The following is a 42,454-nucleotide window of genomic DNA, read 5'->3' on the forward strand; positions in this document are numbered from 1 at the left end:
TTAGAATAAGCTGTTATAAATAAGCATATTTTGGTAAATTAAAGTTGTTTTCTAGATGTATATTTTTCATCCGGGAGGTTTTGATGGAATTTAAGCTTCGATTTACTGAAAAAGAGATTACTGCCTGGGGAGGAATGGGCTTGATGAAACAGCTGTTAGATCGCATAGGTTTTTCCAGCGCAGTTGAATCATGTGACTTACCACAGCCTGGGAGTAATCGAGGTTATGCGCCGCACCAGTTGATTCTGCAGTTCATGCTATCCATATGGTGTGGTGCCAATCGGTTTGAACATGTAGAAATCACACGCCATGATCCAGTGCTTAAGAAGCTGTTTGGTTTTAAGCGCATGGCCAATTTCAAGGCGATTATGCGACTTTCCAGGTGATTTGATCAAGCGACTTTGATGAGAGTTTTTAGTCGTCTATATCGTTGGTTTTTCGACAATCTGCAGGTTAATTACTTGACGCTTGATCTAGACTCAACGGTGATGACGCGTTACGGGCAGCAGGAAGGCGCGGCTCGTGGTTACAACCCACGAAAACCGGGACGTTGCTCACATCATCCACTGATGGCCTTTGTTGCAGACACACGCATGATTGCGAATCTCTGGTTGCGGCCAGGTAACAGCCATAGCGCCAATAATGTGCTTTCGTTTTTGGATGATAGTCTGGATAAGTTGGGCGATAAGCGAGTCGCATTGCTTCGAGCTGACAGCGGTTTTAGTGAACGGGCATTTCTGGATGATTTGGATCGGCGCGGCATGAATTATTTAATTGCATTACGCTTAAACCAACCCTTGCAGAGAGCATTAGTCGATGAAACAGGTTGGTGGAAATTGGATGATGGTATTGAGTTAGTTCGCTTTAATTACCAGGCACCGAGTTGGGACGAGCCACGTCGGGTCGTGGGTATTCGTCAAAAAACAGACGAACGTGCTAACGCCAAGGGCAAACAACTCTCCTTATTCGTAGATGATGCTGTTTATTCTTAGTATCGTTATAGCGTGATCGTCACCAATATAGACTTGCCTGCAGCAGAACTTTGGCGTTTATATCGTGGTCGTGCAGATTGTGAAAACCGCATCAAGGAACTGAAATATGACTTTGGCGGAGATAGCCTCAATCTCAAGAACTTCTGGGCTACCGAGGCGGCTTTGTTGACGGTTATGATGGCTTACAATTTAATGAGCCTGTTTCGTCAGGGGGTAATGAGAAGCAACACCGTTTCTGATAAGCCGGATGTTCAGCATACCCTAAAAACGCTACGCTACAAGCTCTTTGCCAAAGCAGCTTACATCACAAATGACGGGCGAAAGAAAATCATAAATATGGCCGTTGCTATGCAACATCGTGAGTGGTTTGAAGGGCTCTGGGACAAGTCCAAGTCCTTTGATTTGCCCGTGAAATTTAAGCCCGTCTTCTCCCCTTAGAAAGTTCTAATGGAAAATCTGGGCTAATAGTAAATATGATACCGTCAAATTACTCGGCTTGGCATTGCATTTTGAGAATGTTAAATTTTTCGACAAACATCATTAGGGGAATTCAGTTGCAGTTGATTCCAGATCAGAAAAAAACCCGGCCAGAAACCGGGTTGGTAAATACGTATTTAGCTTTTATTAACTTCATTGTTCAGCGAAGCACAAATGCGTGCTTCTTCTATAAGAATACGTTTTTCACGCACAATGCCTGCGTATCACTTCGCCCACCGAGCCAATAACTAGCGCCAGTGAGACAGCGCCAGGGTCGGGCGTACCGATGCTTTTTTCTGCGTGCGGACGGGCACGACCGATTCTCGGCAGCAGATCGCGGGTTTTTTGTGCTGCGTCATGCGCGACATCGGCTGCATCTTTCCAAGCAACGGCTACTGAAATCCCGCGCGCTACCGCCTGATCAAGTGCGGCTGCAAAGGGTTGCAATACATCGACCAGCGTTTTGTCACCAGGTTGCGCCTTGCCGCGTTGTTTTACCTCGCTCAAGGCAGTGGCCACACCCGTTGCAACGGTTGCGGTATCGGGCATCACCGTGTCGCCGAGCACATGACCAAGACTGCAAAGCATGACACCCCACAGCGCGCCGGATGTACCGCCCGCGCAAGCAGCCCAGGCATCGCCGGCTGCCGTCAGTAATGTTCCCGCACCCGCCTGCGCGGCGCGGACTTTTCTGGCGGCATCGACAGCAGCTGTCAGTCCGCGCTGCATGCCGATACCGTGATCGCCATCGCCCGCAACGGCATCAAGACGTCCGAGTTCTTCCCGTTGTGTATCGATGATATACATTGCCGATTCGAGTGCTTCCAGAATGACTGCTGCGGCTTTTTGCGAGTCACGGGAACCGGTTGTCACATGCTGTCGGGCAATTGGTTGTATAAGCGCAGTATGCCCAGCAGGATCATCCAAAGGCCCTGACACAATGCTCCGCTTGAACGCTGGTGTATCCGCCGGAGCAAGCCAGTAGTGTTCGAGTTCATCATTCAACCAGAACAGCGTCAGCGAAACGCCGGCCATGTCAAAACTGGTAATGACGCGATCAACAACCGGTTCGACAATAACCAGTCCACGCCCGCGAAGCAATTGATCGACCCTGCGATAGACGACATACAATTCCTCCTGCGCCACGCTGCCCAGACTGTTCAGTATCGCACCGACACGCGCACCTTCCGGATGATCGATAACTGGCGGAATATCCTGCATCAGTTTGTCGAAGAGCATCTCCGCCAGACCATCGGCATCAAGTGCATCCATCTGATGCAGGCCGGGTTCACCATGTATGCCCATGCCGACGGCCATCTTCCCGTGCGACACGTCAAACAGCGGTTGCCGGGCGCCCGGCAGCGTGCAACCTGAAAAAGCGACGCCCAGCGTGCGGACGCGCGCATTGGCTTCAGTCGCAATGCGGCAGACTTCATCCAGCGATTCGCCGGCGTCAGCCGCCGCACCCGCAGCCTTAAACACCGGCAGCGTTCCGGCAATGCCGCGACGTAGATGTCGCTCCGCTGGCGGTGCGGCAGCAATGTCATCGGTCACCACCACTGCACGCACATCAATACCCTGCGCCTGCAAACGTTCCTGCGCCTGGTTGAAATTGAGCACATCGCCAGCGTAGTTGCCATAGCAGAACACAATGCCGCCGCCCGTATTTGCGGCCAGCGCCACGTTGCAGATTTGATGCGCCGATGGCGAGGCAAACACATTCCCCATCGCTGCACCATGCGCCAGCCCCTGGCCCACCAGTCCGCCGAATGCCGGATAATGCCCGGAGCCGCCGCCGATGACGACAACGACCTGCCCCGGTTTTGCTTTGTGACAACGAATCACCCCGCCATCGACCGGAAGAATATGGTTCCGGTGCGCTGCCGCAAATCCCTGGATCATTTCGTTTACAAACGCTTCTGGTTGATTAAAGAGATAGGTCATTATTTATCAATATTCAGAAACAACTAGATTAGATTTCGTTAATTTTACTTTGTCAGATTACTCCAGGGCTACTTTCCGTCGGGCAGAAGACTGTTTAGCATTGCGCCTCTTCTGATGCCGCTTATAAATAATTTCAGCCAGCTCTTCTACTGTAAGCTGCCTTCGAGGCAGCATGGTGATCAACTTCGCTCACTTCGCCCATACGCAACACATTCGTCCATTCAGACTGAAACAGTCCGCACAGATAGCCGTAAAATGTTGCCGTCGCATCGCGCGTCGAGGATGCGTAAATGATGAACATGAAGATAAATGCGCACCAAGTACTTCTGGAAGCCCCTGAAGAGCAGATTTGAGAGATTGTTCGGTATCTTTACGACATTTCCGTTATTAATATATATAAAACAAGGTGTTATTTTATGGAAATTCCGTACTCGGTTAAGGTCTTGTTAATCTGACAAAGTAGAATGAACGTTTCGCAAATGGCTTTCAAACATCATTTTTTTGATCTCACCGGATTATTTTTGTGTAACCATGTTTGCAATCATATGATTATGTTTTTAGCGCATCTGAATGCATAACCATCATTTTCTCAATCTGCATATCTCTAAACGTGCCCGGGATTCCGCCAATACCGAGCCCTGATTGTTTTAATCCGGAAAACGGCATCCAATCGACTCGAAATGCAGTGTGTTCGTTAATCATTACTGCAGATGCTTTTAACTGGTTAAAGGCCTTCATTGCCCGATCGATATTTTTTGTAAAGATACTGGCCTGAAATGCAAATGGCAACGCATTGGCCCGGCGTATCGCTTCGTCAATGTCATCGTAGGGATAAATGCAGACAACCGGACCGAATATCTCCTGCTGACTGACTTTGCAGTGACCGGGTGGATCGTACAACAAGGTTGGTTGAAAGGTTGTTGGCGACAATCTTTTTCCGCCTGCTTTTATCAGCGTACCAAAGCTGCTCACTTCGTTGACCCAGGATTCAATGCGATCGACCTCACCTGGACGAATCAACGGACCCACATCCGTGGAGTCCAGTTCCGGATCGCCTACACGCAACGCATTAACAGCTTCAGTAAATGCATCAGAAAAAATTCCGGCGATCGATTGATGCACGAAAACACGCTGCACCGAAACGCAGACCTGCCCCGCATGATAAAAACCGCCTTTGGTTAACTTCGGAATCATGGTGTCTATGTCGGCATCTTCCGCGACGATCACTGGTGCCGCGCCGCCATGTTCCAGCGCGCATCGAGTACCCTCCGCCAGTTTTGATCGCAGCATCCAGCCGACCTTCGCGCTGCCGATAAAACTGACAAAACCAACCAGCGGCGAAGTCACCAAATGTCCGGTAGTATCGGTATCACGCGTCATCAGGCACTGGCAGTGCTCCTCAGGCAGCCCCGCCTGATACAACAAGCGTACAAAATGAAAGCAGGATAATGGGGTGTCTTCCGCCGGTTTCACAATTACTGGGCAGCCTGCCGCTATCGCCGGTGCTACCTGATGAACAATCAGGTTTACGGGATGATTAAACGCGCTGACCGCAGCCACCACACCAATGGGTTCGTAATGCGTGAAAGCCAGCTTGAACGCAGAGGCTGAATTCAGATGCATGGGAATTTCCGAACCGGAAGCTGTTCTCAGTACATCGATACATATCTGCAATCCGTCGATGGCCCTTGTGACTTCAACACGCGAATCCTGCAATGGCTTACCGCCTTCTTTTGCGGCTTCCAATGCCAGAAATTCAAAATTTTCGGCCATTAACTCTGCTGTTTTTTTTAGAATTTCCAATCGTCTTTCTTTTGTAAGCCAGCGCGATCGATCTTCAAATAATGAATGGGCATTGTTCAGAGCAAGGTTCACGGTATCCTGATCCGCAGTCGCCACGGTTGCAATCGGTCTGCGGTCATAAGGCGCGTACACCGTAAGCGTCTCTGTACTTTTTGCGGCGCCGGGGATGAATAAATCAAAATGTTGCAACATGATAAGGTGTCCTGATGTTCTTGTGATTTGTTAAATCTCTTTTTGGGCGGCTTCCGCCATCAATCAAAAGATCGGCTTAACATTCTGATTTCCTTGTTCAGAATTCTATCGTTATCGGTATAATCCACGGCGAGCTCAATGACATGCACACCCGGTTCGGAAAAGCAGGTCCTGATACGCGGCGCCAGTTCATCGCTGGTTACGATTCTGTAGCCATGCGCGCCGTAGCTTTGGGCGTACTTGACAAAATCAGGGTTGTTATAATCCAGTCCAAAATCCGCGAATCCCATATTGGTCTGCTTCCATTTGATCATGCCATAGGCGTTGTCTCTCAGAACCAGGATAACAAGGTTCAGATTGAGGCGCACCGCCGTTTCAAGTTCCTGTGAATTCATCATGAACCCCCCGTCGCCGCAGATGGCGACAATTTTTCTCTCAGGATAAACAAGGCTTGCCGCCATGGCGGAAGGCAGGCCAGCGCCCATGGTGGCAAGCGCGTTATCGAGTAAAATGGTATTGGGTTGATAGGCCTTGTAATTGCGCGCGAACCAGATTTTATACACACCGTTATCGAGCGCGATGATGCCATCATCCGGCATGACTTTTCGCATCTCGGCAACCAGGCGTTGTGGGTACATTGGAAAATGCGGATCGTCGGCTCTTTCCTGCAGATGCGTTTCCAGCTTCTTTTTGACTTCCAGCAGGTAGGCAAAATCCCATTTCGGCTGTGGCTCTATCTGTGCTGTCAGGCGTTCGATGCTGCTGGCAATATCACCAATGACCCCAAGCTGCGGGTAATAGACCGGATCAATGGTGGCAGTGATATAGTTGACATGCATGACCCGGGCACAATTTTCTTTCATGAAAAAAGGTGGTTTTTCCACGACATCGTGACCGACGTTAATGATCAGGTCCGCATGATCAATCGCGCGATGCAGGAAATCATCGGTAGACAATGCCGCCGTACCCAGAAAAAGCGGACTTTGCTCGTCGACAACACCTTTTCCCATCTGAGTGGAGAAAAACGGAATGCCTGTTTTTTCAACGAAAGCCTGCAATCGGTCGCATGTCCGCTTTCTGTTAGCGCCCGCGCCTATCAGCAATACTGGACATTCTGCATGCTCTATCATTTCGATAGCCGCTTCTATCGACCGGTTGTCGGCAACGGGGCAACGAAACAAACTTTTTTGAATAACCGGCATATCGCTGTTATCGGAAGCGATATCTTCAGGAAGTTCAAGATGTGACGCGCCCGGGCGCTCATCTTCGGCAACACGAAAGGCTTCCCTGACATGCGCCGGAATACTGTCTGCGCCGTGGATTTGACGCGTATATTTCGTTAATGGACGCATCATGTCGACTACGTCTACAATCTGGAAGCGGCCCTGCTTGCTGCTTTTAATAGGTTTCTGTCCGGTAATCATCACCATAGGCATTGCCCCAAGCTGTGCGTAGGCTGCGGCTGTTACGAGGTTGGTTGCGCCCGGTCCCAGAGTCGCTAATGATACGCCCGCCTTACCTGTTAAACGACCGTAAGTTGCCGCCATAAAGCCTGCTGCCTGCTCATGCCGGGTGAGAATAAGCCTGATCGAAGAATTCCTCAGCGAGTTTAGAAAATCAAGATTTTCTTCCCCGGGAATACCAAAAATATATTCCACGCCTTCGGATTCCAGCGCTTTTACAAAAATATCGGATGCTTTCATGAAACCTCAGCTTATATGCACTATGAATTGATAACAGTCAGGCCTTCGCTGCTCGCCTGCACAAGATTAGCAGGAAAAAACTGTCGGCCGAGGCTTCCTTGCCATATTTTTCCAGATATTCCGGGTAGGGCTCATGCAGACATCCGAACGGAAAATTCACCGGTGGCGCAGCAGCTTGCGCGATTTATAAAATGACAGACACAATACAACGATGCAGAATTATTCTGCACCACGATTTTTCTATTCTTCCAGTATCAGCGCACCGTTCAGAATAAAACTATTCATGGTGGCTGCACAGGCAAAAGTGTTTACAGGCAATAAAACAATGACTAAATATATGTCTGGATATCGTTTTATCATAGCTATCATCCTCTTGTGCCGTTGATGTATGCGGCAGTTAATGGATCGGTGGGGGACTCAAAAATATGCTGGCAGCGGCCAAATTCAATCAATTGACCTGCGGCTCGCTCCTTGACCCAGAAAAAAGCCGCATAATTCGCAATACGGCGCGCCTGAGCCAGGTTATGCGTCACAATGACAATGGTGTAGTGACCCTGCAAGCGGCTGATCAGATCTTCCACTACGCCGGAAGCCATGGGATCTAGCGCGCTGCATGGTTCGTCCATCAGCAGAATTTTCGGGCGTAAGGTCAGGGCGCGCGCAATACAAAGACGCTGCTGCTGACCGCCGGACAAAGCAAGTGCGGTCGTATCGAGACGATCGCAGACCTCGTCCCATAGTCCGACGTCACGCAACACCTGCTCACTGATAGCGTCGATTTCAGACCGCCGTGTGACGCCATATTCACACAATGGCAAAGAAAGATTGCGTCGAATGGAAAGAGGAAACGGCGTTGGTTTCTGAAACACCATGCCAACTTTCTGCCGCAATGCCTGCACATTGCTTTCAGTCGTGTGAATATCTTGACCATCAACACGAATATGCCCCCCAATCACACAATTTGGAATTAAATCGGTCAATCGGTTAATGGCTGATAAAAAACTCGTTTTGCCACAACCGGAAGGGCCAATCAGCGCAGTGATGCAGCCACGGTAGATGTCCAATGTAACCTTATCCAACGCGGTTTTATCACCGTAGCGAAGTGAGAGATTTTCAACCTCAATGACAGGCTCCGGGTCACAGCAAGCCGGGCCCATCTGCAATGGCCCTAACGTAAAACCACCCTCTTTGCTGGATATGGCCTGAGCTGTCACGGGTTTATTGGGATTCATTCTAAAATTGTATTTCTGCGCTGCCAGCTTTGTACAAGCTGCATGGCAAATATATTAATACACAGCAACATGGCCACCAGCACCAATGCCGAAGCGTAAGCAGGAACATCACCGCCCGGCACATTCATCGATAAATCAAAAATATGTAACGCCAGTGCGCGCCCGGAATCCAGCAATGAGCCCGGCATCCGGTCGACATAACCACTGGTAAATAACAAGGCCGCTGTTTCTGCAACTGCACGCCCGATCCCCAGCAATAATCCCGCCGCGAGCGCGGGGGCTGCGATGGGTAACAATAAACGAATGAGTGTTGCGGCACGCGTCATGCCCAAGGCGGCCGCTGACAATCGATAGCTATCGGGTACCGCACGTAAACCGGCTTCAGCGGTACTAACCAGTATGGGCAATAACATACAGGCCAGCGTCAGTCCACCGGACAGAATTGAAAATCCCAACCCCAGATAAATGCTGAAAAAAGCATTGCCAAATAATCCAAAGACTATGGAGGGAACACCGGCCAGGACCTGTAAACTATAACGAACAAGCATGCCGAATTTGCTGGTAGCGGGCACATATTCCGCAAGCAATGCCGCCGTTGTCCACGCTAACGGCAATGCCGCCCCCAGTGCAACCAGCAAGATCAACATAGTAGAGACCAGGATAGAACCAATCCCTCCTGCGCGACCGGCATCACGCGGTGATTCAATCAGAAAATTCCACGACAAATGAGCAAAACCACCGCGCAGAAGATCAACCAGAATCCATAAAAAGACAGCGCAGACCGTCAACACAGCGAGATAAACGAATATTTGTACCAGACGATCAAGATAAAAGTGCCGCCATCTCCTTGCATTGGTTTTAAGCACGATGACCTCTCCCCCACCATCCGGCCATGCCAGAAAGCATCATCACCATCAACATTAATAATAAGCCCGAAACAAACAGCACTGCACGATGATCACCCATGGCATACGCCATTTCCAGCGCAATATTCGAGGCCAGCGTCCGAATAGGATCAAACAATCCATCCGGATATTGCACCACATTACCAGCAACCATCAACACCGCCATCGTCTCTCCAATCGCGCGACCCGTTGCCAATATAATGCCCGCGACAATGCCCGTTCGGGCTGCAGGAAACGCCACACCACGAATCATGCCCCAGCGTGGCAACCCCAGAGCAGTCGCATTGCGCAGGAATTCATCAGGAACCGCCATTAATGCAGAATAAGCAGTCAATGTAATTGTCGGCAGTATCATTAACGCCAAAATCAGAATAGCGGCCAATAAGCTGGCGCCGGGCGGATGAATTTGATTGATCAGTGGAACCAGCGTCGTTAATCCCCAGAAGCCAAAAACAACCGATGGAATCCCTGCCAGCAATTCAACCAGGCGCTTATACCATTTGGCCAAACGTGGTGATGCGTAATAAACAATGAAAAGCGCCGAGGCAATCCCCAGCGGGATGGCCAGCAGTAACGCGCCAGTACTGGCATAAAGCGTGCCCGCCAGCATAGGCATCAGATGATAGGCGCCTTCCAGTGGATGCCATGAAGTATCTGTAAAAAAACGGGCTGGTGATATTCGACCCAGCAACGACCAGGATTCCAATATCAGAAAAATTACGATCAGCAGCATCACCAGTGCCGAGATTACGGCACCCATGCTTAAAATACCGCGCAACAACGAATCAGTTAGCCTCAACCGAAAAAAAATATTGTATTTCGACCAGATCATGGATTTGTACTCAACGAACAAATTTTATGAAACGTGGATTCTTAGAGGTGCCCTATCATCATATTGAAGTGTGCGCTTCATCTACCAGTTACCGCAATGCCGCCGCAATTTCTCTGAAACTGTTCAACCCTGCTTCCAGGTTATCGATGATCTCTAATGCCAGTTCATCCGGCTCGGGCAAGTTGTCCAGATCAGCAAGGCTCTTATCTTTCAACCAGAAAATATCCAGACTGGTTTTGTCGCGTGCAATGATTTGCTCGTAACTGAATTTGCGCCAACGGCCTTCCGGATTATTCTGCTCGTTCCACAACTCTTTGCGCTCATGGCGGTTTAGCGGGTTGTAGCAGGCAATGAACTCTTGCAAATCCTCAAAGCGTAATGGCTTCTTTTTCAGCGTGTGGTGAATGTTGGTGCGGTAATCGTAGTACCACACCTCTTTCGTCCACGACTCTTTGCTCGCCGCACGATTGTCGAAGAACAGCACGTTCGCCTTCACGCCGTTGGCGTAAAAAATGCCGGTGGGCAAGCGCAATATGGTGTGCAGTTCGGTGGTTTCCAGCAGTTTCTTACGCACTGTTTCACCCGCGCCGCCTTCAAATAGCACATTGTCCGGCACCACCACTGCCGCACGTCCCGTGGTTTTCAGCATGGTGCGGATGTGCTGCACAAAATTGAGCTGCTTGTTCGACGTGGTTGCCCAGAAATCCTGCCGGTTGTAAGTCAGGTCGTCCTTCTCCTGCTCACCATCATCATTCGTAAAGCTCATCGAGCTTTTTTTGCCGAAGGGCGGATTCGCCAGCACGTAGTCGTAGCGTTTGCCGCTATCGGCCACCAGTGCATCGTTGGGTGACACCATACTGTCACCGTCAATCTCGCCGATGTTGTGCAGAAACATGTTCATCAACGCCAGACGGCGCGTGCCCGCCACGATCTCGTTGCCGTTGAACGTCTCGTGCTTGAGAAAGACCTTCTGCGTTTTGTCCATCTGGTGCTCCTTCACCAGAAAATCATAGGCTGCCAGAAAGAAACCGCCCGTGCCGCAGGCCGGGTCGGCGATGGTCTTGTTTGGCTCCGGGCGCACACATTCCACCATCACTTTAATCAGCGCACGTGGCGTGAAGTATTGCCCTGCGCCGGACTTGGTATCTTCTGCATTGCGTTCCAGCAAGCCCTCATAGATGTCGCCCTTCACATCCGCACCCATCGTCACCCACTGCGTCTCGTTCACCATGTCGATCAGGCGATACAGCTTGGCCGGATCTTGAATCTTGTTCTGTGCCTTGGTGAAAATCGTCCCCAGCATCCCCGGCTTGTTGCCCAGCTCGCGCAGCAACGTCACGTAATGCACCTCCAGCTCCGCACCGCGCTTGACCTTCAGGCTTGGCCAGTTGTACTCGATGGGTATGCCCACCTTGCGGTTATACGGCGGCTGGCTGTACTCGTCCGCCATTTTCAGAAAGATCAGATAAGTAAGCTGCTCCAGATAGTCGCCATAGCTCACGCCGTCGTCACGCAACGTAGTGCAAAAACTCCAGACTCTGGAAACGATAGATGCAGTTGCGTTCATATCCTGACCTCAAATAAGCCGTCATTCCCTGTCATCCTCGTGAAGTCGGGGGACAAGCCGGAATCCATGCTCACAAAATGTCCAACCACAAATCTTTCCATGACGGATTCACCTTTTCGATCAAATTTATTTTCCATTGCCTGTTCCATTTTTTGAGTTGCTTCTCTCGCTCAATCGCTGCCAACATCTGCTCATGTAATTCGTAATAAACGAGAGAGTGCACCCCATATTTTTCAGCAAACCCTTCAACCAGATCATTCTTGTGCTGCCAAATTCGTTGAATCAGATTACTGGTTACACCGATATACAACGTGCCGTTATATCGACTCGCCAGAATATAAACCGCAGGCTGCTTTTCCATCACGCAACCCTATTTAATCTGTCACTCTCTGTCACCCTCACGAAGGTGGTCAGACAGATCGTCATTCCCGCGCAGGCGGGAATCCAGCCTTTAAATGACATAGATTCCCGCCTTCCCCCCGCCTTCGCGAGGGTGACGGGGAATGACAGTGCGGGTGTGCACAGTGTCGCTAACCACGCTTACTCTTTGGGCGAACGGCCAAGTTTTTCTTGGCAGTCGCCCGCTCCGTCTTTATGCGCGCCAGCAATGCCGAGGCAGGTTCGTCGTTCGGGTCTTGCGGCACCAGCTGGCCGGAGAAGGCCTTTTTCAGGATGGACTGGCGCAGGGCTTCGGCTTGTTGCAATGAAGCGGTGATGGTTAGTTCGAGTTGGTCGATCTCAGAAAGATGGGCTCCAAGATGTTCTGATATTACTATTTGCTCATCAAGTTGCGTCAAGGGTATGGGTGTCAATGAAACATCAGTTTGGTTAATGCTAGCTTGATTAACCGCATGCTTGGCATTCGCACACAACCTTTTTCGCCCAAAATGGCTAGACAAATATGATGTCACAAAAAAAGTGGAAACTAAACTGGCAGTAAATGTCGTCTTCATGATGTTGCTCTCAAACACGACAGGCTCTGCCAACCCTTTTACCTCGCAGCATTTCCCAAGATACTCAATGCTGTTTACACGGTTGATAAGAATATCGCCGGCATGTGCGGTGAAGGTCTTTATTTCATCTACGGAAAGCTTAACTTTTTTGAAGCCCGAAGTTCTGCATAAAGTGCCATCATAAAAATCATCGATTCGAATAATCGAAAATCCTGATCCATAGTAATCCGCTGATTTATATATTCCGTTCTTCGGACTATCTGAAAAAACCTCGCCCAATCGAACCCACAGCCACCCATTCGGCAGTACGGGCAATTCGGCCAATTCTTCGGCGGTGAGCGGCGGCAGGGATTTCGGGGTTTTGGGTTTGCTGCCTTGTTTGCCGGCGGCTTCCCATTCGGCGAGTTGTTGCTGGTGGCGTTGCGCGCGTTCTTGCTGGATGCGCTTGAGCAAGGCGTCAGCGGTTTCCAAGGGGTAGTCATTCCCTGTCACCCTCGCGAAGGCGGGGGGCAGGCGTGAATCCATGTCATTCAAAGGCTGGGCCCCCGCCTTCGCGGGGGCGACGGATCGTTTGGCACGTCGCTCTGCGCGCCACTGCGCCGTGAGCTTGCCCTCGAAGGCGTGTTTCAGCAGCGCCTGGCGATACACTTTGAGCTGCGCGCGGGCGGTTTTCAGGTTTTCGATGCCCTTGTCCAACTCGGAAAACAGTTCCTCGATTTTGGCGACGATGCGGTGTTGTTCGTTGAGTGGTGCAACAACAATCTGAAACGATTTTAATTTTTTCTGATTTATTGAAGATTGATTTACTGCTCTTTGTGCAGCGTCAATAAATACACCCTTAGCTCTCAGATGCTTAAATTGATAATTCAGGAAATCTGAGGAGAAGTGTTCGACAGGACGGATCAGAAGAATGTTTATTCCGTGAATCAGTATATCAACTTGATTTTTAAATAGACCTGTTTTGCCAAGATGAGCATCGCTGTTTATATGGCTGAGAAGAATATCTCCAAACTGAAGAGCGTATTTCTCAACAAACTCTTTGTCGTTTTCTTTGATGTATTTGACTCTTCCAAGGTCAATATTTTCGTTCCAAATAGTTTCGATTCTACAAATTGGATACCCGAATTTCTCTTCATATTGAATAACGTTAGCACCATTGCTAATCTTAAGAAGAACATCATCAAGCTCACAGGTAGTCCAGTTTTTCGGCAATTTATTCATATTCTGGACTTGCTCCATTTCTACACCACCAACACTTCATTCAATTCATCCAGTAACGATTCCATTTTCGCACCAAACAACTGATACATCCTGCCCAGCCCGCCTTGCCCATCAAATGGTGACATTTCCAGATCGTCGCGTTCGATGTGGAAGGAGTTGGCGACGTGGTCGCGGATCATGCGCAGCCAGTCCATTTGTTCTTCGTTGAATTTTTCTGTGCCGCCAGAGTGGAGTTTCATCACCCAGTTCTGGAAGTTGCGGCGGACGGTGTCGTCGAAGGTGGAAAGCTTTGCATCCATGCCGCACACGCGGCGGATCAGCGCGACCAATGCGGTGAGCTCGCTGATCGGCTGCGCGCCTTGGTAGTCGTCCAGCTGACGGTAGGCTTGCCACACGCGCAACGGCGCGAGTTTGGGTTTGTCGGCTTTGAGTTTGTCCAACACCTGGCGGATCAGGTCGAAGCTGAGTTCACGCCGCCGGTAGGGCTGGCTGAAGAAGATGGTGAGCGCGGCGATGTTGTCCTGATTCGATTTCAGGTAATCGGCGAATTCGTCGGTGAAGGCTTGCGCGTTATTGGCGGCGTCTTTGTCCCATTCGGCACGCACCAGGCCGTCGAGGTTGTCATGGTCTATGGTTTGCTCTTTGTCGCGGCGGATGGTGTCGATGAGTTCGATCAGTTCGCCATTCAGCACTTTTGCGGATTCGCTCACTAATTGCTGCTGCGCCTGCTGGCGTTGGTCGTCGCCGGGGTCGCTGCCGATGGGTTGTCCGGCCAGCGACAGCGCGCGGGCTTCGATGTTGTCGGCATCTATCGCGGCAAACAGTTTGCCGACCAGCTGGGTGAGTTCCAGTCCGCCCGCCGCTTCGCGGATACGGCGCTGGTCATCAACGTCCAGTTGCTTGTTGAATCGCGCCAGACGACCGGCCAACGAACTAACAATGTCTTCATCGGTCGCGCCCATCATTACCTGCATCGCCAAATCCTTGAGCGCCACAGTGGGTTTGGTGATGAGCGGCTGGCTGGCGGTCTTCAATGACCGCGTAACGCCGATGGCATCGACGATAACATAGTGGGTCTTGGCGCTGACGGCGGAGGGGGTGACTTTTTTCAGGTCGTCCATGTCCAGTGTGCGCGTGCCGCGGCCTTTCATCTGTTCGAAGTAGTTGCGGCTTTTTACGTCGCGCATGAACAGCAGGCATTCCAGCGGTTTCACGTCAGTGCCGGTGGCGATCATGTCTACAGTGACGGCGATGCGCGGGTAGTAGGCGTTGCGAAAATCCGCCAGCACTGACTTGGGGTCTTCCTCGATCTTGTAGGTAAGCTTTTTACAGAAGGCGTTGCCCTCGCCGAACTCTTCACGCACAGTCTGAATGATGTCGTCGGCGTGGCTGTCGGTCTTGGCGAAGATCAGGGTCTTGGGCACTTCGGTGCGTCCGGGGAATATCTCTGGCAACTTGTCGCGGAAGGTGCGAATGACGGTACGGATTTGATCGGGGTTGACGATGTTGCGGTCCAGTTGCTTGGCGGAATAGGCTTCGTCTTCGTCCTGCATTTCCCAGCGTTTTTTGCGGGTAAGCTTTTCGCGCCGTTCAACTTGCTGCTGCGCATTGATTTGCGCGCCTTGCTGGGTGATCGTGGTTTCGATGATGTAGATTTCATTGCCGACATTCACGCCGTCGGCCACGGCTTTTTCGTGGCTGTAATCGCTGACCACGTTCTTTTTGAAGAAGCCGTAAGTACGGTTGTCCGGCGTGGCGGTGAGGCCAATCAGGCTGGCATCGAAATAATCGATTACCTGTTGCCACAGGTTGTAGATGGAGCGGTGGCATTCGTCGATGAAGATGAAGTCAAAAAACTCCGGCGGAACTTTTTCGTTATAGACCACCGGCATCGGTTCCTTGCCTTGCTTGAGCTCTGCCGGGTTGATTTCTTCGGTGGCTTCATCCAGCGGCGTGTCTTTTAGGATGGAATACAGGCGCTGGATGGTGCTGATGCACACCTGGCTGTCTTTGGCGACGAATGAGGATTTGAGTCGTTGCATGTTATACAGCTCAGTGAATTTTCGGTTATCGTCCAGTGGCACGTAGGACATCATTTCCTGTTCGGCCTGTTCGCCGAGGTTTTTGGTATCCACCAGAAACAGGATGCGCGCAGCCTTCGCGTATTTGAGCAGGCGGTAGATGGAGGTGATGGCGGTGTAAGTTTTGCCCGCACCAGTCGCCATCTGGATCAGGGCACGTGGACGGTCGGCCTTGAACGAGGCCTCCAAATTGGTAATGGCGATTTCCTGGCAATCGCGCAAGCGCAGTTCCCTGGCGGGTAGATGATCCGGGTTAAGTACAGGGATGCGCTGTAAGCGTTCGCGCAGGCTGTCGTCTTGAGCCAGCCATTCCTTTATTGTTTCGGGGCGGTGGAAGCTGAATACTTCGCGCGAGCGCGGCCTGGGGTCGCGGCCATCGGTGAAGCGGGTGATGATGCCGGTGCTCTCGTACAGGAAGGGCAAAGGTTCTTTATTGTTGACCCACTTCAGCCTGGCCGCTGCGTAGCCTTCGGTTTGGGTTTCATGGGCGGTAAGCCGCTGGCCTTCTTCTTCACGCTTGGCCTCGATCACCCCCACTGCTTTTTTATTCACGAACAGCACGTAGTCCGCCGGGCCGACATCGGTCTGGTATTCGCGTACCGCCTGACCCAGCCCGGCATTCAGGTCAATCTTCCTGGCCGACTGCACAACCCAGCCCGCCTGGCGCAGCAGGGCATCTATGGTGTCGCGGGCTTTTTGTTCGGGATTCTGGTTGTCAATCATCGCGAAGATATTTCATATGGGTACATCTAAAAATCCAGGATTCCAAGCAAGACCGAGCGCGAATAAAAAATGTTGATGCAACATACAACGGTGAATCAGTCAGTTCTGACGGGAACAAAATATTGCGCTTCGACCAGATCATGGGTTTGTCGCGACCGGGAAAATTCAATGAAACGCCGGGCTAATCGCCCCGGTTTGCGAGAGGTAATCAAATTGAGCGGACGGGACAATGGGAAAGTTCCATTTCGCACATTGTCAATCGTGGCATCCACTCCATCCAGCGGCAGCAACTTGATCGGTACACCCCGCTTGATTTCATATTCAGCCGCGCCTATCGAGACATAGCCAATGGCATTTGGGTTGCCTGCAACGGTCTTGATACCTTGTGGATTATCACCGATGATGGCATGCGGCTTGATCTGACTGTTTTTCAGTTCAAGATAATGCAAAAACAATTCCAGCGTTGATCGTCCCTCGGCTTTATTAACCACTGTAATGCGAGCGTCTGCTCCATCTACCGATCTCCAGTTGGTTATTTTGCCGGTATAAATATCAATGATCTGCTGCTTGCTGAGCGTAGTAACCCGATTATTGGCGTGCAAAATAATACTGATGCCATCCAGTGCAATTGCAAAAGCATGCAAATCAGTTTCATCCGGCTTGAGCGCGCGCGATACCATTCCGATGTCAGCCGTGCCATTGCGCGTATCGTTGATGCCACGGGAAGTCCCCCCGGTTTGAACGTCAATCCGCACGCCAGGATTCACAGTCTCAAACCGCCGAGCCATTTCGCCCACTAATGGCGCTACGGTACTTGAACCTGTCAGCACCAATCTATCGGATGCGGCGTTTACGCAAGTCAATCCGCTCAATCCAAGGGCAAAGAACGCAATGAAAATCAATAAGATTGTTTTGCTGCCTGACATGTTCATTATCATCCAATGAGAGCATCTTGCCAAAGCTTGGCGGCTACTGCCGCATTTACTGATACCAGCAGAACCCATGCTAAAAGCAATCGTTTCATTAGCATTCTGCTAACCTCTTTGTTTGGTATGAAATTTCTCCACCCATTTCAGCAGCCATTGCGGCGCGTGAACGCGCTTCCATTCTCCAGCTGCGTATTTATTCGCTTCTGACCAGGTTGGGTAGGTATGGATGGTGCCAAGGATTTTATTCAGACCCAGGCCATGCTTCATCGCCAGCACAAACTCTGCCAGCAAATCACTGGCGTGTTCCCCGACAATGGTCACCCCCAGAATTCGATCCTTGCCCGGCACGGTCAGCACCTTAACAAAACCATGCGCGGCTTCATCTGCAATGGCCCGATCCAGATCGCTCAAATCATAGCGCGTCACTTCAAAGGCAATACCTTGTGTCCTCGCCTCATTTTCCGATAATCCCACGCGTGCAACTTCCGGGTCGGTAAATGTTGTCCATGGAATAACCGAGTAATCAACTTTGAAGCGTTTGAAATCACCAAACAAGGCATTGACCGACGCATACCACGCTTGATGTGCCGCCGTGTGCGTAAACTGATATGGCCCAGCAACATCACCGCAGGCATAGATGTTGGGATAGATGGTTTGTAACCTGGCATTGGTTTCAATGGTACGCCTTGATGAGATTGGTATGCCCAATTCTTCCAGGCCAAAGCCCTCCGTGCGGGGCACTCTGCCAACCGCACATAGCAAGGCATCAAATGGCAACACGGTCTCCTCGCCCGCCTGGTTACGCACAATCAGGCATTGTGTATTCGCATCCTTTTCACAGCGCACGGCTTCAGTCTGCGTCAGTATTTGCACACCATCATCCTGTAATGCCGTCTTAACCAGCGTAGCTGCGTCGGCATCTTCGCGCGCCATCAAATCACCCATCTCTACCTGTGTTACCTGGCAACCCAGTCGAGCAAACGTCTGGGCCAGTTCACAACCAATGGGGCCACCACCTAGCACAACCAATTGTTCAGGGCGTTCAGTCAGTGACCAGATCGTATCCGATGTGTAGTAACGAACGGTTTCAAGACCTGGGATGTTTGGAATTGCGGGGCGCGCACCCGTGGCAATGACAATGGCACGCGTGCTCAGGGTTTGACCGTTCACTTCTACTGACCAAGGTGAGGTGATGGTCGCTTTTCCTTGCAATACCTCAACACCCAGTTTCGTGTATCGTTCTACCGAATCATGCGGCTCAACTGTACTCACAACTCGCTGTACGCGCGCCATCACATCACTAAATTTGTAATCAACCGTTGCAGTAGTAATACCCAGCGATGCGGAGTTTTTCACTTGTTTCAGAAAAGCTGCCGAATGAATGAGTGCCTTGGATGGCACACAACCGTAGTTGAGGCAATCGCCGCCCATTTTATGACCTTCAATCAATGTTACTTTGGCACGAACAGCCGCTGCAATATATGAAGTCACCAAACCTGCGGCACCGGCGCCAATCACTACCAAATTACGATCAAATTGAGCTGGTTTTGTCCAGCGGGCATATAATCGGTGTGTTCTGATGATCCCCGTTATCCAGCGCGCCAGCCACGGAAAGACTGCCAGCAGTACAAACGATCCGATCAGCACCGGGGACAATACATCCGACAAACTGTCGATCGCGGCCAGCTGAGTGCCCGCATTCACGTATACGGCGGTGCCCGCCAGCATGCCCACCAGACTTGCCCCAAAAAAAATGCGTGTGTGTATGGCAGTCAGCCCCATCAATATATTGATAAGAAAGAAAGGAAAAACCGGAACTAAGCGCAGTGAGAACAGATAAAACGCACCGTCCCGCTCAAGACCGACATCAATGGTTTTCAGCCGACTGCCGAAACGGCGGACAACAACATCCCGCAAAACATACCGTGCTGCCCAGAAAGCCAGCGTGGCGCCAATTGTGGCGGAAACGAGCACCACCGGTACGCCCACCCACAGTCCAAACATAGCGCCGCCCGCAAGTGACATCACCGCTGCGCCCGGCAGCGACAATGCCGCCATCACGATATAAATCAGGGAATAGATGCCAATGGCAAAAAACGGCTGTGCCTGATATAGCTGTTGCAAGTCGTCGCGACTTTCCTTGAGCACCTCCAGACTAAAGAAACGCCCTAGGTCAAAAACAAAAAACAACCCTGTCAATAACCCAAGAAACGCCAGTATCCACCAACGATTTTTCACATTTTTTCTCTTATCATTTCATTTCGCTGCATGACGCACCAAGCCGAAAGCAACTATAACAACGATGATGTTTCATACTCACGGGTACCTGCAGACTCTGAGCTAGCGTTTCTCCCAAGGCATAATCTGGGTCATCATCAACCAAGGTACACGCATACACTTTTGTCCGGCCATTGATCTTGACCACCATGCGACTGAAAGCACACATGAAGTCACGGCGCGATTTCTCGGTCTGAAAATCCGTCATACAACGTTGCGTAATTTGTGGAGCGGACACTGCTGTTTCAGGTGGATAGAATTCTGGAAACTCAACACGCGGCAAGTCCTCTGGCAAACCCGCTGCGCGGAAAACTGCGGCAAATTTCCTGGTAACTTCTTCCGGTGGTATATCGGCGAAAACCTGATTCGCCACCGACAGTGCAAATCCCATGTCATGCAATTTGCGCAAACCTTCCAGCGCCAGAGCGAACATCCCCTCGCCGCGTCCTACATCGTGCTGTGATGCTTCGAAGTGATCCAGGCTGACACGAAAATGCAATTTATGGATGCGTTCACGCAATGATTCCAATTGTGGGAGGCGTTTAATCAGAGGCTCGGTTGCATTGGTTAGCACCAGGCAAGGGCGATATCCCAACGAGTAATCAAGAATACGTACCATATCCTTGTTAATAAAAGGCTCACCGCCGGTAAATGAAAATTGCTTAACACCCAGCGTCAGTGCTTCATCAATATAAGGCCTGGCATCGTCAAAGCGCATCAATTGCAAGCGATTATCGCCTGGCTTTGATCCTTCCAGGCAGAAGGGACACGCCAAATTACACGCAGTGCCAGTATGTAACCACAACTCATCCAGCGCATAGGACTGGATAAAACCACGTGGTTTATCATCGGTCGTGACATACCATAACCTGGAACGTGTACGCTGTTCGTCGGCTGTGGCAGTCACCTTCATTTTCAACAGCACCCGCTGGTCTGCTCGCCAACAGTTGCATCCGCAAATGGAATGCCCATACCACAGCCCGGAAAAATACCGAAATGCTGGTCAAAGTTGCCGTAAAAATCGAAATGTTCCTTGAACCGTGTGTTGTGCAGCATGCGCCAGGTATTGCCACATACTGGAAACTGTTTGCCGGTTTCAATGAAATGGTGCTTGTCCAGCCGGAACGCATGATGATGGTGTGGAATCGTGCCGCGATACACTACCGATTGTCCGTGATCCTCACAAGCCAATTCCAGATCATGCAACTTGAACAGACGATAGGTTGCCGAATAAAAACGGATATTTCCGGTTTTCTCCACCAACTCCGAGTGACTAAGATTAATGGGTCGATCGTCAACCAGACGAGGATCTGTGAAGCCATTTTTACGGGATAATTGCAAAAAATCATTCCAATACAAGGCACCGCTTAAACACTCCCCATACAGCACCGGATCATGCGTCAATACCTCTGGAATACGCCGATCACTGTACACATCAGAAAAATACAACTCGCCGCCGGGTTTCAAAACACGAAAGGCTTCGCGCAATACCGCCGCTTTATCCAGCGCCAAGTTAATAACGCAATTCGATACAATCACATCCACGCTGTCATCCGCCAGCTCAAGCTCGTGCAAGCGCTCGATATAGCCATACAAAAATTGGACGTTACTGCGCTTGTAGCCAAAAGTTTTCTGGTGGTATTTTTCATGCTGACGCGCCACCGCCAGCTGCTCCTCGGTCATATCCACTCCAATGACCTGACCCTTTTCACCTACCAATTGCGACAATACATATACATCACGCCCTGCCCCGCAACCCAGATCCAGGATAGTCAAACCCTCAAGCAACTCAGGCAAAATCAGGCCGCAACCGTAATAACGAGTCAGCACTTCATCGTGCACCCGCGCCATTAATGGCTTAACAAAATTTGGCAAGCTCGTATCCGTGCAGCACGCATCGGTCTGCAAATCGTGAGTGCTGGTCAGCGTTTCACCGTAATATTTTTGTACTATTTCTTGCATAGCATTCCCTATGATTGAAGTTACAGGTACGTTTTGGTAGTCTTTGAAAGATTTCCAGATTGATAAAGTGATGCTAAATCATGCGGTGTAATACCACAGGCAAAGCCCAATGCTAATTTACGATTATTCCAGGTACGCCGCCACCAACCATCACGTTGCCAACGACCAGAATCAACAAATATGGGTTCGCTTAACGGCAGAAATTTCCCTGCGCAACGTGCCCCACGCACTAAAGGCACCTCTTCAAATAAGGGCCAGGGAGCATGGCCCCCAACTTGAAAATAAATCTGCCGTGAGAGAAACAGCCCTTGATCTCCGTAAGGAACGCCACCAAAATGACACCGGAGGGCAATCGCGAATTCCAAAACGCGTGTTGTCCAGGTGCGAGGGGCGTCAAAACGGAAGCGGAAATAGCCACCCACCGCATCTTGCTCAAAAGCTGCCGTCATTGCAGGCAATGGATCCGTTGGCAAGCGAGCATCTGCATGTAAAAACCATAGCACATCACCTTGTGCTAATGCAGCCCCGGCCAACAATTGCTTCCCTCGACAGGGTTCACTGGACAGCCAAATAACACGATACTGATTACAAATTTCGCGGCATTTTTTGCTACCCGCACCATCGACAACAATAATTTCTGTCGGGTAATGTGGCAATTGATGCAACTTTTTAAGCAAATACGCCAATTTCACCTCATCTTTGTAACAAGGAATAATGACGCTAACACTGCACATATTTTATTTTCTTCATTTGAATAAGATTAATGGGCGCCTCTAAAAATTCAGAGTTCTAAGCAAGACTAGGCGCGAGTAAAAAATGTTGACGCAGCATATAATTGATATGTAAGGAAACATTTTTTGTGAGCAACGAAGTATTACGACGAAATATGAATTTTTAGAGGTGCCCTAATGTAGGTCGTGCCAGGCATTGCTTAAAGTTAACCCCCCACAGTCAAGAAAACAATTAATCGAGCCACTAATATACTAAAGATAAATTGCAGTCTCAAATAAGCACGTCTTTCATCTGTAACCTGAATATTAGTCGATAGTAAACGGGTTTCCTTACATCAAATATAGTGACTATTCAGCATAGGATTGCTGAATAGTCGGTTATACCCACCGCACTTCAAATTTTGGCTCTCAAGCGTGACCGACCGATGATTTGGAAGCGATCGGTCAATAGCGAGTGTAGCGAGGCGAGGCGTGGCGCTGGTCTAGTCCGGCAAAGAAGTTGTCGCACGCTGTTTTGAATTGGAGAAGGTTTCGTAGTAGCGCTCATACTACGGTTTTCTTGAAGAATTTCCGGAACCGCTCGATCAAGTTGAGGTTCGGCACATGAGGTGGCGGGAAAACCAGTTCGACTTTGGAATTCGCCGGTAGCCCTTCACTAACTGGGCATGGTAGTAACGGGCGTTGTCACAGATGATATGAATCCGTACGGCTCCTGGATTTTGTAGTTCAATCTGTTGGAGCAGATTGATGGTCGATTGGGCATTAATGGTGTCGTCATTCATAGTGGACGATGGCGCTGAGGTCGTTGGACACCATGATGTTGAGCCGTTGCCGCTCGCCTTTGCGTTAGCGCTTATGATGGTTGCGCATACTTTCTCGATCTGCCATTAGTCATCTGCGCGACTCAGCTAACTGGCCAGCCACTGCCGAGCAAGCACACGCTTGCCTGTCGCTGGTATGACGATGCTCGTATTCCAGCTCGCCGAGTTCTTGTTGTGTTACTTAAATCTGGAAGCAGCCGATTTTAGCGCACCACTCAGAGAATCCCACGCACTCTCAGCACCAGCCTTGAGGTCTTCCCAGGCATCCTCACTGGATTCCTTGAGTTCAGAAAGTTTCGAGTCTAAGGTTGCTTGCTTAGATTTTAATTCTTCAATTTGTTTGTAATATGCAATTTGCGCATTAGCTTTTTCTTTATCTGCCTTTGCCTTGAGTTTATCGATCTCTGCAGCACATTCATCCAGGTGCGCCTGCAGTTTCTTCTCGTAGGCTTCTTTCATGCTCATGAGTACCTCCCATTCTGTTTGTTTTATAATGAGCTTGGTGTTGAGTTCAGCTCAATCTTCCATTCTATCAGCTTGGCCTTAGGCTGACTATTTAAGAGCCTGTTCAAAGATAGCCTGGTTTCGTCAATTTCAATTTAGGTTGATCGACAAGTACACGCTTGCCAGATAAACTACCTATTCTGCAAATCAATGCGATCATCCCGTTTTTTAAATTTCTTCTGATAAAAGAACATCATATAGCAGTTAAATATACATTCCTATAAGAAACTATTTATTGTGCGCTGGCACTTGATTTTTACTTTCAGATTACTAGTGCTATTTCTTACTGGTTGCGCTGCCGTTGGGCCAGATTATGTGCCACCAGAAAAAATCACTCCCGAAAAATTTAATGCCGCACTGAGCGAAGATCAGAAAGCCAAATTATCGCTTCCTGAAACTGAGCAAGAAGCAGATGAGGCCAAAACGGAATTCACCAAACAAGTAACCCCCGCAATGTTGGCTGACTGGTGGAACACTCTGGAAGATCCATTATTAACGCAATTAATTGAATGGGCCATCAGGGGCAATCTTGATCTTCAGTTAGCGCAGTCACGACTGAGGGAAGAACGTGCTTCGCGGGGAATTGCCAGATCGGGGCTGTTTCCAACAATAGAAGGGGGTGCCGCATTTGCGCGCCAAAAATCCAGTGGGCAATCCGGTAGCGGCAATGAAGTGAACCTTTATTCCTCAGGCTTTGATGCCAGCTGGGAAATTGATTTATTTGGGAGCATCAGACGCTCGATTGAATCGGCACAAGCTTCCGTTGAAGCGCGCCAAGAAGAATTAAACGACACGCTGGTGACTTTGGTGGCCGAAGTCGCTATCAATTATATTGAAATTCGTGCCTTTCAAGCCCGGCTTGAAGCTGCTGTAAACAATCTGAAATCTCAAGATGAGACGCTACAAATAGTCCAGAATCGGTTAGATGCTGGACTGACATCAACGTTGTCTTTGGAGCAAGCGAAATATAACCTGGAAAATACCAAATCAGAGATTCCGATATTACAAACCGGTATTGAACAAGGTAAAAATGGTCTTGCAGTGCTGCTAGGAGAATACCCGGGATCATTGGCTGAAGCCTTGGAGCAGTACCAAAAAATTCCAACAGTGTCCATTGAGGTTGCTGTTGGCGTTCCAGCAGACTTGCTGCGCCGTAGGCCGGATGTCCGGCGTGCAGAGCGCGAATTAGCAGCGCAAACAGCTCAAATTGGCGTGGCTACTGCTGATCTTTACCCCAGACTATTCTTGTTTGGTTCCGTAGGATTGGAATCCATTTCTGCAGCCAGCTTTTTTACAGGGCCAGCAGCAGCCTTCCAACTTGGGCCCCAAATCACATGGCCAGTTTTTAATGCGGGTCGTATCCGACAAAACATAAATGTTCAAAGTGAGCAACAAAATCAGGCGCTGATTCAATACGAGGCTTCGGTATTAACCGCAGTTAAAGATGTGGAAAATGCTTTAATCGATTTTGCGAATGAACAAGTTCGCAGACAAGCTTTGATAAAATCCACACAATCAGCAAAATCAGCAGTTAGCCTGTCGCGTGAGTTGTACACTGCGGGCCTAACTGATTTTATTGGTGTGCTGGATGCAGAGAGAGCCTTATTTTCCTTTCAAGATCAGCTGGCAGTGAGTGAAGGCAAAGTTACTTCCAATTTGATTCGTCTGTATAAATCATTGGGTGGCGGATGGAAACCACTGATGCAAGATGCACCGCAGGCAGTTTTAGGTCAACAGTAAACACAATTTGAGGAACGTTGACTTGAAAAAAGTAAAACTGCTTATTTCTCTGCTAGGTCTTTCTTTGTTGGTCATTATTTCTGGCTGTCAAAATGATGATAGTAATTCTGCAAGCCAACTACAACAGCCTGCCCCGGCAGTAATGGTTACGCCGGTTATTCAGGAAAAAGTCGCCAAAACTCATGAACTGGTAGGTCGCACCGCCGCATTCAGAACGGTCAATCTAGTGGCTCGTGTACAAGGTTTTCTGGAAAAACGGAATTTCATAGAAGGAGATAGCGTTAAAGAGGGTGATATTTTATACGTGATAGAGCCAGCGCCTTATCAAATCGAAGTTAAGGCTGCACAAGCGAAAGTAGCCGAAGCTAAAGCTACTCTACAGAACGCCAGATCTTATTTGCAACGATTAAAAACGGTGCGCCAAGGCGGGGTGTCACAAATGGACCTTGATAAAGCCAGCAGTGATTTTCTTAGCGCACAAGCGCTGTTAACCAGTGCCCATGCCATGTTGGACCGGGCTAAATTGAATCTCAGTTACACTGAAATACGCTCCCCGATCAATGGGCGCATCGGTCGTAATTCTATCAGCCCAGGAAATCTCGTCTCACCAAACTCCGGCACTTTAGCAACGATCGTGCTAATCGACCCCCTGTATGTGATTTTTACGGTGAGCGAAGTTGATTTCCTTACCGAACTTCAAAACCAGTTGGAGAAGCGAGAGTCGACTATATTTGTTCCTAAAATTCAACTTACCAATGGAACCATTTATCCTTTTGAAGGAAAATCTGATTTTATCAGCCCCATCGTGGATGAAAAGACTGGAACTATCACGATTCGAGCAATTTTCCCAAACCCCGATACAAAAGAATTACCTGGTCAGACAAATACGCCACAAAGCCGCCGCTTACTGATGCCGGGACAATTTGTTAAAGTTTTGGTAAGACGAGATGATGTAGAGGCGGAACATGTTATTCCCCAGTCGGCTATGCAGGAAGATCAAAGTGGGAAATATGTGCTGGTTGTTGATACTGACAACCGCGTGCAAAAACGCTCAGTGACAGTAGGTGACAAAATCGGCATAAATTGGATCATTAAGCAAGGTTTGCAGGTGGGCGAATTAGTGATATCTGAGGGCGCGCAAAAGGTTCGCCCCGGCATTACCGTACAAACTACCATAGCGGTTACTTCTCAACCGATCGAGAAATAACCAGTGTTTAGTAATTTTTTTATTGAGCGTCCCCGCTTCGCTTTCGTCATTTCTATTGTCATTGTACTTGCTGGTCTGATATCCCTGTTAAAACTGCCTGTTTCTCTATTTCCCCAAATCACACCACCGCAAATACAAGTCAGTGCTTCATACCCGGGCGCAAATGCCCAGGTTGTAGAAGAAACCGTTGCTGCACCGATTGAATCTGTAGTTAATGGTGTCGAGGGCATGCTTTATATGTCTTCAGAAAGTGCCAATAATGGGACATACACGCTAGACATAACGTTTGAAATCGGAACTGACGTTGATATGGCAATGGTAAATGTCCAGAACCGATTGTCCCTGGCCACGCCAAGATTGCCCGAGGATGTCACCCGCTCAGGAATTACGGTACGAAAGCAATCTCCTGAATTTTTACAAATGGTATCTTTTACATCGCCGAATGGAACCTACGATCAATTATTTCTTAGTAATTTCATCAGTTTAAATGTAAACGATGTACTTTCTAGAGTCCCAGGTGTCAGCCAGGTTTCTATTTTTGGCGCCCAAGATTATTCGATCCGGATTTGGCTAAATCCAGACAAAATGGTGGATTTAGCCATCACCACTGAAGATGTGACCGCTGCTATCCGCGATCAAAATATACAAGCTGCAGCCGGACAAGTTGGGCAGCCACCCTTGGCTCCCGATCAACAATTCCAATACACCATTCAAGCCAAAGGACGGCTGTCCGAAGTATCAGAATTTCAAGATATTATTATCCGGGCACAAGCAGATGGTTCTACTGTAAAAATGAAAGACATCGCGCGCGTAGAGCTGGGTTCCCAAACGTTTAATGTTCTTTCTCGTTTGAATGGATCCCCTGCTGTTAATTTCGCTGTATATCAGCTGCCAGAAGCCAACGCACTGGAAGTTGCACAGGGTATCGAGAAGACTCTGAAACAGCTGGCAGAACGATTCCCTGAAGATATTGAGTATGCCTTGCCCTACGATTCCACTCGGTTTATCAATAACTCTTTGACAGAGCTCGTTCAAACGCTGTTTATTGCTTTGAGTTTGGTCATATTGGTGGTTTACGCTTTTATCCAAGACTGGCGTGCCACCTTGATCCCGGCGCTGGCAATTCCTGTATCACTAATCGGAACCTTTGCTATTTTGCTGGCGATGGGTTATTCCATCAACACTTTGTCATTGTTTGCGCTGGTGTTGGCGATTGGCATCGTCGTAGATGATGCAATTGTAGTGGTAGAAAATGTCCAGCGTCATCTACAGGAAGGATTATCCCCCCAAGATGCTACAAAAAAAACAATGACCGAAGTCACTGGTCCTGTTATTGCCACCACATTGGTTTTATTAGCGGTATTCGTACCCATCGCTTTTCTAGACGGTATTTCAGGTCAGCTCTATCGGCAGTTTTCTGTAACGATTGCCATAGCTGTTTCTATTTCATCGCTCACAGCTTTAACCTTGAGTCCCGCTTTATGCGCCATGATTCTTAGAAAACAACAGGCACGTCCGTGGTTTGCACTGCGCTGGTTTGAAAAGGCATTTGGAAGAGTTACTGAAGGTTATCTATTTTGCGTAAAAATTGTTGTAAGGCGATTAGTACTGACAGCACTAATTTTACTAATCATTACAGGCGGTGCATATTGGGTATTCAAAAACACGCCGACAGGATTTATTCCTCAGGAAGATCAGGGCATTATTTTTGTCGACATCCAGCTGCCTGATGGCGCTTCTTTGAACAGAACCGACGGCGTGGTTAAACAAATCGAGGCGCTACTCTCCGACCTTCCAGGCGTAGAGGATATCGTTTCTTTAGCAGGAATTGGATTGCTGAGTGGTGTCAAATCAAACTCAGGAATGGTGATCAGTATTCTCAAGCCTTGGGATGAACGCACATCACCCGAGTTATCCAGTGATGCACTTGTTGCACAAATATGGGGCATGATGGCGCAAATTCCCGGCGCCAATTTGATCGCCTTCACTCCCCCACCTATCAGTGGCCTAGGCAGTACCGGGGGGTTTGAATTTCAGCTGCAGGATAAAAGAGGCGGCGACCCCCAAGATCTTTCTGCAGCAATGCGTGGCTTTTTAATGGAAGCCAATCAAGATGCTCATTTGCAAAATGTGTACAGCACGTTTCGCGCGGATGTTCCACAGATAAAGCTGGAAATAGATCGCCTGCAAGCAAAAGCGCTGGGCATTCCCGTGCGAGAGATTTTTTCAAGCTTACAGACACAACTAGGTTCTCTCTATGTCAACGATTTTAGTAAATTTGGCCGGGTCTATCGGGTAATTCTTCAAGCCGAAATACCTTATCGGGACAATGCTGATGATATCGGACGTATTTATGTGCGAAGTTCAGAAGGCGTTATGGTTCCTCTTCGGACATTAACAAAAACATCCTCGATGTTGGGTCCTGATAGCCTCACACGTTTTAATATGTATCGTTCCGCACAAATCAATGGAAGCCCTGCCCCTGGATTAAGTTCCGGGCAAGGCATATCTGCAATGGAACAACTTGCAAAGCGAGTGCTTCCAGATGGAACAGAGTTTGAATGGTCTGGTATGTCATTTCAAGAAGTTCAGACAGGTTCTCAATTACCCATCATATTTGGCCTGGCTTTAATATTTGTTTTCTTGTTTTTAGTAGCCCAATACGAAAGCTGGTCCATCCCTTGGGGAGTCATACTTTCCGTTCCAGTCGCCTTAGCAGGCGCGCTCATTATGATGTGGGGGATGAGAAATGTTTTGGATATTTACGCCCAGATTGGTCTCGTCATGTTGGTCGGTATGGCTTCAAAAAACGCAATCCTTATCGTCGAGTTTGCCAAAGTGCAAAGGGAGAGTGGGCTGTCGATAGCTGAAGCAGCCATCAAATCCGCCCAACTCCGTTTTAGAGCAGTCATGATGACAGCGATTTCCTTCATTCTCGGTGTGCTCCCATTAGTCGTCGCATCAGGCGCAGGCGCAGCAAGTCGTCAATCACTCGGAACTGTTGTTTTTGGAGGAATGCTGGTTTCAGCAATCATTGGAACAATTTTAGTTCCGGCTTTCTACGTGATCATTCAATCTATGACGGAAAACATGCGGCAACCCAAAACTCGCCTTTAAGCGTATTAATTTGCAAAATGACAACCGGCAATTGTCTTCTTAAAATAGGACAATAATGCATGGGATTTGCCCTTGATTTGGTAGAAATATGTTCTAAAAGTGCTTGCTTAACAGCTACATCAAGTAAAATCGGCCTCTATTTTCCAAGGCTTGGCTAATCAGTGGTTGCTCAAGCACTGTTTTGGGACCGGCAGGTCAATCCACAAATACGCTGCAACCAATCTAGCGACAATACTCATCCATCCGACACACTTTATGGCATAAGCCATGGGCACCGCCATTGTAATAAAAATATTACGCTCTACATTCTGCTAATTAACAAGCGCGCGTGCGTCCAACCACAATCTCCGACGTCATAACAAAATGAGACAACTCAAATTTTCGGCGGAGCCCAATGTCTCATAATATAAAATATATATACTAAAAAATATCAATTGAAACACTAAAACCTTGATAAATACTTGAAAGATTGACATTTTAAAAATCTAGCATAGCCGCTATGATGATAGACAGGCTCCGCTCTTTTTATGTATTATTTTTGTTCGATTAATTGTTGTGAAGTATTAGGTTTTGGTTTTCATCTTATTTCTGGCGATGCCGGCGAGAGATTTCTCAATACTGGCCAACTCAATCGGTACTTGACGAACACAGCATCATGATCCGAAGTCATAATCCCGTCGACAGGATCATCAAACAGCATTTCCATGGAGAGCGGCATAACGGAAATCTGGTTGCCAGGCACCCACCCCTGCAAATCCTGAGTTTCCTGCCAAGGTGCATCAGAATGCCACTCAAACTGAGTTTCGCAGTCTTCCGGGTTCGCGCTACAAAACGCGGAAACTTCATTTATCCTGTAAATAGAAGTCTCGACAAAGTAGACGAGGCGATCGCTAGAATTGCGCATGTTCAAATCCCCTCCCCATATGAATGGCAGATCCCGGTTTATTATTTTTCTTAGAAAATCTCTGGCTTCGTCAACTTGAAGGTTATGAGCAATGAGTGCTCGCTCGTCCGTAACGCCGGAGCGGCCTCGGGAGTTAAAGTGAGTGGTAGCTACTCGAAGATGGTAAGGCAATCCAGGCACTTCGATCTCGGCGACTAATAGTCCCTTGTTTGCCAGGCAGTCGAAACCAGCGCATTCCCACTGATTGAACGGGTGCTTGTATACCACTTTAATGGGAAAGTTACTGGCAAGAATGAGTCCGCTGGATTGCCATTTGCCCAGCTTCTCCCCTTTCCAAAAACTACGATCATCAATAAAGCTTTGGCTGACGCGGTCGGAATACTTCAAACCAAGATCCGAAACACCGGGTCCAGCCACCCAGTTTGGATATCCACCACGGACCGGTATCTCCGCCGCCGCAGAGATAAATGCTTCCTGTAACATCACGATGTCTGGTTCCAGTCCTTGCCGGCGAAGCTCTCCAAGAAAATCACCGATGTCTCGCAACGCCGCGCTTCTATTACAGGCTATCGAAATTCTATCCCCGTACTCATCCTCGGTCCGAGATTTTTTGCCACAACCTATCGGCCAGGGTAAGCCAGCTACGTTGTAAATCAATACGCTCAATTCAAGAGAACGGACGCCCGTAATCGGGTCGATCTGGATTTCGGGTACTCGCGCCAGGCCATTTTGTGGAAGTGGCTCATGTTTGAATGTAGTGCCGCAACCGGCCGATATCATTGCGGCAACGATCATCCACATCCATTGACGAAATCTGCCAAACCATGATTGTAAAATTGACGTCGTAGCGGCACTCGTCATAAATTGTTATCCTGATTCACTCTTTCTAAGTCTCGATTATGTTGCTTGATCTACACTTTGCACACAACAAACGCTTCCCGACAAGAGTCTCAAACAGCCCCAAGAAATCAGGAATAGTACGGTTGATGAAGGCGCCGATATGCCTAGGGATAAAAAAATGCACTTCCATTTTATTTTTTCAGAAATCAAAACAATATCACTACTGCCCCGCTAACTGCACATCAAAGTCAACTGATAGATAACCGGAGTCAAAGACAAATTAAATGCCACTTTATTTTTCTATACAATTTGTTACTAACAAACAGTAGCTAACAACTCATCTTTCAAAAATATCGCTGGTTGGTGTGCCAGCTTGTCTGATTCGTAAAGACAACAACAAATGAATTTAAGAGTTGTTTGAAAACAGCTAACTGAAAAATCAAATATAGCTTTTTTTATTTTTCGCAATAAAGCCTCTGGGCTATGGGTCCGCATCTTGCGTTGCACCAGCTTTACCCATGAGCAATTCCGGGGGCTCGTGGGGTCCGGATGGGTATTTGTATATCACTGGACACGACCATGGCGAAATACACGTAATGGAGCTTCCAGACGCAGGCTCAATTCTTCATCGGGTGGCTTATAGTGAGGGTGCCGCTTATGGAAAGTCAGAGAATTGCAAGTAAGTTGAAATTAGCAAACACAGGCCATCTTCGTAAGCCAGACCAGCTCAACACCCAATAGGCAGTTCGCTTATGCTTATTTTTGCACTCATCTATTTGGCAATCTCCAGTTTTCGACTTTGCGTATACAAATACCTGACCAAATCGTATTCAAACGGCGAGCCGCTCTGATAGTAACGAAATTTGGTTTGCTTACGCATATTAATGGCCCTAGTGAGACTAAATGTAGCCCCTGCAACCTGATGAGTAGAAAAGTTAAAGGCAGACCAGTAGACGACGTTATAAGCCAAAGAATCGACTAGCAAACCAAAACCGTCGCGGGCATTCATCGGGCCCATTATTGGTACTACCAGATAGGGGCCATCACCTACACCATAATGCCCCAGAGTTTGTCCAAAGTCTTCCTGGTATTCAAGTATTCCCCAAGTGCTTGCATGATTCCAAAGCCCGGCAATACCCAAAGTCGAGTTAATTAGAAAGCGGGACAAAGCATGTAATGATGATTTGGGTTTTAATTGGAGAATTGAGTTTATCAAATTGGATAATTCACTTAAATTGGAGAAGAAATTATTAATCCCAGTCTGGGCAATTTTTGGCATGATAAATTCATAACCCTGAACAACGGGTAGAAACACATACTGATCAAATTTGGCATTAAATTTATAGATACTCCTGTTGAAACCCTCCCACGGATCATAGATTCGCATAGGATAGGTGATATCTTCATTGTCACTTAAAGTTCTTTGAGCCGGAATAATTTTGTCTTGTTGCTTGGGCGCCAGGCTGCAACCCGTCAACACGCCGAAACTCAATAACAGAATGAGAAGTCGGATTATCGTGAGCAGGTATTTATTGATCATTGTTTCCCGTACTGTTTAATGCTTAAAAAAATTAAGCATGTACTCCACATTGTCTTTGTAATCTATGTTCCCTAAATGGCCGCCAGTTGGGTATATTTTCGCTCTCGACTTAAAAATACGTTTCAAATAATCAAGTTCATCTGATGCAAGAATAAAATCATCCTGATTGGTCATTAGTCCGATTTTTTTCGAGCTTATCAAATAATCCTCAATACTTTTGAGGCTAGTGCTGGCAATTAAATCCTGTTTGCTCAGATTTGGGTATTTGGCTTGGAAATATGGATAAAAGTATTCATTGAAATAATCTAGAAAGCTGATCCTGAAGCTAACGCTCATATAGTCGGTTAACGAACTTGTGCTGGTTAGTGCCAGGCTTTGAGGGACTATATATCCGCCTTTTCTGACAACATCGGAGACAAAGTACATATCTGCAGCAAAAATGCGAAATGTAATACCGATAATAGCGGCCAGTTTTTCCGGAGTAGCTTTTAGGGTCTTAAATACTTCATAGAAAAATTCTTCGTTGATATCGACAAAATCGCCCATTACGTAAATTTCAGATAATAAATCCATGGTTTCAGCCATGAATTCGTCCATTTTGTCCAGTCCACCCGGCAAATTATTGACCAGAAGATCATCAAATATCCTGACGGAATTGAACAAATTGACTGGCGGATTGATCATCAATACCTTATTGAAATTGAAAGTTTTACGACCTTCATCTATTTTTGAAATAAAGGCGGATTGAGCGCCCCCCAGACTGTAGCCGGTGAGATGAAATTCGGTCACAGCCAGATCGTTTCGGATATCCTCCCAGACTAGTTCCATTACGTTATAAAGATCTTCGGAGTCTTCCTGAAGATTACCGGGGACTGAATTTGACGATGCCGAAACGATAAAGCTTGGATGTGTGGGAGAACTCAGCGTGACAACATGAAAACCAGCCTGGTAGAAAACCCTAAGCAGCATATTGATTTTAGATGAATTATAATCACTCCCAGCGCCAGCAATAACAAAAATCAATGGTGCCGCCCCTTTCTGAGGTGCCAGAAAATATTTCAGGTTCTCGTCGTACCAAAAAATATCAGGAGTTTTTCGATCCTTGAACACCTTCAGTTTTTTGGTTTTAACGTTAACATTTTCCGGAACCTCAGCTTTAAACGCCTCGGACGTACCAATAATTGTAGCCACAAAAGGATCTTTTATCGGGTATTCATAGGCCGAGGAATTGCTGTAGACACCTGTTAAAACAAAAAACGAAGAGATACAGATCAGTATTTTTTTCATAATGCTTCTTGAATGCAATTAAGATTTTATATGCTACGAATAAAATAGAACGGCCGCAATGAATCCATCTTCCAAGGGACAGCTTGTTGTTTTAACCTCTGAGATGCCTGCTCTTGTAGCTCTTTCTTCCACAAACCAACTTCCGTCGGATGTACACCAAACTCCCGGCCTATTCCATTCACTGCCTTTATACCGCGGATTGCTTCAAGTGCAACTTTAGCCTTCAAATTACCCGTAAAATTCTTGCGCTTTGTTCCACTCATCTCCTGCTCCTTTTACAGCAGGTTACCATCTTAATTTGCTGTCCGAAAATTAGGGCCCGCTATATCGAAATGATGCACATGACCCATAAAGATCAAATGACAGAAGAATATCAGACATCATCAGATATCTTTTGCAAAGCAATTTTATCCGCTGGCAGAATAAATCCGTCTAGCTTAAAGAAATGACATGTCAGTTCATCCGAAATTATGAGTTTTAGCGGTTAATGCGACAGAACCCTGACCTTTACCCCTGAGTGCCTCTCGCCTGAAGCGCCAGAACGCAGCAGAATTCTTTGACTTTTTTGTGCTAACTGGACCAGAATGCGGTCATTTTTTGATCGATTATTACCTTGTTTGACAACCGAAGCAGCTTTTAGTACATTCAAATCTCATTGAAAAGGTGGTTTATTTTTCCTATACCCCATCAGCTGCAGTAGTACTTAAGGGCTAGCGCACGACGAAATATCGTCGTTATATACTCTAAAGGAGTGATTAAACCATGACCGACGATACAGATTCAAATGGCACCGTTGTAGACGACCCGACCCGCCGGAATTTCATCAAGGCGACAAGCCGGGTGGCCGGTGGTTCTGTCGGCGGTGCGCTGCTTGGTGGCGTTTTTGTAGGTCAGGCCGCGCAGGCCAAACCGAATGAACCAAAGGAACAAAAGCAACCCGAGACACCCAATTTTCAGGAAGCGCGGCAATTTTTTACGCGTACCGACGATTTCGAGGTTCTAAAAGCGGCTACGGAATGCGTGTTCCCGGAAGACGATAACGGTCCGGGAGCCGTTGGTTTGAACGTACCTTATTTTATAGATAAGCAATTGGCCGGCTTATGGGGCGTCAACGGACAAGACTATCGGGCCGGGCCGTTTCAACCGCAAGCAAGCCAAGACCCTGGGCATGTACAGCCGCACCCCGAGCAGTCGGCTATGAATAGAGGTGCCATTTTTCTAAATGGCTTGCGTAAACTGAATGAGGTAAGCGAAAAACGTTTCGGTAAGCGTTTCGAAAGCGCTAACGAGGAACAGCAAATCCAGATTTTGCAGGCTTTCGAGAATGATGATATCGATATGGTCGGCGTAGCGGCCTCGGACTTTTTTACATTATTGCGACAGACGACTCTCGAAGGCGCTTATTCCGACCCTTTGTATGGCGGCAACAAGAATATGCAGGGTTGGAAGATGAAGGAGTATCCCGGCGCTCAAGCGTCTTATTCAGCCGTTATTGAACAAGACGAGTTTGTGAAGCTGGAGCCAATAAGCCTGACCGACTATCAGGGTTAGACCAAAAAATGCTGGAGATTATGTAATGACCGAAAAACTGAATAAAGTCGATGCCGTCATTGTTGGTTCCGGCTGGGCGGGCGGTATTGTAGCTGCTGAACTGACCAAGAAGGGGCATAACGTCGTTATTCTGGAACGTGGTAAAGCCAGGGGATCCAGCGACTTCGTCGCAATGAAAGATGAATTGCGCTACTCGTCGCGCTACGAATTGATGCAGGATTTAAGTAAGGAAACGTTAACGTCGCGCAACGGTTTGAACAAAACAGCATTGCCAGTACGCAATAATTATCATGCAAGGCTAGGCACAGATACTGGCGGTGCAGGCGATCACTGGAACGGCATAGCCTTTCGCTGGCTGCCCTACGATTTTGAGATTTATTCTAAAACCGTCGAGCGTTACGGCGCGGAAAAGATTCCGCAGGGCACCACCATTCAGGACTGGGGCATAACTTACGACGAGCTCGAGCCCTACTACGATCAATATGAAAAAGCAGCGGGAATCTCAGGAGAAGAGAATCCGCTTGGACCACGGCGTTCGGACAAATACCCCAACCCGGCGATGAAAACTACGCCAACTATTACGCTGTTCAAGGACGCGAGTAAAAAGCTTGGTTATCATCCTTACCATTTGCCGTCGGCCAACATGTCGCAAGCGTATACCAACCCCGATGGCGAGCTAATCAATGGCTGTATGTACTGCGCCTTCTGCGAAGAGTACGGCTGCGGTTTTAATGCAAAGTCGAGTCCGACCGTTACGGTACTGGCGACTGCGGAGAAAACGGGACACCTCGAGCTGCGTAATAACGCCAACGTAACGCGCGTCGCTCATGATGGAACGCGTGCAACCGGCCTGGTATATACAGATACCAACACGGGCAAAACCTACGAACAACCAGCCGATGTCGTCGTGCTGGCGGGCTTCGTTTTTAACAATACGCGCCTGTTGTTGTTATCGGACATCGGTAAGCCTTATGATCCAAAAACCGGAAACGGCATTATTGGCAAGAACTTCACCGGGCATTTCACTAATATCTCCACGTATATTGGTGCCCGCGGATTCTTTAAGGATAAAAAATTTAATACGTTTATGGGAACCGGAGCGCTCGGTGCCACCATTGACGACTTTAGCGGGGATAACAAAGATCACTCGAATTCTGACTACTTGCATGGATTCGAAGTGCATTACAGTCAGCTGGGTGCGCGCCCAATTGCCAACAATCATGTGCCAAAGGGGACACCGACCTGGGGAAAGGTATTCAAAAAGAATTCGATCTACTATTACAACCGCAACTTATTTATAACGCCCCAAAGCGGATTCTTGCCTAATAAAAACAGCTACATGGATTTGGATCCTACTTACAAGGATGCTCTCGGAAATCCGCTATTGCGTGTTACGTGCGAATACCAAGACCAGGATCGCAAACGGGCGCGGGCCGGCGTTGCCGTATGCAAACAAATTATGCAGCAGATGGGTGCGGATATCGTTGATGTTGACGACGTGCCTGATGATACCAACTTTAACCACCGGTTTTTTACTGACCACTTCTTTGGCGGTGCAATCATGGGCGAAGGCCCGCACAACTCCGCCGTGAATACGTTTTCGCAAATGTGGGATATGGAAAATCTGTTTGTTGTCGGCGGCTCCTCGTTTCCGCACAACAGCAATTACAACCCAACCGTGACAATAGGGGCGTTTGCGTATCGGGCGGCTGAAGGCATAAACAAGTATTTCAGCCAGGGTGGCGGCCTCGTGCAGCAAGCAAAGACGAATAAAGGCGATACCTGACAGAGATCGGCTGAAGACTTACATGGACGCTCACAGCGCACCGAGCACTGCCCGCACTGCGGCGGGAATATGAAGATCATCACCGTCATCTTGGAATGCAGGGCAATCAATAAAACTCTTGATTATCTCGGTCTACCCACTCATGCACCCATTTAGCTAATCCTCTCCAAGGCGTCGAATTCAACCTCGTAGCTAGGCTCAGGGCGCTTAAATAGATATTCGCCGTTGCGGATAGATGCCAATACGTCAGCCCGCTGGCGTACAGCCTCAAACGGCGTTTTTGCATTCAAGACTATAAAGTTAGCCGGTTTACTCGCCTCAATGCCATACTCATCTTCAACATTCAGTGTTTTGGCACCGTTGATAGTAATTAGATCGAGGCATCGATCTAATTCATCGAACGACATCGTCTGTGCCAGATGAATACCGTTATCCAAAATATTCATCATATTCCCATTACCTGCCGGGTACCAAGGATCATTGATAGAATCCTGCCCGTAACATACATTGATACCACTCTCCCATAGCTCTTTTACGCGAGTGAGACCGCGACGCTTTGGGTAGGTATCTTGTCGGCCTTGCAGATAAGCGTTCTCGGTTGGCAAAGAGATGAAGTGCATCCCTGATTTTTTAAATAATGCCATCATACGAAATGCGTAAGCATTATCTGCAGAGCCGAAAGAGCAAGTATGACTGGCCGCTGTACGAGCACCAATGCCTTCGGACATCACCAGAGCGTTGAGCAATTCAACAAAACGGGCCATGACATCATCGGTCTCATCGCAGTGGACATCAATCAGTTTGTCATACTTCATCGCCAGTTCTACGGTTTTGTGCATAGACTTTTCGCCGATCTCGCGTGCCCATTCGAAATGCGGGATAGCCCCGACGCAGTCTGCGCCCATTTTTAACGCTTCTTCGACCATTTCATCGCCGCCCTTATAGGCATACATCCCTTCTTGCGGAAAGGCGACGATCTGGATGGTGATACTGTCTTTGAGTTGCTCACGTATTTCCAGCATTGCCTTCAAACCTGTCAGCTTGGGGTCATCTACGTCAATATGTGTCCGGATAAACTGGACACCCTTGGAGACTTCTTCATTAATCCCTTTCAGTGCGCGCTCCTTGGCCTCTTCGAAAGTTTGGGTCTTTTTCACATCATGCCAGCGGGCAATGCCTTCAAACAACGTGCCGGTTAAGTTTGCGGCGCCGTCATTTTTACCGGTGTACACATAGTCCAAATGCAAATGAGCATCGACATATGGCGAGATCACAAGGCGACCCTGAAGATCAATTTCCTCATCAGCCTTCGGCAGATTTTTTCCAATCTGCTTAATCAGACCTTTGTCGACTGAAATTTCACTTGTTTCGTCGTGCTGTCCGTAGATGCGGGCATTGATAAATTTTTTCATGTTTATTCTCCTTTTGGGATTTGAAAATGCTTTTAGGAAGCTCTGAGTGTGCCTTTGGCGAAAAACGCGATGATAGTAGCCAGGGCGAATGCCGTTAGCGACACGTAAACAATGGCTGTGACACCGGTTTCAGGGAAACGGGTTAACAATAGCCCGCCGATCCAGGTTGAAATCATTATAGAAAAGTTAAAGATACTGGACTGTACAGACGTTGCAACAGCAACACCGTCTTTAACCTGTTTTGTGACTGCGGTTTGGTACATCGTAACAACAGGACCGAAGGCAACGCCCCAGAGGAAAAACGCAATATGCGAGATCCCAGCAGCTCCGCCAAACATAAGCAAAAGGATCATTGAAAGGCCACCAATGGCGAGCATAAATACGATTAAGGCACGCAAATGGGCATCAATAAATTTGGCTGTCACAACGACCGATAGAACAGACCCTATTCCGAAAATTAACAGCGCAAGTCCAATGCCTCCGATGAAGTCAATCAATTCCACACCTGATTAGCAACGAACGTCAGCAAGATTTGTCTGACGAGTTTGTTGCGACATAAAAGTCATGGCTGTTAAATGATACAAGGAGTGATCGATCATGGCGATGAATCGAATTCAGTTTCAATCTGGACTGTCGATGCTGGAATTTCTCAAGGGCTTTGGTACGGAGGTGCAGTGCGAGCTAGCGCTGGAGGTTGCCCGTTGGTCGGATGGGTTTCACTGTCCACGCTGTAACGGTACTGCTTACTATGCCATACGTGATGGTATACGCAAGGTTTTTCAATGCAGAGCCTGCCGACATCAGGCCTCATTGATTGCCGGGACAGTTTTTCAGGGCACTAAACTACCGTTGACCGTCTGGTTTTTGGCAATTTATCTGGTTAGTTAGGCCAAGACTGGTTTGTCGTCCCTGGCGCTCAAGCGCCAGCTGGGAGTGAGCTATCCTACGGCATGGTTGATACACCACAAACTGATGCAGGCGATGGCTAATCGTGAGGAGCGCTATGTCCTTGATGGCAGAATCCAGGTCGATGATGCTTATCTTGGTGGAGAGCGTGCGGGAGGAAAAGCGGGCAGAGGTTCAGAGAATAAGGTGCCTATTGTTGTCGCTGTGTCTCTGACTGAGGATGATCACCCTTTGCGCGTGAGGCTTACCCCGGTCTCGGGATTTATACGCTAAAGGCAATTTCAGCTTGGGCAAAGGATTGTCTGGCACCCGGCTGCACGGTATTCTCGGATGCCTTGGCCTGCTTTGGTGCCGTCACCAAAATTGGCTGTAGCCACCATTTTACAGTTATCGCCGGACGCAAACCAAAGGAGACTCCCGAGTTCCGGTGGATCAACACTATTCTCGGCAATCTCAAGACCAGCTTGTCGGGTTGTTACCATGCTTTCAACTTCCGCAAGTATGCCGCTCGCTATCTTGCCGCCTTCAGCTACCGATTCAACCGGCGTTTTGATCTTTGCTCACTGCACGAACGATTGCTGATCGCCGCTGCTTCGACCACTCCGCAGCCCTTGCACTCTATTCGAATGGCTGACGTTTGTTGTTAATCAGGAAATTCTTAAAGTTCTATCAATCCAAATCCCGCTTTGGGTCGCTTTCGGCCATCAACAGTCAGTCACCAGTTTCAAATGAACGGCTGGTCAACCTAGAGAAGCTGTCATCCAGCGACAGCCAATTGTTCAAACTGGGCGGTGAAATGGTGAAATATTTATTTTAAATAATGACAACGTTTTGGATTAGTAACGTCCTATCCGAGTAAGTGTTGATTGCAGTTACCGTGTTGAAGGCAATAAGCATCGCTAAAATCGCGCGCCAATATAAGACATTGATCTTAATCTTATGGTTAGGTTAAAGTAATTTATGGTGACGCTATATTCCTTAACCTGATTTGAAATTCAGTATTTGATAATCCAGGTTCGATTAATAGGTTAAACTGTTCCTTAACCGATGGTGTGTTTACGGGAACAACAATCTGTTCCAACCTTCACCACACCATCAAAACGTATCGCCGTTTTATCACTCGCCGGACTTGGAGATTTGCCTCTCCACCAGCACCGAACCATGCACAATCGTCTGGCCGATTGATCACCAGTCAGGGGAGCGTTCCGTCTGCCCGCTATCACAGTAAAATTGTCAAAATAAAACTGACAAAATAGAGTGCAAAGCAAACAATAATGAATACGAATATGAGATGAAACAAGAATAATATCAGCCTGATACCAATATTTAATATTGGTATCACCAAAAGCCCAGCCAGACTTCCGATAAAAAAATACCTGATTAGTTACTTCTCTCAGAAATCTTGTAAAATCTACAAATTGCGAAGAAACGTAGCAAAATCAGAGGAGGATGGCAATGGCGATGAATAAAATTCAGTTTCAGGCAGGCCTGTCACTGCATGAATTTCTGCATCAATATGGCACGGAAGCACAATGTGAAGCAGCATTGTTTGCTGCGAGGTGGCCACATGGCTGGAGATGCCTGCGCTGCGATGGGGAGCGATATTCCTGTACCCATAACGGCCGCAAGCTATGGGAATGCCTGGATTGTGGCTACCAATGTTCTTCAATTGTCGGCACCGTGTTTGAAAATACTAAATTACCGCTAAGAACCTGGTTTCTGGCCATTTACTTGATGACGCAAAGCAAGAATGCGGTCAGTGCATTGGAACTCAAACGTCAGCTGGGGGTAAGTTACAAAACGGCATGGTCGATCAAGCATAAGCTGTTACAGACCATGCTGCTGCGCGAAGAGCAACGCCGTCTGGATGGACGCGTGGAGGTTGACGATGCTTATCTGGGAGGTGAAAGGCCGGGAAAGCGCGGGCGGGGCGCGGCAAGTAAGACGCCATTTGTAGCGGCAATACAAACAAACAGCGAGGGGAAGCCACTTTATATACGCTTGACTCCCGTAGCGGGTTTTACATATGAAGCGCTCAAACAGTGGTCGGCTGAATGTCTGTCATCTACTGCACGAGTCGTATCTGATGGTTTGGGGTGTTTCGGGGCGGTTACGCATACAGCCGCGCAGCATGAGCGCCATATTGTGGGAAGTGGCAAATCTGCTGTGCAGCGTGCCGAGTTTCGCTGGGTCAATACGCTTCTTGGCAATCTCAAGACTGCCTTCAGCGGAACCTACCATGCATTCAATCACGCCAAGTATGCACAGCGCTATCTTGCAGAATTCTCCTATCGCTTCAATCGCCGTTTTGATTT

30 protein-coding genes and 3 pseudogenes are annotated in these 42,454 nt (G+C 48.3%); 10 read left to right on the top strand and 23 right to left on the bottom strand.

Annotation, left to right across the window (positions count from 1 at the left end; all coding sequences use genetic code 11):
- The first annotated feature begins 83 nt into the window (after nucleotides 1-83).
- On the top strand, nucleotides 84-386 hold the full coding sequence (locus NSMM_RS14750; RefSeq protein ID WP_090288665.1) for a transposase: 303 nt from the start codon (nucleotides 84-86) through the stop codon (nucleotides 384-386).
- 18 nt (nucleotides 387-404) lie between these two features.
- Nucleotides 405-1,430 (top strand): annotated as a pseudogene (locus tag NSMM_RS16675) (IS1380 family transposase).
- A 243-nt stretch (nucleotides 1,431-1,673) separates the two neighbouring features.
- On the opposite strand, the gene NSMM_RS14765 reads toward NSMM_RS16675, so the two are convergent.
- The 17 genes from NSMM_RS14765 to NSMM_RS14840 form a co-directional block, all read right to left on the bottom strand.
- Nucleotides 1,674-3,413 carry a dihydroxyacetone kinase family protein gene (locus NSMM_RS14765; protein ID WP_090288668.1) on the bottom strand — a complete coding sequence of 580 codons (1,740 nt, stop codon included), beginning with the start codon at nucleotides 3,411-3,413 and terminating at the stop codon, nucleotides 1,674-1,676.
- A 133-nt stretch (nucleotides 3,414-3,546) separates the two neighbouring features.
- Complete coding sequence (locus NSMM_RS15835) at nucleotides 3,547-3,714, bottom strand: hypothetical protein (protein WP_176753998.1); 168 nt, start codon at nucleotides 3,712-3,714, stop codon at nucleotides 3,547-3,549.
- A 248-nt stretch (nucleotides 3,715-3,962) separates the two neighbouring features.
- Nucleotides 3,963-5,408, bottom strand: a complete 1,446-nt coding sequence (locus NSMM_RS14770; RefSeq protein ID WP_090288670.1) for an aldehyde dehydrogenase family protein — start codon at nucleotides 5,406-5,408, stop codon at nucleotides 3,963-3,965.
- 59 nt (nucleotides 5,409-5,467) lie between these two features.
- The gene (locus NSMM_RS14775) at nucleotides 5,468-7,111 is read right to left on the bottom strand and encodes an acetolactate synthase large subunit (protein ID WP_090288671.1); all 1,644 of its coding nucleotides are present in this window, start codon (nucleotides 7,109-7,111) and stop codon (nucleotides 5,468-5,470) included.
- Nucleotides 7,112-7,476: 365 nt separating this feature from the next.
- Nucleotides 7,477-8,343 (bottom strand): phosphate ABC transporter ATP-binding protein, encoded by an 867-nt coding sequence (locus NSMM_RS14780; protein WP_090288673.1) that lies wholly within the window; start codon nucleotides 8,341-8,343, stop codon nucleotides 7,477-7,479.
- Nucleotides 8,340-9,209 (bottom strand): phosphate ABC transporter permease PstA, encoded by an 870-nt coding sequence (gene pstA, locus NSMM_RS14785; RefSeq protein WP_176753999.1) that lies wholly within the window; start codon nucleotides 9,207-9,209, stop codon nucleotides 8,340-8,342. Before pstA ends, NSMM_RS14780 begins: the two co-directional genes overlap by 4 nt.
- Nucleotides 9,202-10,080, bottom strand: a complete 879-nt coding sequence (pstC, locus tag NSMM_RS14790; protein ID WP_090288675.1) for a phosphate ABC transporter permease subunit PstC — start codon at nucleotides 10,078-10,080, stop codon at nucleotides 9,202-9,204. The genes pstA and pstC overlap by 8 nt, the downstream gene beginning before the upstream one ends.
- A gap of 88 nt (nucleotides 10,081-10,168) precedes the next feature.
- A complete protein-coding gene (locus NSMM_RS14795; protein WP_090288677.1) occupies nucleotides 10,169-11,647 on the bottom strand; it encodes a class I SAM-dependent DNA methyltransferase in 1,479 nt (492 codons plus the stop codon).
- Nucleotides 11,648-11,717: 70 nt separating this feature from the next.
- Nucleotides 11,718-12,008, bottom strand: a complete 291-nt coding sequence (locus NSMM_RS14800) for a GIY-YIG nuclease family protein (RefSeq protein WP_090288679.1) — start codon at nucleotides 12,006-12,008, stop codon at nucleotides 11,718-11,720.
- 169 nt (nucleotides 12,009-12,177) lie between these two features.
- Nucleotides 12,178-13,821, bottom strand: a complete 1,644-nt coding sequence (locus tag NSMM_RS14805; RefSeq protein WP_218121151.1) for a restriction endonuclease subunit S — start codon at nucleotides 13,819-13,821, stop codon at nucleotides 12,178-12,180.
- Nucleotides 13,822-13,841: 20 nt separating this feature from the next.
- Complete coding sequence (locus NSMM_RS14810) at nucleotides 13,842-16,625, bottom strand: type I restriction endonuclease subunit R (protein WP_090288682.1); 2,784 nt, start codon at nucleotides 16,623-16,625, stop codon at nucleotides 13,842-13,844.
- A 95-nt stretch (nucleotides 16,626-16,720) separates the two neighbouring features.
- Nucleotides 16,721-17,551 (bottom strand): phosphate ABC transporter substrate-binding protein, encoded by an 831-nt coding sequence (locus tag NSMM_RS14815; protein WP_090288711.1) that lies wholly within the window; start codon nucleotides 17,549-17,551, stop codon nucleotides 16,721-16,723.
- 108 nt (nucleotides 17,552-17,659) lie between these two features.
- The gene (locus tag NSMM_RS14820; RefSeq protein WP_090288684.1) at nucleotides 17,660-19,792 is read right to left on the bottom strand and encodes an FAD-dependent oxidoreductase; all 2,133 of its coding nucleotides are present in this window, start codon (nucleotides 19,790-19,792) and stop codon (nucleotides 17,660-17,662) included.
- Between the two features lie 13 nt (nucleotides 19,793-19,805).
- A complete protein-coding gene (locus tag NSMM_RS14825; RefSeq protein WP_245654841.1) occupies nucleotides 19,806-20,756 on the bottom strand; it encodes a radical SAM protein in 951 nt (316 codons plus the stop codon).
- Nucleotides 20,747-21,793 (bottom strand): methyltransferase domain-containing protein, encoded by a 1,047-nt coding sequence (locus NSMM_RS14830; protein ID WP_090288686.1) that lies wholly within the window; start codon nucleotides 21,791-21,793, stop codon nucleotides 20,747-20,749. The genes NSMM_RS14825 and NSMM_RS14830 overlap by 10 nt, the downstream gene beginning before the upstream one ends.
- A 20-nt stretch (nucleotides 21,794-21,813) precedes the next feature.
- Nucleotides 21,814-22,527, bottom strand: coding sequence for a TIGR04283 family arsenosugar biosynthesis glycosyltransferase (locus tag NSMM_RS14835; RefSeq protein ID WP_090288688.1), 714 nt, complete (start codon nucleotides 22,525-22,527; stop codon nucleotides 21,814-21,816).
- A 995-nt stretch (nucleotides 22,528-23,522) separates the two neighbouring features.
- The gene (locus NSMM_RS14840) at nucleotides 23,523-23,810 is read right to left on the bottom strand and encodes a sll1863 family stress response protein (protein WP_090288690.1); all 288 of its coding nucleotides are present in this window, start codon (nucleotides 23,808-23,810) and stop codon (nucleotides 23,523-23,525) included.
- 288 nt (nucleotides 23,811-24,098) lie between these two features.
- On the opposite strand from NSMM_RS14840, the gene NSMM_RS14845 reads away from it, so the two are divergent.
- Genes NSMM_RS14845 through NSMM_RS14855 form a run of 3 tightly spaced genes read left to right on the top strand, consistent with a single transcriptional unit; the run spans nucleotide 24,099 to nucleotide 29,913 of the window.
- Nucleotides 24,099-25,589, top strand: a complete 1,491-nt coding sequence (locus tag NSMM_RS14845) for an efflux transporter outer membrane subunit (protein WP_245654842.1) — start codon at nucleotides 24,099-24,101, stop codon at nucleotides 25,587-25,589.
- A gap of 22 nt (nucleotides 25,590-25,611) precedes the next feature.
- The gene (locus NSMM_RS14850; RefSeq protein ID WP_245654843.1) at nucleotides 25,612-26,796 is read left to right on the top strand and encodes an efflux RND transporter periplasmic adaptor subunit; all 1,185 of its coding nucleotides are present in this window, start codon (nucleotides 25,612-25,614) and stop codon (nucleotides 26,794-26,796) included.
- 3 nt (nucleotides 26,797-26,799) lie between these two features.
- Nucleotides 26,800-29,913 carry an efflux RND transporter permease subunit gene (locus NSMM_RS14855; RefSeq protein ID WP_090288694.1) on the top strand — a complete coding sequence of 1,038 codons (3,114 nt, stop codon included), beginning with the start codon at nucleotides 26,800-26,802 and terminating at the stop codon, nucleotides 29,911-29,913.
- A 577-nt stretch (nucleotides 29,914-30,490) separates the two neighbouring features.
- Here the strand turns inward: NSMM_RS14855 and NSMM_RS14860 are convergent.
- The 4 genes from NSMM_RS14860 to NSMM_RS14875 form a co-directional block, all read right to left on the bottom strand.
- Entirely contained in the window at nucleotides 30,491-31,678 is a 1,188-nt protein-coding gene (locus tag NSMM_RS14860; protein WP_090288696.1) for an endonuclease/exonuclease/phosphatase family protein, read from the bottom strand.
- Between the two features lie 751 nt (nucleotides 31,679-32,429).
- The gene (locus tag NSMM_RS14865) at nucleotides 32,430-33,149 is read right to left on the bottom strand and encodes an MlaA family lipoprotein (RefSeq protein WP_218121152.1); all 720 of its coding nucleotides are present in this window, start codon (nucleotides 33,147-33,149) and stop codon (nucleotides 32,430-32,432) included.
- 63 nt (nucleotides 33,150-33,212) lie between these two features.
- Nucleotides 33,213-34,484 (bottom strand): alpha/beta fold hydrolase family protein, encoded by a 1,272-nt coding sequence (locus NSMM_RS14870; RefSeq protein ID WP_090288700.1) that lies wholly within the window; start codon nucleotides 34,482-34,484, stop codon nucleotides 33,213-33,215.
- Between the two features lie 26 nt (nucleotides 34,485-34,510).
- Nucleotides 34,511-34,747 (bottom strand): hypothetical protein, encoded by a 237-nt coding sequence (locus NSMM_RS14875; protein ID WP_090288702.1) that lies wholly within the window; start codon nucleotides 34,745-34,747, stop codon nucleotides 34,511-34,513.
- A 499-nt stretch (nucleotides 34,748-35,246) separates the two neighbouring features.
- Between NSMM_RS14875 and NSMM_RS14880 the strand changes: the two genes are divergently transcribed.
- From NSMM_RS14880 to NSMM_RS14885, 3 genes and pseudogenes are all read left to right on the top strand, one after another.
- Nucleotides 35,247-36,035 carry a gluconate 2-dehydrogenase subunit 3 family protein gene (locus NSMM_RS14880; protein WP_090288704.1) on the top strand — a complete coding sequence of 263 codons (789 nt, stop codon included), beginning with the start codon at nucleotides 35,247-35,249 and terminating at the stop codon, nucleotides 36,033-36,035.
- Between the two features lie 25 nt (nucleotides 36,036-36,060).
- Nucleotides 36,061-36,183 (top strand): annotated as a pseudogene (locus NSMM_RS17240) (NAD(P)-binding protein); the annotation flags it as partial.
- Nucleotides 36,184-36,594: 411 nt separating this feature from the next.
- On the top strand, nucleotides 36,595-37,821 hold the full coding sequence (locus NSMM_RS14885; protein ID WP_425412392.1) for a GMC oxidoreductase: 1,227 nt from the start codon (nucleotides 36,595-36,597) through the stop codon (nucleotides 37,819-37,821).
- Between the two features lie 152 nt (nucleotides 37,822-37,973).
- Here the strand turns inward: NSMM_RS14885 and NSMM_RS14890 are convergent, their stop codons facing one another.
- Together NSMM_RS14890 and NSMM_RS14895 are read right to left on the bottom strand one after the other, a co-directional pair.
- Nucleotides 37,974-39,233: an amidohydrolase family protein gene (locus NSMM_RS14890; RefSeq protein WP_090288707.1), complete on the bottom strand. Its 1,260-nt coding sequence runs from the start codon at nucleotides 39,231-39,233 to the stop codon at nucleotides 37,974-37,976.
- Nucleotides 39,234-39,265: 32 nt separating this feature from the next.
- Nucleotides 39,266-39,730, bottom strand: coding sequence for an MFS transporter (locus NSMM_RS14895; RefSeq protein ID WP_143001971.1), 465 nt, complete (start codon nucleotides 39,728-39,730; stop codon nucleotides 39,266-39,268).
- A 100-nt stretch (nucleotides 39,731-39,830) separates the two neighbouring features.
- Between NSMM_RS14895 and NSMM_RS14900 the strand changes: the two are divergent.
- Both NSMM_RS14900 and NSMM_RS14905 read left to right on the top strand, forming a co-directional pair.
- Nucleotides 39,831-40,786 (top strand): annotated as a pseudogene (locus NSMM_RS14900) (IS1595 family transposase).
- An 808-nt stretch (nucleotides 40,787-41,594) separates the two neighbouring features.
- The coding region (locus tag NSMM_RS14905) for an IS1595 family transposase (RefSeq protein ID WP_090283480.1) at nucleotides 41,595-42,454 on the top strand (860 nt) is incomplete at its 3' end.

This window comes from Nitrosomonas mobilis, assembly GCF_900103035.1.
GTDB classification, from domain to species: Bacteria; Pseudomonadota; Gammaproteobacteria; order Burkholderiales; family Nitrosomonadaceae; genus Nitrosomonas; species Nitrosomonas mobilis.

Coding starts and splice junctions, on each gene's coding strand:
- NSMM_RS14750 (WP_090288665.1), top strand. CDS start 84: ATGGAATTTAAGCTTCGATTTACTGAAAAAGAGATTACTGCCTGGGGA.
- NSMM_RS14765 (WP_090288668.1), bottom strand. CDS start 3,413: ATGACCTATCTCTTTAATCAACCAGAAGCGTTTGTAAACGAAATGATC.
- NSMM_RS15835 (WP_176753998.1), bottom strand. CDS start 3,714: ATGTTCATCATTTACGCATCCTCGACGCGCGATGCGACGGCAACATTT.
- NSMM_RS14770 (WP_090288670.1), bottom strand. CDS start 5,408: ATGTTGCAACATTTTGATTTATTCATCCCCGGCGCCGCAAAAAGTACA.
- NSMM_RS14775 (WP_090288671.1), bottom strand. CDS start 7,111: ATGAAAGCATCCGATATTTTTGTAAAAGCGCTGGAATCCGAAGGCGTG.
- NSMM_RS14780 (WP_090288673.1), bottom strand. CDS start 8,343: ATGAATCCCAATAAACCCGTGACAGCTCAGGCCATATCCAGCAAAGAG.
- pstC (WP_090288675.1), bottom strand. CDS start 10,080: ATGATCTGGTCGAAATACAATATTTTTTTTCGGTTGAGGCTAACTGAT.
- NSMM_RS14795 (WP_090288677.1), bottom strand. CDS start 11,647: ATGAACGCAACTGCATCTATCGTTTCCAGAGTCTGGAGTTTTTGCACT.
- NSMM_RS14800 (WP_090288679.1), bottom strand. CDS start 12,008: ATGGAAAAGCAGCCTGCGGTTTATATTCTGGCGAGTCGATATAACGGC.
- NSMM_RS14805 (WP_218121151.1), bottom strand. CDS start 13,821: ATGAATAAATTGCCGAAAAACTGGACTACCTGTGAGCTTGATGATGTT.
- NSMM_RS14810 (WP_090288682.1), bottom strand. CDS start 16,625: ATGATTGACAACCAGAATCCCGAACAAAAAGCCCGCGACACCATAGAT.
- NSMM_RS14815 (WP_090288711.1), bottom strand. CDS start 17,551: ATGTCAGGCAGCAAAACAATCTTATTGATTTTCATTGCGTTCTTTGCC.
- NSMM_RS14830 (WP_090288686.1), bottom strand. CDS start 21,793: ATGCAAGAAATAGTACAAAAATATTACGGTGAAACGCTGACCAGCACT.
- NSMM_RS14835 (WP_090288688.1), bottom strand. CDS start 22,527: ATGTGCAGTGTTAGCGTCATTATTCCTTGTTACAAAGATGAGGTGAAA.
- NSMM_RS14840 (WP_090288690.1), bottom strand. CDS start 23,810: ATGAGCATGAAAGAAGCCTACGAGAAGAAACTGCAGGCGCACCTGGAT.
- NSMM_RS14860 (WP_090288696.1), bottom strand. CDS start 31,678: ATGACGAGTGCCGCTACGACGTCAATTTTACAATCATGGTTTGGCAGA.
- NSMM_RS14870 (WP_090288700.1), bottom strand. CDS start 34,484: ATGAAAAAAATACTGATCTGTATCTCTTCGTTTTTTGTTTTAACAGGT.
- NSMM_RS14875 (WP_090288702.1), bottom strand. CDS start 34,747: ATGAGTGGAACAAAGCGCAAGAATTTTACGGGTAATTTGAAGGCTAAA.
- NSMM_RS14880 (WP_090288704.1), top strand. CDS start 35,247: ATGACCGACGATACAGATTCAAATGGCACCGTTGTAGACGACCCGACC.
- NSMM_RS14885 (WP_425412392.1), top strand. CDS start 36,595: ATGAAAACTACGCCAACTATTACGCTGTTCAAGGACGCGAGTAAAAAG.
- NSMM_RS14890 (WP_090288707.1), bottom strand. CDS start 39,233: ATGAAAAAATTTATCAATGCCCGCATCTACGGACAGCACGACGAAACA.